Origin of the sequence: Hydrogenophaga sp. (assembly GCF_050182545.1) — a bacterium.
In the GTDB taxonomy this organism is placed as follows: Bacteria; Pseudomonadota; Gammaproteobacteria; order Burkholderiales; family Burkholderiaceae_C; genus Hydrogenophaga.
The window spans coordinates 1-52,209 of record NZ_JBFXCD010000019.1 but is presented as its reverse complement, the minus strand read 5'-3'; the positions used below and the strand labels follow the sequence as shown (position 1 = coordinate 52,209).

71 protein-coding genes (1 of these 71 only partly in view) are annotated in these 52,209 nt (G+C 66.7%); 66 read left to right on the top strand and 5 right to left on the bottom strand.

The genetic code is table 11. The features are described 5' to 3' along the window. Positions 1-1,199, top strand: the 3' portion of a protein-coding gene (gene argA, locus AB7P10_RS16965; protein ID WP_428295034.1) for an amino-acid N-acetyltransferase. Its footprint begins 142 nt before the window's first position; the window shows 1,199 of its 1,341 coding nt (coding positions 143-1,341); the start codon falls outside the window, past its left edge; its stop codon occupies positions 1,197-1,199. Positions 1,200-1,226: 27 nt separating this feature from the next. Here argA and AB7P10_RS16960 read toward each other — a convergent pair whose 3' ends face one another. Further along, positions 1,227-1,727: a disulfide bond formation protein B gene (locus AB7P10_RS16960; RefSeq protein WP_428295054.1), complete on the bottom strand. Its 501-nt coding sequence runs from the start codon at positions 1,725-1,727 to the stop codon at positions 1,227-1,229. Positions 1,728-1,834: 107 nt separating this feature from the next. Then, on the bottom strand, positions 1,835-2,605 hold the full coding sequence (locus AB7P10_RS16955) for a ferredoxin--NADP reductase (RefSeq protein WP_428295033.1): 771 nt from the start codon (positions 2,603-2,605) through the stop codon (positions 1,835-1,837). Between the two features lie 277 nt (positions 2,606-2,882). On the opposite strand from AB7P10_RS16955, the gene AB7P10_RS16950 reads away from it, so the two are divergent. Both AB7P10_RS16950 and AB7P10_RS16945 read left to right on the top strand, forming a co-directional pair. After that, positions 2,883-3,164 (top strand): oxidative damage protection protein, encoded by a 282-nt coding sequence (locus AB7P10_RS16950; protein ID WP_428295032.1) that lies wholly within the window; start codon positions 2,883-2,885, stop codon positions 3,162-3,164. Between the two features lie 21 nt (positions 3,165-3,185). After that, positions 3,186-4,364 (top strand): FAD-dependent oxidoreductase, encoded by a 1,179-nt coding sequence (locus AB7P10_RS16945; protein ID WP_428295031.1) that lies wholly within the window; start codon positions 3,186-3,188, stop codon positions 4,362-4,364. On the opposite strand, the gene AB7P10_RS16940 is transcribed toward AB7P10_RS16945, so the two are convergent. Continuing rightward, positions 4,361-5,173: a hypothetical protein gene (locus AB7P10_RS16940; RefSeq protein WP_428295030.1), complete on the bottom strand. Its 813-nt coding sequence runs from the start codon at positions 5,171-5,173 to the stop codon at positions 4,361-4,363. The two genes, AB7P10_RS16945 and AB7P10_RS16940, sit on opposite strands and share 4 nt — an antisense overlap. 164 nt (positions 5,174-5,337) lie before the next feature. Between AB7P10_RS16940 and AB7P10_RS16935 the strand changes: the two genes are divergently transcribed. The 40 genes from AB7P10_RS16935 to AB7P10_RS16740 all read left to right on the top strand — a co-directional run bounded on the left by AB7P10_RS16935 (position 5,338) and on the right by AB7P10_RS16740 (position 40,803). Next, positions 5,338-6,129 carry a sulfite exporter TauE/SafE family protein gene (locus AB7P10_RS16935; RefSeq protein ID WP_428295029.1) on the top strand — a complete coding sequence of 264 codons (792 nt, stop codon included), beginning with the start codon at positions 5,338-5,340 and terminating at the stop codon, positions 6,127-6,129. Positions 6,130-6,151: 22 nt separating this feature from the next. Beyond that, positions 6,152-7,927: a nitrite/sulfite reductase gene (locus AB7P10_RS16930; protein ID WP_428295028.1), complete on the top strand. Its 1,776-nt coding sequence runs from the start codon at positions 6,152-6,154 to the stop codon at positions 7,925-7,927. Positions 7,928-7,938: 11 nt separating this feature from the next. Further along, entirely contained in the window at positions 7,939-8,328 is a 390-nt protein-coding gene (locus AB7P10_RS16925; RefSeq protein ID WP_428295027.1) for a DUF934 domain-containing protein, read from the top strand. Between the two features lie 19 nt (positions 8,329-8,347). Then, positions 8,348-9,097: a phosphoadenylyl-sulfate reductase gene (locus AB7P10_RS16920; RefSeq protein ID WP_428295026.1), complete on the top strand. Its 750-nt coding sequence runs from the start codon at positions 8,348-8,350 to the stop codon at positions 9,095-9,097. Continuing rightward, on the top strand, positions 9,094-10,053 hold the full coding sequence (gene cysD / locus AB7P10_RS16915; RefSeq protein ID WP_428295025.1) for a sulfate adenylyltransferase subunit CysD: 960 nt from the start codon (positions 9,094-9,096) through the stop codon (positions 10,051-10,053). Before AB7P10_RS16920 ends, cysD begins: the two co-directional genes overlap by 4 nt. Further along, the gene (locus tag AB7P10_RS16910; protein WP_428295024.1) at positions 10,053-11,372 is read left to right on the top strand and encodes a sulfate adenylyltransferase subunit 1; all 1,320 of its coding nucleotides are present in this window, start codon (positions 10,053-10,055) and stop codon (positions 11,370-11,372) included. The genes cysD and AB7P10_RS16910 overlap by 1 nt, the downstream gene beginning before the upstream one ends. Before the next feature lie 102 nt (positions 11,373-11,474). Beyond that, positions 11,475-11,804, top strand: coding sequence for a ferredoxin FdxA (fdxA, locus tag AB7P10_RS16905; protein WP_428295023.1), 330 nt, complete (start codon positions 11,475-11,477; stop codon positions 11,802-11,804). 15 nt (positions 11,805-11,819) lie between these two features. Then, positions 11,820-12,920, top strand: coding sequence for an NAD(P)/FAD-dependent oxidoreductase (locus AB7P10_RS16900; protein WP_428295022.1), 1,101 nt, complete (start codon positions 11,820-11,822; stop codon positions 12,918-12,920). A gap of 273 nt (positions 12,921-13,193) precedes the next feature. Then, positions 13,194-13,982 (top strand): DUF2971 domain-containing protein, encoded by a 789-nt coding sequence (locus AB7P10_RS16895; RefSeq protein ID WP_428295021.1) that lies wholly within the window; start codon positions 13,194-13,196, stop codon positions 13,980-13,982. 889 nt (positions 13,983-14,871) lie between these two features. Next, positions 14,872-15,231 carry a hypothetical protein gene (locus tag AB7P10_RS16890; RefSeq protein WP_428295020.1) on the top strand — a complete coding sequence of 120 codons (360 nt, stop codon included), beginning with the start codon at positions 14,872-14,874 and terminating at the stop codon, positions 15,229-15,231. 76 nt (positions 15,232-15,307) lie between these two features. Beyond that, positions 15,308-16,258 (top strand): hypothetical protein, encoded by a 951-nt coding sequence (locus tag AB7P10_RS16885; RefSeq protein WP_428295019.1) that lies wholly within the window; start codon positions 15,308-15,310, stop codon positions 16,256-16,258. Then, entirely contained in the window at positions 16,255-17,859 is a 1,605-nt protein-coding gene (locus AB7P10_RS16880) for a hypothetical protein (RefSeq protein WP_428295018.1), read from the top strand. Before AB7P10_RS16885 ends, AB7P10_RS16880 begins: the two co-directional genes overlap by 4 nt. Next, positions 17,856-19,250, top strand: coding sequence for a hypothetical protein (locus AB7P10_RS16875; protein WP_428295017.1), 1,395 nt, complete (start codon positions 17,856-17,858; stop codon positions 19,248-19,250). The genes AB7P10_RS16880 and AB7P10_RS16875 overlap by 4 nt, the downstream gene beginning before the upstream one ends. Positions 19,251-19,457: 207 nt before the next feature. Further along, positions 19,458-19,796, top strand: a complete 339-nt coding sequence (locus AB7P10_RS16870; protein WP_428295016.1) for a DUF7681 family protein — start codon at positions 19,458-19,460, stop codon at positions 19,794-19,796. A gap of 1 nt (position 19,797) precedes the next feature. Beyond that, a complete protein-coding gene (locus AB7P10_RS16865; RefSeq protein ID WP_428295015.1) occupies positions 19,798-21,324 on the top strand; it encodes a hypothetical protein in 1,527 nt (508 codons plus the stop codon). A 104-nt stretch (positions 21,325-21,428) separates the two neighbouring features. Continuing rightward, positions 21,429-21,782 carry a hypothetical protein gene (locus AB7P10_RS16860; protein ID WP_428295014.1) on the top strand — a complete coding sequence of 118 codons (354 nt, stop codon included), beginning with the start codon at positions 21,429-21,431 and terminating at the stop codon, positions 21,780-21,782. 97 nt (positions 21,783-21,879) lie between these two features. Then, positions 21,880-24,546 (top strand): hypothetical protein, encoded by a 2,667-nt coding sequence (locus AB7P10_RS16855; RefSeq protein WP_428295013.1) that lies wholly within the window; start codon positions 21,880-21,882, stop codon positions 24,544-24,546. Between the two features lie 86 nt (positions 24,547-24,632). Then, a complete protein-coding gene (locus tag AB7P10_RS16850) occupies positions 24,633-25,151 on the top strand; it encodes a hypothetical protein (RefSeq protein WP_428295012.1) in 519 nt (172 codons plus the stop codon). 16 nt (positions 25,152-25,167) lie between these two features. Next, positions 25,168-25,785 (top strand): hypothetical protein, encoded by a 618-nt coding sequence (locus tag AB7P10_RS16845; protein WP_428295011.1) that lies wholly within the window; start codon positions 25,168-25,170, stop codon positions 25,783-25,785. 2 nt (positions 25,786-25,787) lie between these two features. Continuing rightward, on the top strand, positions 25,788-26,288 hold the full coding sequence (locus AB7P10_RS16840; protein WP_428295010.1) for an N-acetylmuramoyl-L-alanine amidase: 501 nt from the start codon (positions 25,788-25,790) through the stop codon (positions 26,286-26,288). Between the two features lie 30 nt (positions 26,289-26,318). Further along, a complete protein-coding gene (locus AB7P10_RS16835; RefSeq protein ID WP_428295009.1) occupies positions 26,319-26,819 on the top strand; it encodes a phage tail fiber protein in 501 nt (166 codons plus the stop codon). A gap of 16 nt (positions 26,820-26,835) precedes the next feature. Further along, positions 26,836-27,222 (top strand): hypothetical protein, encoded by a 387-nt coding sequence (locus AB7P10_RS16830; protein ID WP_428295008.1) that lies wholly within the window; start codon positions 26,836-26,838, stop codon positions 27,220-27,222. Further along, positions 27,212-27,379, top strand: a complete 168-nt coding sequence (locus AB7P10_RS16825; RefSeq protein ID WP_428295007.1) for a hypothetical protein — start codon at positions 27,212-27,214, stop codon at positions 27,377-27,379. The genes AB7P10_RS16830 and AB7P10_RS16825 overlap by 11 nt, the downstream gene beginning before the upstream one ends. 42 nt (positions 27,380-27,421) lie before the next feature. Continuing rightward, a complete protein-coding gene (locus AB7P10_RS16820) occupies positions 27,422-29,152 on the top strand; it encodes a glycine-rich domain-containing protein (protein WP_428295006.1) in 1,731 nt (576 codons plus the stop codon). Beyond that, positions 29,149-29,448, top strand: coding sequence for a hypothetical protein (locus AB7P10_RS16815; protein ID WP_428295005.1), 300 nt, complete (start codon positions 29,149-29,151; stop codon positions 29,446-29,448). Before AB7P10_RS16820 ends, AB7P10_RS16815 begins: the two co-directional genes overlap by 4 nt. Before the next feature lie 14 nt (positions 29,449-29,462). Beyond that, positions 29,463-30,062: a hypothetical protein gene (locus AB7P10_RS16810; RefSeq protein ID WP_428295004.1), complete on the top strand. Its 600-nt coding sequence runs from the start codon at positions 29,463-29,465 to the stop codon at positions 30,060-30,062. 17 nt (positions 30,063-30,079) lie between these two features. Further along, entirely contained in the window at positions 30,080-30,439 is a 360-nt protein-coding gene (locus AB7P10_RS16805; RefSeq protein WP_428295003.1) for a hypothetical protein, read from the top strand. Positions 30,440-30,600: 161 nt separating this feature from the next. Beyond that, the gene (locus tag AB7P10_RS16800) at positions 30,601-31,152 is read left to right on the top strand and encodes a hypothetical protein (RefSeq protein WP_428295002.1); all 552 of its coding nucleotides are present in this window, start codon (positions 30,601-30,603) and stop codon (positions 31,150-31,152) included. Beyond that, positions 31,149-31,565, top strand: a complete 417-nt coding sequence (locus tag AB7P10_RS16795; protein ID WP_428295001.1) for a hypothetical protein — start codon at positions 31,149-31,151, stop codon at positions 31,563-31,565. Before AB7P10_RS16800 ends, AB7P10_RS16795 begins: the two co-directional genes overlap by 4 nt. Positions 31,566-31,579: 14 nt before the next feature. Beyond that, a complete protein-coding gene (locus AB7P10_RS16790) occupies positions 31,580-31,777 on the top strand; it encodes a hypothetical protein (RefSeq protein WP_428295000.1) in 198 nt (65 codons plus the stop codon). Positions 31,778-31,812: 35 nt separating this feature from the next. Then, positions 31,813-32,745: a phage tail tube protein gene (locus AB7P10_RS16785; RefSeq protein WP_428294999.1), complete on the top strand. Its 933-nt coding sequence runs from the start codon at positions 31,813-31,815 to the stop codon at positions 32,743-32,745. A gap of 55 nt (positions 32,746-32,800) precedes the next feature. Beyond that, positions 32,801-33,127 carry a phage tail assembly chaperone gene (locus tag AB7P10_RS16780; RefSeq protein WP_428294998.1) on the top strand — a complete coding sequence of 109 codons (327 nt, stop codon included), beginning with the start codon at positions 32,801-32,803 and terminating at the stop codon, positions 33,125-33,127. Between the two features lie 59 nt (positions 33,128-33,186). Then, on the top strand, positions 33,187-33,531 hold the full coding sequence (locus AB7P10_RS16775) for a DUF1799 domain-containing protein (protein ID WP_428294997.1): 345 nt from the start codon (positions 33,187-33,189) through the stop codon (positions 33,529-33,531). A gap of 9 nt (positions 33,532-33,540) precedes the next feature. Continuing rightward, complete coding sequence (locus AB7P10_RS16770) at positions 33,541-37,119, top strand: phage tail length tape measure family protein (protein ID WP_428294996.1); 3,579 nt, start codon at positions 33,541-33,543, stop codon at positions 37,117-37,119. Then, positions 37,116-38,009, top strand: coding sequence for a hypothetical protein (locus AB7P10_RS16765; protein ID WP_428294995.1), 894 nt, complete (start codon positions 37,116-37,118; stop codon positions 38,007-38,009). The genes AB7P10_RS16770 and AB7P10_RS16765 overlap by 4 nt, the downstream gene beginning before the upstream one ends. Next, complete coding sequence (locus AB7P10_RS16760; RefSeq protein ID WP_428294994.1) at positions 38,010-38,972, top strand: tail fiber protein; 963 nt, start codon at positions 38,010-38,012, stop codon at positions 38,970-38,972. It abuts the gene before it with no gap. Between the two features lie 11 nt (positions 38,973-38,983). Then, on the top strand, positions 38,984-39,634 hold the full coding sequence (locus AB7P10_RS16755; RefSeq protein ID WP_428294993.1) for a hypothetical protein: 651 nt from the start codon (positions 38,984-38,986) through the stop codon (positions 39,632-39,634). A gap of 1 nt (position 39,635) precedes the next feature. Beyond that, on the top strand, positions 39,636-40,061 hold the full coding sequence (locus tag AB7P10_RS16750) for a hypothetical protein (RefSeq protein ID WP_428294992.1): 426 nt from the start codon (positions 39,636-39,638) through the stop codon (positions 40,059-40,061). Positions 40,062-40,078: 17 nt separating this feature from the next. Next, the gene (locus AB7P10_RS16745) at positions 40,079-40,333 is read left to right on the top strand and encodes a hypothetical protein (RefSeq protein ID WP_428294991.1); all 255 of its coding nucleotides are present in this window, start codon (positions 40,079-40,081) and stop codon (positions 40,331-40,333) included. Positions 40,334-40,335: 2 nt separating this feature from the next. Beyond that, on the top strand, positions 40,336-40,803 hold the full coding sequence (locus AB7P10_RS16740) for a hypothetical protein (RefSeq protein WP_428294990.1): 468 nt from the start codon (positions 40,336-40,338) through the stop codon (positions 40,801-40,803). Here the strand turns inward: AB7P10_RS16740 and AB7P10_RS16735 are convergent. Further along, positions 40,772-41,134, bottom strand: coding sequence for a hypothetical protein (locus tag AB7P10_RS16735; protein ID WP_428294989.1), 363 nt, complete (start codon positions 41,132-41,134; stop codon positions 40,772-40,774). The genes AB7P10_RS16740 and AB7P10_RS16735 overlap by 32 nt on opposite strands. Positions 41,135-41,223: 89 nt before the next feature. Between AB7P10_RS16735 and AB7P10_RS16730 the strand changes: the two genes are divergently transcribed. Further along, positions 41,224-41,928: an SOS response-associated peptidase gene (locus AB7P10_RS16730; protein WP_428294988.1), complete on the top strand. Its 705-nt coding sequence runs from the start codon at positions 41,224-41,226 to the stop codon at positions 41,926-41,928. A 26-nt stretch (positions 41,929-41,954) separates the two neighbouring features. On the opposite strand, the gene AB7P10_RS16725 is transcribed toward AB7P10_RS16730, so the two are convergent. Further along, complete coding sequence (locus tag AB7P10_RS16725; protein WP_428294987.1) at positions 41,955-42,278, bottom strand: hypothetical protein; 324 nt, start codon at positions 42,276-42,278, stop codon at positions 41,955-41,957. A gap of 113 nt (positions 42,279-42,391) precedes the next feature. On the opposite strand from AB7P10_RS16725, the gene AB7P10_RS16720 reads away from it, so the two are divergent. The 22 genes from AB7P10_RS16720 to AB7P10_RS16615 all read left to right on the top strand — a co-directional run bounded on the left by AB7P10_RS16720 (position 42,392) and on the right by AB7P10_RS16615 (position 52,086). Further along, positions 42,392-42,559: an Arc family DNA-binding protein gene (locus AB7P10_RS16720; RefSeq protein ID WP_428294986.1), complete on the top strand. Its 168-nt coding sequence runs from the start codon at positions 42,392-42,394 to the stop codon at positions 42,557-42,559. 58 nt (positions 42,560-42,617) lie between these two features. Next, positions 42,618-43,085: a phage regulatory CII family protein gene (locus AB7P10_RS16715; RefSeq protein ID WP_428294985.1), complete on the top strand. Its 468-nt coding sequence runs from the start codon at positions 42,618-42,620 to the stop codon at positions 43,083-43,085. Between the two features lie 137 nt (positions 43,086-43,222). Continuing rightward, the gene (locus tag AB7P10_RS16710; protein WP_428294984.1) at positions 43,223-43,453 is read left to right on the top strand and encodes a hypothetical protein; all 231 of its coding nucleotides are present in this window, start codon (positions 43,223-43,225) and stop codon (positions 43,451-43,453) included. Positions 43,454-43,593: 140 nt separating this feature from the next. Then, positions 43,594-44,247 (top strand): tyrosine-type recombinase/integrase, encoded by a 654-nt coding sequence (locus AB7P10_RS16705; protein WP_428294983.1) that lies wholly within the window; start codon positions 43,594-43,596, stop codon positions 44,245-44,247. Beyond that, positions 44,247-44,633, top strand: a complete 387-nt coding sequence (locus tag AB7P10_RS16700) for a DUF7673 family protein (protein ID WP_428294982.1) — start codon at positions 44,247-44,249, stop codon at positions 44,631-44,633. Before AB7P10_RS16705 ends, AB7P10_RS16700 begins: the two co-directional genes overlap by 1 nt. Positions 44,634-44,750: 117 nt before the next feature. Further along, a complete protein-coding gene (locus AB7P10_RS16695; RefSeq protein ID WP_428294981.1) occupies positions 44,751-45,023 on the top strand; it encodes a hypothetical protein in 273 nt (90 codons plus the stop codon). Continuing rightward, positions 45,020-45,541 carry a hypothetical protein gene (locus tag AB7P10_RS16690; protein ID WP_428294980.1) on the top strand — a complete coding sequence of 174 codons (522 nt, stop codon included), beginning with the start codon at positions 45,020-45,022 and terminating at the stop codon, positions 45,539-45,541. Before AB7P10_RS16695 ends, AB7P10_RS16690 begins: the two co-directional genes overlap by 4 nt. Continuing rightward, on the top strand, positions 45,541-45,831 hold the full coding sequence (locus AB7P10_RS16685; protein ID WP_428294979.1) for a hypothetical protein: 291 nt from the start codon (positions 45,541-45,543) through the stop codon (positions 45,829-45,831). The genes AB7P10_RS16690 and AB7P10_RS16685 overlap by 1 nt, the downstream gene beginning before the upstream one ends. A 2-nt stretch (positions 45,832-45,833) precedes the next feature. Continuing rightward, positions 45,834-45,998, top strand: coding sequence for a hypothetical protein (locus tag AB7P10_RS16680; RefSeq protein ID WP_428294978.1), 165 nt, complete (start codon positions 45,834-45,836; stop codon positions 45,996-45,998). Beyond that, positions 45,998-46,234 carry a hypothetical protein gene (locus tag AB7P10_RS16675; RefSeq protein ID WP_428294977.1) on the top strand — a complete coding sequence of 79 codons (237 nt, stop codon included), beginning with the start codon at positions 45,998-46,000 and terminating at the stop codon, positions 46,232-46,234. The genes AB7P10_RS16680 and AB7P10_RS16675 overlap by 1 nt, the downstream gene beginning before the upstream one ends. Beyond that, entirely contained in the window at positions 46,221-46,697 is a 477-nt protein-coding gene (locus AB7P10_RS16670) for a hypothetical protein (RefSeq protein WP_428294976.1), read from the top strand. The genes AB7P10_RS16675 and AB7P10_RS16670 overlap by 14 nt, the downstream gene beginning before the upstream one ends. Next, positions 46,678-47,250 (top strand): hypothetical protein, encoded by a 573-nt coding sequence (locus AB7P10_RS16665; protein WP_428294975.1) that lies wholly within the window; start codon positions 46,678-46,680, stop codon positions 47,248-47,250. Before AB7P10_RS16670 ends, AB7P10_RS16665 begins: the two co-directional genes overlap by 20 nt. Then, positions 47,247-47,963: an HNH endonuclease gene (locus AB7P10_RS16660; protein WP_428294974.1), complete on the top strand. Its 717-nt coding sequence runs from the start codon at positions 47,247-47,249 to the stop codon at positions 47,961-47,963. The genes AB7P10_RS16665 and AB7P10_RS16660 overlap by 4 nt, the downstream gene beginning before the upstream one ends. Before the next feature lie 23 nt (positions 47,964-47,986). Next, positions 47,987-48,286: a hypothetical protein gene (locus tag AB7P10_RS16655; protein WP_428294973.1), complete on the top strand. Its 300-nt coding sequence runs from the start codon at positions 47,987-47,989 to the stop codon at positions 48,284-48,286. Positions 48,287-48,289: 3 nt separating this feature from the next. Beyond that, positions 48,290-48,919 carry a hypothetical protein gene (locus AB7P10_RS16650; RefSeq protein WP_428294972.1) on the top strand — a complete coding sequence of 210 codons (630 nt, stop codon included), beginning with the start codon at positions 48,290-48,292 and terminating at the stop codon, positions 48,917-48,919. Next, positions 48,916-49,287: a hypothetical protein gene (locus AB7P10_RS16645; protein ID WP_428294971.1), complete on the top strand. Its 372-nt coding sequence runs from the start codon at positions 48,916-48,918 to the stop codon at positions 49,285-49,287. The genes AB7P10_RS16650 and AB7P10_RS16645 overlap by 4 nt, the downstream gene beginning before the upstream one ends. Further along, positions 49,284-49,550 carry a hypothetical protein gene (locus AB7P10_RS16640; protein ID WP_428294970.1) on the top strand — a complete coding sequence of 89 codons (267 nt, stop codon included), beginning with the start codon at positions 49,284-49,286 and terminating at the stop codon, positions 49,548-49,550. The genes AB7P10_RS16645 and AB7P10_RS16640 overlap by 4 nt, the downstream gene beginning before the upstream one ends. Beyond that, positions 49,547-50,152, top strand: a complete 606-nt coding sequence (locus AB7P10_RS16635; protein WP_428294969.1) for a hypothetical protein — start codon at positions 49,547-49,549, stop codon at positions 50,150-50,152. Before AB7P10_RS16640 ends, AB7P10_RS16635 begins: the two co-directional genes overlap by 4 nt. Further along, positions 50,152-50,376: a hypothetical protein gene (locus AB7P10_RS16630; RefSeq protein ID WP_428294968.1), complete on the top strand. Its 225-nt coding sequence runs from the start codon at positions 50,152-50,154 to the stop codon at positions 50,374-50,376. Before AB7P10_RS16635 ends, AB7P10_RS16630 begins: the two co-directional genes overlap by 1 nt. Next, the gene (locus tag AB7P10_RS16625) at positions 50,373-50,669 is read left to right on the top strand and encodes a hypothetical protein (RefSeq protein WP_428294967.1); all 297 of its coding nucleotides are present in this window, start codon (positions 50,373-50,375) and stop codon (positions 50,667-50,669) included. Before AB7P10_RS16630 ends, AB7P10_RS16625 begins: the two co-directional genes overlap by 4 nt. Next, positions 50,666-51,730 (top strand): phage Gp37/Gp68 family protein, encoded by a 1,065-nt coding sequence (locus AB7P10_RS16620; protein WP_428294966.1) that lies wholly within the window; start codon positions 50,666-50,668, stop codon positions 51,728-51,730. Before AB7P10_RS16625 ends, AB7P10_RS16620 begins: the two co-directional genes overlap by 4 nt. Next, complete coding sequence (locus AB7P10_RS16615; protein WP_428294965.1) at positions 51,721-52,086, top strand: hypothetical protein; 366 nt, start codon at positions 51,721-51,723, stop codon at positions 52,084-52,086. Before AB7P10_RS16620 ends, AB7P10_RS16615 begins: the two co-directional genes overlap by 10 nt. Positions 52,087-52,209: the final 123 nt, after the last annotated feature.

The window sequence follows — 52,209 nt, the reverse complement described above, 5'->3', positions numbered from 1 at the left end:
ACCTCGCGCTGATTCAGAGCATGGGCGTGGATATCGTGCTGGTGCATGGTTTTCGCCCGCAGGTGAACGAGCAGTTGCGGCTCAAGGGCCATGAAGCGAAGTACTCGCACGGCATGCGCATCACCGATTCGATCGCGTTGGACTGTGCGCAGGAGGCCGCGGGCCAGTTGCGCTACGAGATCGAGGCCGCGTTCAGCCAGGGGCTGCCCAACACGCCCATGGCAGGAGCCACGGTGCGCGTGATCTCCGGCAACTTCATCACCGCGCGCCCCGTGGGCCTGATGGATGGCGTGGATTTCCAGCACTCGGGACTGGTGCGCAAGGTGGACACCGAAGGCATCCAGCGCACGCTCGACATGGGCGCCATGGTGCTGCTTTCACCGTTCGGTTTCTCGCCGACGGGCGAAGCCTTCAACCTGACGATGGAGGACGTGGCGACCTCGGTGGCGGTGGCGCTGCAGGCCGACAAGCTGATGTTCCTCACCGAGGTGCCGGGCATCCGCGTCGACGAGGCCGATCCCGCGAGCGACATCGACACCGAACTGCCGCTGGCCGACGCGAAGAAATTGCTGGCCGCCCTGCCCGCTGCCACGCAACCCACGGACACCGCCTTCTACCTGCAGCACTGCATCCGCGCCTGCCAGGGCGGTGTCGAACGCAGCCACATCCTGCCCTTCGCGGTGGACGGCGCGCTGCTGCTGGAGATCTACACGCACGATGGCATCGGCACCATGGTGGTGGACGAAAAGCTGGAGAGCGTGCGCGAAGCCACCATGGACGACGTGAGCGGCATCGTGGCGCTGATCGAACCGTTCGAGAAGGATGGCACCCTGGTCAAGCGCGACCGCACGGAGATCGAGCGCGACGCAGGCTACTACACCATCATCGAGCACGACGGCGTGATCTTCGGCTGCGCCGCGCTCTACCCCTACCCGGAGTCGCGCACGGGCGAAATGGCCGCGCTCACCGTTTCGCCCGACACGCAAAGCCAGGGCGACGGCGAACGCTTGCTCAAGCGCATCGAAACCCGCGCCAGGGCGCAGGGCCTGCAAAGCATCTTCGTGCTCACCACGCGCACCATGCACTGGTTCATCAAGCGCGGCTTCGTGCAGGTCAATGCCGACTGGCTGCCCGAGGCGCGCAAGCGCAAGTACAACTGGGACCGCAAGAGCCAGGTGCTGGTGAAGAAGCTCAACTGAAGCGACGCCGACCAGGCCCGTTCGCGTTCAGGCAGACGGTCGCTTCACCCAGAGGGCCACCGCCAGCAGGGTGATGGCCGAGAAGCACAGGAAGGACCAGTTGGCGATCGACAGGCCGAGAAAGGTCCAGTCGATCACGGAGCAGTCGCCGCTGCCGCGAAAGATCATCGGGATGGCGCGGCGCAGCGGAAAGGCTTCGATCATGCCGAAGAAGTCCCGTCCGCAGCTCAGGATCTCGGGCGGATTCCATTGCAACCAGCTCTGGCGCGCCGCGACAAACGCGCCGAACGCCGCCAGCACGCCCATCTTGATCACGCCGGCGTAGAGCAGGAAGCGGGGCTTGAGCAAGGCCGACACGCCGGCCACCAGGGCCACCGCCACGAGCGCGTAGCGCTGCACGATGCACATGGGGCAGGGCTCCAGCCCCACCACATGTTGCAGGTACAGGCCAAATGCGAGCATGGCCACACAGGCTGCCGCGGTCATGCCCAGGACGCGGCGGGGGTGGTGCGCCAGCGGCGCGAACACAGGAGAAGGCAAGGTGGCGATCAAGAAAGGTCCTGTTGGTGGAGGAAGGCCGCTGTGCGGGACTGTGCAATGAGCCCGCAGCCCCGCGGCAAGTTCCCTCTGGCGCCTCAGCCTACGAAGGCGCGTTCGATGACGAAGTCGCCCGGTGTGCTGGTGTTGCCTTCCTTGAAGCCCCGCTTTTCGCACAGGGCCTTGAGGTCACGCAGCATTTCGGGGCTGCCGCAGATCATCACGCGATCTTCGGCCGGGTTGAGCGCCGGAATGCCCAGGTCCTTGGCAATCACGCCATCGGCCAGCAATTGCGGAATGCGGCCCTGGTGCATGAAAGGCTCGCGCGTGACCGTGGGGTAGTACAGCAGCTTCTGCCGGACCTCGTCGCCCAGGAACTCATCGTGCCTGAGTTGCTCGGAGATGAGCTCGCGGTAGGCCAGTTCCTTGACCTGGCGCACGCCATGGATCAGCACGACCTGCTCAAAACGTTCGTACGTCTCGGGGTCTCGAATGATGCTCATGAAGGGCGCCAGACCCGTGCCCGTGCCCAGCAGGTACAGACGCTTGGCAGGCAGCAGGTAGTCGATCAGGAGGGTGCCGGTGGGTTTGCGGCCGACCACGATGCTGTCTCCCACCTGAATGTGCTGCAGGCGCGAGGTAAGCGGTCCGTCCTGCACCTTGATGCTGAGGAACTCGAGGTGGTCGGCGTAGTTGGGGCTGACGATGCTGTAGGCGCGCAGCAGCGGTTTGCCGTCCACGCGCAGGCCAATCATGGTGAAGTGGCCGTTGGAGAATCTCAGAGAGGTGTCGCGCGTGGTGGTGAAGCTGAACAGCCGGTCGGTCCAGTGGTGGACACTGAGCACGCGCTCTTCCAGAAATGCACTCATGAGAAATCCTGATGGGGTCTGATCCCGATATTGTAGAAAGCCGGTCCGGCCCGGCCGTGTCCAGGGCGATGGACCAGCCACATGGGCTGGCGGGGCACCGAAACCTTGCTACAGTGGCGGGCTTTCCGCACGCGCAGCAAGGCTCCACGCAATTGCCGGCGCGACGCGCCAGCGAACAATGTCCCGGATCATGCCGGCGATCGATCAGTTCCGGAACGAATAAATTCTTCAGTTCCTTATAACCACACCACATAAACCCATCGCAAGGATGTCCTCCATGGCACGCACCGTTCACTGCATCAAGCTCGGCAAGGAAGCCGAAGGTCTCGACTTTCCACCGTATCCCGGCGAGATGGGCAAGCGCCTGTACGAGAACGTGAGCAAGGAGGCCTGGGCCGCCTGGCTCAAGCACCAGACGATGCTGCTCAACGAGAACCGACTCAATCTGGCCGATGCACGGGCACGCCAGTACCTGGCGCGCCAGATGGAAAAGCACTTCTTCGGTGACGGGGCCGACGCGGCCACAGGTTACGTGCCCCCGTCCGACGACAAGCCCTGAAACGCGCCGTCCTGCCGCTCCGTGCCTGAATCCCAAGAGCGACACGCCCTGGTGATCGGCGCCGGACTGGCGGGCGCGGCCGCGTGCGCCGCCCTGTCCAGGCGTGGATGGCGCCTCACCCTGCTGGATGCGGCCGCTGGCGCGGCTCAGGCGGCGTCGGCCTTGCCCGTGGGCATGCTGAGCCCGCATGTGACGCGGGCCCCCACGCCACTCTCGAGGTTGTCTGTGCTGGGGATGCCCGACACCCTGGCCGAGCTGCGGCGCCTGGTGCCCCAGGGACATGGCTGGCAGGCCTGCGAGGTGGACAACCGCGGTCACGACCCGGGGCGCCACCCGGCTGCGCTGGTGCGCCCGGCGGCGCTGGTGCAGGCATGGCTGGACGAAGCCGCGCGCCTCACCGCGTTCAGTACCCACTGGCTCGCCCCAGTGCACACGCTGGCCCGTGAGCATGGCGCCTGGCACGCGCTCGACCTGCAAGGGCGCCGACTGGCCCAGGCACCCGTGGTGGTGGTCGCATCCGCCTTCGGCAGCCGCGCCTTGCTGGTCGAACACGGTGATCGCGTCGACGCCGACCATTTGCCGCTGCGCCCGGTCAAGGGCCAGATGAGTCTGGCGCTGCAGCAGGGAACGCCACTGGCGCCGCGTCCTCAGCGCGACAAGGGCGTTTTCGTGCCGCTGTACCAGGATGCCGGACTGCCACCGCGGTGGCCAGCGCAGGTGTGGGCCATGGGCTCCACATACGAGCGGGGGCATGATGACACCGCGCTGAGCGTCGCGGCGCACGAGGCCAACGCCTGCAGCCTGGCGCCCCTTTGCCCGCCGGCGGCACTCCAGTTGCGCGATGCGCTGGCCCGCGGGACCCTGCAAGGATGGGCCCAGGTGCGCTGCGCCTCGATGGACAGACTGCCGCTGGTGGGCGGCGCGCCGGACAGCGCTGTGCTGCGTTCAATCGCGACGGCCACAGGTCGAGCCCGCACCTCACTGGAAGATACCCCCCGCCTTGCGGGGCTGTACCTGCTGACGGCCCTGGGCTCGCGCGGTCTCACGCTGGCCCATTGGTGCGCCACCCGGCTGGCGTCGATCATGGACCGGGAAGCGCCGATACCCGAGGAGCTCGATCTGTTGAGGGCCATCGACCCAGCGCGCTTCGCCTGGCGGCACCGCCGACGCCAGACGCCCTCGACGCGGGTTGGCGCCTAGATCAGGTCCAGCCAGGCGGAAATCTGGCGGGGCTGGAACGGTCGCTCCAGCAGGGCCGTGATGCCCACGCGGTGCGCGTCGCGCCGCACGCGGCGGCGGCGCCACCAGCCGGCCAGCGGGCCGGCCAGCTCGGTGGAGGCCAGCGTCAGGGCCTGGGGATTGCGAGCCACGAAATGGCGCATGAGGGCCCACACGTCGATGCGGTGATCATCCAGGTTGAATACCCCGCACAGGTAGCGGTGGCGCTCCATGAGTTCGAGCGCGCGCTCGGTCTCTGTCACCTCGTCCACATGCGCCACGCCGGCCAGCGCCAGGCGGGTTCGCAGGTAGGTGCCCTCTTGCTCCTCGGCACCGATCACTACCGCGCGCCGCACGATCTCGTCGGACGTCCCCATGTCCATGTCAAGGTCCAGATCCAGTGGCGAAGGCGCCGTCACATCCAGATCGAGCAGACCCGAGTCGACCTGGTGCGCCGCGTACACGGCATCGAGGTCGTGCAGCACCGCAGCCCATTCGATGGGGCGGTGCAGCACCCGCCAGGCGTGTTCGGGTGCATCGGGGCCGACCCAGATCAGCCGTTGCCCCGTCGGCATTTCCTTGGCATGCGACAACACCGCCTCCAGGCTCTCACCATCGACCAGCGCCACCTGCGGCACGGTGGTGGGCACCGCCGCGCCAGGGGCGAGCAGCGGCGCCCAGGGGGCATAGGACAGGTCTCGCTCCTGGGACAGGCGAAAAACCGTGTTGAGCGCATGCCGCTCCACGTCGGAGAAACCGACCACGCTGACCAGGACGCGCTGCTTGTGCATGGCGCGGATGTTACGCCGGACGAAGCGATGTGCGGTCGCTGACACGCGACAAGCGGGCGACTGGCGTGTGATCCGGCACGGGCCCCATTGCTTATTCGCATGAGGAATATGGGCATGAACAAAAAATCGTTTGCGGTATATCGAAGCATCCCTACAGTTCCGCCATGCCTGACATCGCCATCATTCTGGCCGGATTCGCCGTGGGACTCATTGTGGGCCTCACCGGTGTGGGGGGCGGCTCGCTCATGACGCCGATCCTGATCTTCTTTTTCGGCGTCAAGCCGTATCTGGCGGTCGGCACCGACCTGCTGTTCGCGGCCTTCACCAAGATGGGTGGCACGGTGAGTCTGGCGCGTCAGAAGCTGGTGCCCTGGCGCGTGGTCGGGCAGTTGTGTGCCGGCAGCATTCCGGCGGCGCTGATCACCTTGGCGGTGCTGCACCAGTTGGGTCCGGCCAGTCCGCTTGTGCAGTCGCTCATGACCAACACACTGGGACTGGCCCTGCTGCTCACTGCGGCGGCGATGTTTTACAAGGCTGCGCGTGGCAAACAACTGCCGCGCCATGTCCCCGAGGCACAGCTACAGAACGCCACGCATGCGCGTCACTGGAGCCTGCCGGTGCTGTTTGGCGCGGTAATCGGCACCTTGGTCACACTGACCTCGGTGGGCGCGGGTGCCATCGGCGTGTCGGTTTTGCTGTTGTTGTTTCCGCTGCTGCCGCTGCCGCGCATCGTCGCCGCCGACATCGCTTATGCCGTGCCTCTCACCTTGGTGGCCGGACTCGGCCACGCCAGCCTGGGCTCGGTCGACTGGCCCCTGCTGGCCAAGCTGCTTGCCGGCTCGTTGCCCGGTATCTGGCTCGGCACCCGCCTGATGCGGCACACACCTGAACGCCTGGTGCGCTCCGCGCTCTCGGTGCTGCTGGCCTACGCGGGCACGAAGCTGATCGCCCTCTGACTCCCACTGACCCACGACGACGATGTACCAATATTCCGACTTTGACCGACAGTTCGTGCGGCTGCGCGCGGCCCAGTACCGCGACCAGCTCACCCGCTGGCAGGCGGGCTCGCTGAAAGAAGACGAGTTCAAGCCGCTGCGGCTGCAGAACGGCTGGTACGTGCAGCGCTTCGCCCCCATGCTGCGCGTGGCTGTTCCTTATGGTGAGCTCAACAGCGCGCAACTCAAGGTGCTCGCGAAGATTGCGCGCGAGTTCGACCACAAGGAAGATCACGACGTGTCCAAGGCGAACGCGGGCTTGAGCGAAGCGCCCAGCTTGCCTGATCGCTGCGGCCACTTCACCACGCGCCAGAACGTGCAGTACAACTGGATCCCGCTCGCGCGATCGGCCGACGTGATGGACCTGCTGGCCAGCGTGAACATGCACGGCATCCAGACCAGCGGCAACTGCATCCGCAACATCACGACCGATGCACTGGCCGGCATTGCGGTCGACGAGGTCGCTGACCCGCGCCCGTTCGCCGAGATCCTGCGCCAGTGGAGCACACTGCACCCCGAGTTCGCTTTCCTGCCGCGCAAGTTCAAGGTCGCGATCACCGGCGCGCGCGAAGACCGCGCGGCCACGGCCTGGCACGATGTTGGCCTGCGACTGCTGCGCAACGTGGATGGCGAACTGGGCTTCCAGGTGCGCGTGGGCGGCGGCATGGGCCGCACGCCCATCATCGGCAGCGTGATTCGCGAGTTCCTGCCCTGGCACCAGATCCTCAACTACCTCGAAGCGGTGGTGCGTGCCTACAACCGGTTCGGCCGACGCGACAACATCTACAAGGCGCGCATCAAAATTCTGGTGAAAGCCGAGGGGCAGGCCTTCACCGACCAGGTCGAAGCGGAGTACCGCGACATCGTCGAAAAGGACGGCGCGCCGCACACCATCAGCCAGGCTGAGCTGGACCGCGTGAGCGCTTTCTTCGTGCCCCCGGCCCTGAACTGCGACCGCAAGAGTGCCGACGCCAAGATCGCACACATCCTGAAGGCCGCCGCCGAGGACGACCTCGAGTTCAGTCGCTGGCTGCAGCAAAACGTCAAGCCACACCAGAATCCGGATCTGCGCGCCGTCACGCTGTCGTTCAAGCGCCTGGGCCAGGCGCCGGGTGATGCCACGGCCGAACAGCTCGAACGCGCCGCCGAACTGGCCGAGCGTTTCTCCGCGGGTGAAGCCCGTGTCACGCACGAGCAGAACCTGCTGCTGCCCTGGGTGCGCTGTGACCAGTTGCCCGAACTCTGGCGCGAAGCGCGCCGGCTGGGCCTGGCCAAACCCAATATCGGCCTGCTCACCGACATGATCGCCTGCCCCGGCGGTGATTTCTGCGACCTGGCCAACGCGCGCTCGCTGCCGCTTGCGCAGGCCATCCTGGGGCGCTACAAGGACCTGGACGAGCTGCACGACCTGGGCGAGATCGACCTGCACATCAGCGGTTGCATCAATTCCTGCGGCCATCACCACAGTGGCCATATCGGCATTCTCGGCGTCGACAAGGACGGCCAGGAGTGGTACCAGGTCACGCTGGGCGGCTCCGACGGCACGCGCCTGTCGGGCGAGTCCACTCCCGGCAAGGTGATCGGCCCCTCGTTCGCCGCCAGCGAAGTGCCTGACGTGATCGAGGCCCTGCTCGATACCTACCGCGCTCAACGCGCCGATCGCGAGACCTTTGTCGCCACGCTGCGCCGCACCGGCGCCGAACCGTTCAAGACCGCCGCCAACGCGGTGCGCACGAGCACGGCGCGTGCCACCGCCTGAGGACCGACACCATGAGCCAGACCTTCCAGGTTTTCAGCGCCGAGACCTTCAAGCCCACCGATGCCGAAAACCGGCGCATTGCCATCGCCAACGACATCGATCCGCGGGAATCCGACCTGAGCGGCATCGATGTGATCGAACTGCATTTTCCGAAGTTCAACGACGGCCGCGCTTTCAGCCAGGCCTTCCTGTTGCGTCGCCGCCTGGGATTCACGGGGCAGATCCGCGCCACAGGAGACGTGCTGATCGACCAGCTGGTGCAGATGCAGCGCAGCGGTTTCACCCAGGCCGTTCTGCGTGCCGACCAGAGCCTGGCCCACGGCCAGGCACTGCTGTCGCACTACCCCGCCTTCTACCAAGGCGATGCGGTGCACACCGCCCCCCGTTTCGCTACCGCCTGAGCGCCTCACAGCCAACGCCATGACCGCCATCGCCCTCTACAACCGTCCCTCGCCCGACTTTGCCGCCAAGGTCGAGCGCAGCATCGCCCTGCTGCGCGAGACCGCAGCCAGCCATCCGAAGCTGACCCAGGCCTCCAGCCTGGGCGCCGAGGACATCGTGGTCACGCACCTGATGCACCTCGCTGGCATCGATGCCAGCGTGTTCGTGCTGGAAACCGGCAAGCTGCACGCCGAAACGCTCGCCCTGATCCCGAAGATCGAGCAGCGCTACGGCATCAGCGTGCAGCTGTTCCGGCCCCGCCAGGAATCCGTCATCCACTTCGTGCGCAAGAACGGCGAAGAGGCCATGTACCAGAGCATCGAGCTGCGCAAGGCCTGCTGCGACCTGCGCAAGATGGAGCCGCTCTCGCGCGCCCTTGCCGGCCAGGACGGCTGGATCACCGGCCTGCGGCGCGAGCAGTCCAATGCGCGTGCCGAGGTAGGAGAAATCATCCAGGAGCCCGAGCGCATCAAGGTCAGCCCGCTGGTCGAATGGACCTGGGGCGACGTCTGGCATTTCATCGCCTCGCACCAGCTCGACTACAACGCGCTGCACGACCAGTTCTACCCCAGCATCGGCTGCGCGCCCTGCACACGCGCCATCAGCGTCGGCGAAGACTTCCGAGCCGGGCGCTGGTGGTGGGAACAGGAAAGTGCCAAGGAATGCGGGTTGCACGTGCAGCCCGTCTCGGAACCCCTCGTGTCGTCTCTCGAACGGACCCCCTCATGAACGCCCGCACCGAAACCGCCGTGATCCAGACCGCGCTGCAACATGCCAGCGATCACCATCTGAGCAACGCCCACCTGGACGCCCTGGAGGAAGAAACCATCTTCATCCTGCGTGAGGTGGCCGCGGCGTTCGAGCGCCCCGCCCTGCTGTTCTCGGGCGGCAAGGATTCCCTCGTCATGCTCAAGTGCGCCGAAAAGGCCTTCGGGGCAGGTCGCATCCCGTATCCGCTGCTGATGATCGACACCGGTCACAACTTCCCCGAAGTGACCGACTTCCGCGATCTGCGCGCGAAAGAACTCGGCGCGGAACTGATCGTGCGCAACGTTGAAGACTCCATGAAGCGCGGCACCGTGCGCCTGGCGCACCCGGGCGAAAGCCGCAACGTGCACCAGTCGGTCACCCTGCTCGAGGCGATCGAAGAGTTCCGTTTCGATGCCCTGATCGGCGGCGCACGGCGCGACGAGGAGAAGGCTCGTGCCAAGGAGCGCATCTTCAGCCATCGCGACAGTTTCGGCCAATGGCAGCCCAAAGCCCAGCGCCCCGAATTGTGGACGCTGTTCAACACCCGCCTCCAACCCGGCGAGCACTTCCGCGTGTTTCCCATCAGCAACTGGACCGAACTCGACGTGTGGCAGTACATCGCTCGCGAGAACATCGCCCTGCCCTCGATCTACTACACGCACCGCCGCGAGGTGGTGGACCGCCGCGGCCTGCTCGTGCCGGTGACCGAACTCACGCCGGCACGCGACGGGGAAACCGTGCAGGTGCGCGACGTGCGCTTCCGCACCGTGGGGGACATCACCTGCACCTGCCCGGTGGACAGCCTGGCTGCATCGGCAGACGACATCGTGATCGAAACCCTGGCGGCCGAGGTCAGCGAACGCGGCGCCACGCGCATGGACGACAAGACCTCCGACGCCTCGATGGAAAAACGCAAGAAGGACGGGTATTTCTGATGACCACCATTGCATCCGTGCGGGCCGTGCCCGCCGACACCTTCGGCCAGGACACCCGCTCGGCACTGCGCCTGATCACCTGCGGCAGCGTCGATGACGGCAAGAGCACACTCATCGGCCGCCTGCTGGTCGACAGCAAGGCCGTGTTGCAGGACCACCTGGCCGGCGTGCAACGCCAGGGCCAGACCGATTTGGCGCTGCTCACCGACGGCCTGTCGGCCGAACGCGAGCAGGGCATCACCATCGACGTGGCCTACCGTTACTTCAGCACCGAAGCGCGCAAGTTCATCATCGGCGACGCCCCGGGCCACGAGCAGTACACGCGCAACATGGTTACCGCGGCCAGCAGTGCGGACGCCGCCGTGGTTCTGGTGGACGCCACAAAACTGAACTGGGCCGATGCCGCTCTGGATTTGCTGCCCCAGACCCGACGCCACAGTCTGTTGCTCAAGCTGCTGCGTGTGCCATCGGTCGTCTTTGCCGTCAACAAGCTGGACGCGGTGGACGACAGTGCCATGGCTTTCCAGCACATCGCGGCGGCGCTGCAGCGGTTCGCGTCACAGGCTGGCATTCCGGTCACGGCCATCGTGCCGATTTCCGCGCTAAAAGGCTGGAACGTCGTAGACGCGAGCGAGCAGGTCGCCTGGTGCGGCTACAGTGGCCCAACGCTGCTGGAGATTCTCGAAGCCCTGCCCGTCACGCCAACGGACAGCAAGCTGCCGTTCGCCTTTGCGGTGCAATGGGTGGAGAAGTTCAGCAGCTCTTCCGATACCTCTCAAGGACGCCGCGTGTTCTGGGGCCGCGTGGCCACGGGTGGCGTACAGCCTGGCCAACCGGTGCGCATCATGCCCAACGGGCAGACCGCCGTGGTGGCACAGGTGCTCAACCATGTGCGAACCCCTCAGGCTGTGCTGGCGGGCCACAGCGCGGGCATCGTGCTCGACCGCGAGGTGGATGTCTCGCGCGGCGACTGGCTGCTGGCCGTCGACGAGGAAGAATCCTTCGAAGGCAGTCGCGAGATCCGCGCGACGGTGGCCTGGCTTGACGACGAAACCCTCGTGCCGGGGCGCGTGTACTGGGCCCTGCACGGACACCGCTGGGTGAAGGCCCGCATCAAACGCATCGTGCACCGGCTCGACATTCATACCCTGGCGGAAGAGGACGCGAACCAGCTCGAACCCAATGCGATCGGACACATCGAGCTGAGCCTGCAGGAGCCGCTCGCCACGCTGCCGTTCGAACACTCGCGCACTTTGGGTTCCCTGGTGCTGGTGGACACGGCCAGCCACCGCACGGCAGGCGCCCTGCTGGTGCTCTGAACGCAATCATCCCCTTTACACCGACCCAGGCTAGGGGCATGCCCCGGCCTGGGCTACTGGGAAACCCTAAAATCCAGGGTTACTCCGATTTCGACCACCACCATGACCCACGTTGTCACCGAAGCCTGCATCCGCTGCAAATACACCGATTGTGTGGACGTCTGTCCCGTCGACTGCTTCCGGGAAGGCCCGAACTTCCTGACCATCGACCCCGACGAATGCATTGACTGCGCGGTGTGCATCCCCGAGTGCCCGGTGAGCGCAATCTACGCCGAGGAAGATTTGCCCAAGGACCAGCAGCACATGACCGAACTCAACGCCGAACTGGCGCGGCTGCCTGGCTGGAAGAGCATCACCAAGCGCAAGGCCCCGCTGGAGGATGCCGAAGAGTGGAAAGACCGTACCGGCAAACTGTCTGAACTGCTGCGCTGAGTGCCGGCGCGCGCCATGAACTCGGAGCCTTCCGACGACCTCACGACCCCTGCCGCCACGCCGGACGGCCCGATCGAAACGGACGCTGTCGTCGTGGGGGCCGGTCCAGTCGGTTTGTTTCAAGTCTTCGAGCTCGGTTTGCTGGAGATCAAGGCCCACGTGATCGACGCGCTGCCTTACCCCGGTGGCCAACCGACCGAGCTCTACCCCGACAAGCCCATCTACGATATCCCGGCCATCCCGGTGTGCACTGGGCAGGAGCTCACCGACCGACTGCTCGAGCAGATCAGACCCTTTGGAGCCAGTTTCCATCTCGGCCAGGAGGTCAATGCGGTGCGGCGGCTGGACGATGGCCGCTTCCATGTGGCCACATCAGGTGGCACCCGATTCCTCACCAGAACCCTGTTCATCGCGGCGGGCGTCGGCGCTTTTCAGCCGCGCATGCTCAGGGTCGACGGGCTGGAGGCGCACGAAGACAAGCAGTTGTTCTACCGCGTGAAGGACCCGGCCCAGTTTGTGGGCAAGCGCCTTGTCATCGTGGGTGGCGGCGATGCGGCTCTGGACTGGGCCTTGAACTTTGCCTCCGACGGCCCGCACCGCGCCGCCAGCGTGACCCTGATTCACCGGCGCGACGGCTTTCAGGCGGCGCCAGCGAGTGTGGCCCGGATGCGCGAGCTGTGCGAGCGGCAACAGATGCAATTCATCGTGGGGCAGGTCACAGGGATCGAGGAAGCTGCGGGCCGCCTGAGCGGCCTCAAGATCTCCGGGCCCGACGCCGTGACCTGCGTGGTACCCACGGACGTGCTGCTGGTGTTCTTCGGCCTGTCCCCCAAGCTCGGGCCGATTGCCGACTGGGGTCTGGATATCGAGCGCAAACAGCTGGTCGTGGACACGGAGAAGTTCTCCACCAGCATCCCCGGCATCTTTGCAGTGGGCGACATCAACACCTACCCCGGGAAGAAGAAGCTGATCCTTTCGGGCTTCCATGAATGCGCTCTTGCAGCGTTTGGTGCGGCGCCATTCATTTTTCCCGACAAGAAGGTGATGCTGCAATACACCACCACCAGCCCGAAACTGCACAAGGTGCTGGGCGTGGACTCGCCCAGGTTTGGTTGAGTGACGATATCGCGCGACACAAAAGAAAAAGGCCTTCCGAAGAAGGCCTTTTTCTTGCTTGTATCTGGCTCCCAGAAGGTGGCTCACTACGAACCAAAACCGTGGAGATCCTTCGGCCCTTCATGTTGGTCGGGGCCCATTCGGTAGCTGCTGCGGTGGCCACGCAGAGGTAACGCACCGCAGAACTTAACGGCAAGAGTAAAGCGCTTTGAATTAGCATTGCTCATCCGACACCACACCTCCCCACATCCTGATATGTCAATTTTCAAATACATGTCGACTGAGATTGCAGAGTTGTACTTTGAGAACTCAAAACTCAGGGCAACGGACCCAACTGTTTTCAATGATGTGTTGGACGCCAATCCTGTTTTGTCTGAGGTTGATATCGAAGCAATCGCGCGAGCAAAGTGTGAGCAGTTGAAGGCACAGGGCAAATTATCGGACGAGGACTATGATCGAGCGCTTTGGCAGGAACGCCAATCGGTGAGACGCGACACCACTGAAGAGAATACAAACGTCAAGGAGATTTTTCGTGTAATGGCGTTCGCCTTCATTTGCTTCTGCAGGAGCGGACGTCATCCACTGATGTGGACTCACTACGCGGACAAACACCAGGGGGTGCAACTCGAGTTTGACGAGCAGCACGCATGCTTCGCTGGGAAGCTGCACAACATCGTCTATTTGGAAGAGCGGCCCATTTTGACGCGAGCTGAGATGAGTGAGCTTACGGCTAGCTCCAATACGCCAGATCTCGTTGCCCCTAGTTTCTTTTTCCAGAAGGCCTTAGAGTGGTCGTATGAGCAAGAAGTTCGACTGTGCCTCCGGTCAAACGAAATTGAGCGCACCCCGGGGGCGTGGGGTGCCAAGGGCTTGTATGGGGTTCCATTCACAGCCCTTCGGTCTGTCACGTTTGGAAACCGTAGCCACCAGTACTCTGCCAACCTGAGGAAACTAATCCGGGCAGTGGTTGAAAGGGAAAAGCTTCAAATCAAGGCCTATGAAGTGCGTGTATCTTCAACAGAATACAAACTTGAGAAGCATGAAATTCAGCTTAACGACTGACTACCGGCTTCGAGATCAGGAAAGTAGAACCAAAAAGCTGGCACCCATCTACTGACCGTGAAACGATTCGAGTGCGCCACACCATGGCGTCTCCTCGGACAAGGTGCCTAGAGCACGTTTTCCGGCAGGCCGGGCGTCACAACCCGGCCTTTTTTCATTTGTGTTGGATGCTGCGGCTAAGGAGGAGCTATGAAAAAGGTACAGATAGTCTCGCGGCTCGGATAGGATGTCTCACTGGGCATGACTGGAAAGCGTCGCATCCACTGCCATGCTTCCCACGAGTACCAGCCGTGTCCGCTATCATTTCGCGCCGCCCTCTGGGGCGGTCCCCGGGGCATTCAAAATAAGGGATTCAAGGCTTGACAAACCTTCGGGACATCACTTGGCGCGAACAATGGACAATCGACAAGACTGAGCGGCGTGCTAAGCATGCATCGGGTGTTGTGGCCGTGGTGAGCACGATCAGAGCTGCGCCACTGCAAGAGCATGTCGAACTTAATGTTGCCAACGCAAACCAGCCTGCTGACATCCACCTTCAAGCACTCATGGACCAAGCTGTGCGGCTGTGGTCCGAACAGCAGTTCTAGCTTTCAGTTTTCCCACGATCGCATGGGCGCCGGGCATTTGGCTTTGAATTCGGGTCATTGCGAACCCAAAGTGATCGAGTTTCTGCGACCGTTCATGTTGAAAAGTGCATCCCGCGAGTTCGCCCTTGCGAGGGGAAGCTGGCAGCATTGAGGGGCAACCACACCATGGTTGTCTCCTCGGACAAGTGCGAGAGCACTTCATTCCCTTCAGGCCGGGCCTAGAAACCCGGCCTTTTTTCCGTGACCCCCACCGCAGGCACAATGCGCGAGGCAGGTCCCGCACACCACTTGGAGGCGCTCAAATGGAACCCATCTTCGGTTTTTTGCTGTTTTTCGCTGCTTGCGCGGTGGTTTGGATCGTGGCCAGCAAGCGCGGTCGTGCTGGGTGGGTCTTCGCCCTCGCCTGCTTGGTCGGGGGGGTAGTTCTCGCAATGGTGATCGGTCAGATCGGTGGCAGCGTGGCTGCAGGCTTTGGCGCTTTTCTGGCACCTGTGATCGGGCTGGTTGTTGCGATGTCGGCCAGCAACAGTCAGCAGATTGCAATAGCGACGGGAGAGCACGGCGAGTTCCGGAAGTGCCCATTTTGCGCAGAGTCTGTGAGAAAAGAGGCCATCAAGTGCAAGCACTGCGGTTCAGAACTGCCAGCTGTTCCAGCTAGCTAGCGGGTTCCCACCCTCATTCGAAACGGGGGCAGCTTGCCCCCTTTTTTTGCATGGTGTGGGCCGCTGATGATGGCTCATGCCCAAGGATTGGTCGGCTGCGCTTTCGCACGTCAGTTTCAGGTGCGGTGAATGCCGCGCTTCGTTCTCGGCCGCCCCTGACCTGGTCGAACCGTTGCCCGAGCAGGCACACCACCCCTGGCAGTACTTTGCCAACTGCCCAAAATGCGGCGCCGAGCACCAGACGCAGGCCAGCTGGGAGCGCGCGCTGCTGAAGGCGCACCAGCACGCTACCGGACCAAAGACCGAAGAAGGCAAGGCGGCCACCGCCCGCAACCTGGACGGCCACCCCACGTCCGAGGAGGCCCTCCGCACGCGTTTCAACGCGATGAAGCACGGCATGGCGGCCCGCACCGCCACCTACTTCCCGGCCAAGCCAGGCGGCTACTCGTTTTGCAAGCGCTGCGACGTCGAGCGCGCCTGGTGCGCCGTGCAGCCCGCGTGCGTGAAGCAAACCGAGATCTTCCTGCTGCACCATGCGGCGTTCGATCAGCGCAACCCGAAGGTGCTGGCGCAGCTGCATGCCGACCTGCAGGCCTCCCTCACGGCCACCCTGCAGATGTGCATCCAGGAGATCCTCGGCGAGGGCGTGATGATCAAGCAGCCACGGGTCGAGCTCGACCGGGAAGGCAACCCGGTCACCCTGACCTATGTGGACGACGCCGGCGTGCGCAAGTACGTCTACAACTACCAGAGCCATCCCGCGTTCAAGCCGCTGACCGAACTGGTGAGCCGGCTGGGCCTGTCCATGACCGACCTCGGCATGACCGTGCGCGCTGCTGGCGACGAGGAGGACACCCTCAAGGGGCAACTGGGCGGCGACAGCGAAACCCGAGAGACCCTTGCCGACTTCGGCCGCCGCATGCTGGTGGCCACCGAGCGCGCGCGCGACCAGATCGCCGCCGCGCAGAAGCGCAAGGCCGCTGATCCCGTCCTGGTCGAGTTCCATGCGCGCGGGGGTGACCAGTGAGGAGCAGCGCCGCCGAGCGCGCGCGCAGCTCGATCGTGGCCGAGCGCGAGATCATGAAGTTCGCGCTGCCCGACCCGGTGACAGGCCTGCGCCCCCACGCCCTGTGGCACAAGCACGTCCACAACGTGGAGCTGGACCCCATCCAGTGCCTGAAGATGGCCGAGATGGACGTGCACCGCAACACGGTGGATTTCTCCTCCCGGCGCACGGGCAAGACGGCCGTGAAGGAGATGTACAACCTGGAGCAGCTGGCGACGCAGCCCTACCAGGAGCTGGGTATCGTGGCGCCGCGCATGCAGCAGAGCCAGAACAATCTGAACTACCTGATCGACGGCGTGCGGCGCAGCCCGATGCTCACCGCCTTCATCGCCTACAAACAGGGCCGGCCGCAACTCAAGGACACAGCGTTCGAGTTCGCCAACGGAAGCAAGGCCAGCGCCTACGGGATCATGAGCCAAATCGACGGCGACTCGATCACCGTGGCCAGCCTGGAGGAAACGGACGACATGCCCCAGGACCGGCTGCTGAGCCGCTTCCTGCCCATGCTGGGCGCCGCGCGGCGCCTGGGCGTCTCGCGCAAGGCCACCGAGTTCAAGCCCTCGATACGCATCAGCGGCGTGTACAAGGGCGCGGACGTGCTGCAGCGCCTGATCGACACCGGGGAGTACCACACCCTGCCCACCGTGGACGTGCACCTGGGCGTCGAGCTGGGCATGGTGGATCCGGATTGGGCACGCTCAATGCAGATGCAGCTGCCGCCCGAGGAGTACATCCGGCAGTTCCTGTGCCAGAACATCAAGGCGCGCAACTGGATCTGGGAGCAGCACATCCGCCGCGCCAACGCGCTCGGCCTCGAGGCTGGCCTGGAGCGCGCGGGGCCGGTGCCAGGGCAGCGGTACAAGCGCCGCGGCCTCATCAGCCTGGGCTACGACCACACCGGCCATGGTGAAAACCCGACTGCCTCGAAGAGCGCCGTGGTGATCACCGAGCAGCTCGGCAACTGGCTGACGTTCCCCTACGTGAAGGTCTGGCCCGCCGGCGTGAGCGACACCGCACTGGCCCGCGACCTGGTGGCGATCTGGGACTACTTCCGCCCGGACTACGGCATCGGGGACGCCTACGGCGTGGGCATGCTCACCTCGGTCAACGACGAACTGTTCCGCAAGGGCCTCACGCACATCAACCGCGAGGCGGTGGCCGATGGCCAGAGCACGGCCACGGCCTGGAGCGAGTGGGCGTTCGCCCCCATGCGTTTCGAGGGCATGACCAAGCACGTCATGGCCAGCGCCTTGCGGGAGGCCTTCCACCACAACCGCGCCGCGTTCCCCTACGTCGACACCCTGGACGACCGGGAGGACCCGGACTGGGTCCTGTTCATGCGGCAGCTGGCCAACATGCGCGCCCTGCCCACCCAGGCCAGCTACAGCAGCTTCAAGATGGTCGACGAAAAGATTGGCGATGACCTGTTCGACGCCGCCATGGCGTCTGTCTACGCGCTGCTCACCCGAGGCCTGGCCGATGCACCCACCGTCATTCACCAGCGGCACGTGAGCCGCAACCACATGCTGGGCCTGCCCGGCGACTCAAGGATGGCAGCATGAAAACTTTCGACGCCGTGAAGGCGAACGTGGCCCGGCTCTGGACGAAGCTCACGCCCTTCGCATCCGCCCTGCCCAATGAGCGCGGCGCGCGCCTGGCCAGCGACGAGGCCATGGAGCGGCAGTACCGCCTCATGACGATCGACTACGAGCGGCGCGCGCTCGTGCGGCTGATGCGCGAGATGGACCAGAAGGACGGCCGCGTGAAGCGGATCCACGGCCGGGTCTGCCGCGACGTGATCCGCGGAGGCCTGGTGCTCGAGGTGCGGGAGAAGAGCAGCAGCGAGACGCTGAAGAGGGAATGGTCCGGGTTCAGGGCCCGGCTGCAGTTGCACAACAGCGAGAAGCTCAAGAGCGACACCCGCGGCCTGATCGTCGAGGGGAACCTGCCCCTGCAGCTGGTCCTGGACGACGCCCGCAGCGTGCATGCCGCACTGCGCATGCCTAGCGACACCATCGTGCCCATGACCGACGCTGGCGGCCGGTTCAAGAACCCCGCCCAGGCCTTCGAGCAGCGCGACGTCATGACCGGCCAGGTCCTGGCCAGCTTCGCGGCCTGGCAGCTCATCCTGGGCCGCCTGGACCCGCAGAACTTCGACGACCTGGGCAGCATGGGGCGACCGTGGCTCGACAGCGTCACCGCCACCTGGCGCAAGCTGGTGATGACCGAGGAAGACATGGTGATCCGCCGGCGCATGCGCGCGCCGCTGCGCATGGTGCACGTGATGGAGGGCGCCAGCGATGACGACATCCTGAAGTACCGCAAAACCGTCGAAGGTGAAAAGGGCGAGATCGCGACCGACTTCTACATGAACCGCAAGGGCGGCGTCACGGCCGTGCAAGGCGACGAGAACCTGGGCGACATCGAGGACGTGACGCACCTGCTGGACACCTTCTTTTCCGGTAGCCCGGCGCCAAAGGCCCTGTTTGGCTACACCTCGGGCATCAATCGCGACATCCTGGACGACCTGAAACGCGACTACTACGACGAGATCGACGGCCTGCAGGACTCCAATGCCTGCGCCTACCTCATGGCGTTTCGCATCCACCTGCTCTTCAAGGGCATCGATCCGGGCCCGGACGAGTTCATTCTTCGGTTTGCCGAGCGGCGCACAGAGACACCCAACCAGGTCGCCGACCTGGCGTTGAAGTACATGGCGCTGGGCATGCCCCAGGACGAGCTGGACCTGCTGCTGGGCTACGACCCCGAGACGCTGGCCACCAAGCGCAAGGACCAGGCCGCGCGCACCGATCCCTACCCCGTACCTGGTGGTCTCGGCCGGCGCCCAGTGGGCCCGCCGCGCGTGAGCGTGACGCCGGGCAACGCACCCAAGGGTGAAAGCGCCACGGCGATCAGCCAGCCGGGGAGCAACGGCGGGCGGGGGCGCGGGTAATGCGCTGCACCTATTGCGGCAGCAACGCCCACACGAAAGCACTGTGCCCTCACACGAGCAATGGCTCGGCCGCCCGCCAGCGGCTGCGCTGTACTTACTGCGGGAGCCATGAACACAACATCCAGGCATGCCCCAAGACGTATTCGGGCAACGCGGCCCGTGCCTGGTACCCCGACCGCGTTGCCGACCACTTCAAGAAAGACTGACATGCGCATCCACACCGACTCGAACGGCGTTGCCGTCAATGCAATCTCAACCCTGGCCAACGGCGAAGACGTCAGCGGCCACCTCTACCAGGTGCTGATGGGACCGAAGAGCCTCTCCGTGGAGTTCCAGCACGGGGCGGTTCAGGAGAACGGCGTCAACGGCGCGACCAATGAGGCGCTTCTGGCCGTCCTCATCCACCGCACCGAGGTCCTCAACAAGCGCTTCCCCTGCCGCGAGAATGCAATCGCCATCACCAAGATGCAGGAGGCGCTGATGTGGTTCGACAAGAGAACCGCCGACCGCCAGGCGCGCGGCGTCGAGGGCACGGAAACCGCCTGACGTGAAAACCGCCGCGGCCATCCGGCGCGCCAGCCAGCAGGCGCGCAACGCCATGCGCGACCTGGACGCGGCCAACGTCGAGGAGCTGCTGCAGCTCTACGGTGATGCTGCTGACGAAGTTCGGGCGGCGATCGCCAGTCGCGTGGACGGCAGCAACCTGGTGCCGCGCGAGCAGCTTCAGGCGCTGCTGCGCCAGATCGAGGAGATCGTCACGGCGCTGGGCCAGCGGCGGGACGCCCTGCTCTTCGACAGCCTCAACCGCTCGGCCGCACTCGGCGTGCGCCCGTACACCGCACAGGGAATCGCCGCAGTGGGTGCGGATGGCGCCGCCCAGGCCGTGCTGGACAGCGGCGCCGCCATGCGCGTGAGCGAGACGGCGGTGGACTTCGTGCGCGCCTTCCACGCGGCGGACGGCCTGGCCCTATCGGACAGGCTGTGGCGCCTGGATCTGGGCGCCAAGGAGGTGCTGCAGCGCGCGATCAGCAATGCGGTGGTGCAGGGATGGAGCGCCAGCCGCGCCGCCGCCCAGCTCGCCTACGAGGGGCGGCGCGTGCCCCCGGAGCTTGCGCGCACGCTCAAGAACGCCAGCGGCACCAGCCTGCAGCGCCTGGCGGACCTGCTCACCAGCGGCGACGGCGGCGAGGTGTGGAAGGCCGACCGGGTGTTCCGCACCGAGATCAACCGGGCCCACGGTGAGGCCTACATGGCGGGCGGGGAGAACACCCCGGGCTTTGCCGGCTGGCGCTACCTGCTGAGCCCGGCACACCCGGCGCCGGACATCTGCGACCTCCTGGCCGCTCAGAACCTGCACGGCCTGGGCCCGGGCGTCTACCCGACCCGCGAGGCCACCCCCTGGCCAGCCCACCCGAACACGCTCAGCTTCGTGGAAATCAGGTTCCTGGACGAAGTGACCGACGCCGATCGGACGGGCAAGGAAACGGAGCTGCAGGCGCTGCAGCGGCTGAGCCCGGAGATCCGCGCCGGCGTCCTGGGCGTCACAAAGGCGGCCTATTTCGACCAGGGTCTGCTGAGCAAGGGCATGCTGCGAAGCCCGCTCAAGGCCGTGGAGCAGCGCCTGGCCAGGCGCGAGGGGCCCAGCGCACCCGAGATGCGGTCGTTCGTCGAGCGCTCACTGGACACGAAGGACCGCCGCCTGCTGATGCCGATCGGGCCCGAGCTCAACCACCAGGCAGCGCGCAGCGCCACCGGGCACGACTTGCGTGGCTACCAGCACGTGCTGGACAACTACGGCGTGATCCACACCCACAAGCACCATGGCAACGCCATCATGGAGGTCAAGCGCGGCCAGCTGCCCGTGACGGCGCGCGACTACACGCTGCTGAGTCAGGTCCTGGCCGCGCCCGACCGCATGTTCGCGGACGGCAAGAACAAGATCGGGCGAGATGTGGTGGTGTTCACCAAGCTCATCGATGGCGTGGGCTACCGCCTGGCCGTGGAGATCCGCACGAAGGGCAAGAAGCTGGCGCTGGACTCGATGCGCAAGAAAAAAGGAGCCTGGGGCTCCTGAAAGGGTACCGGCGACGAGTGCATGTTGGCTGACGCCCCCTTCTCCTAACGTCCGAAACGACTTCGCCGGTACACATCCATTTTACGCGCGTTGAAGGCCTTCCCATGAGCATGTTCGAGATCTGCCTGGACGAGCACAAAGAGCGGTTCAACAAGCCGCGCGCCCTGCTGGTGCGCGAAGAGAAGACCCTGCGCCGCTACGTGCTGAGCTGGAACCCCCAGCTCGTGAGGCGCTTCATCGAACCCCACGGGGACGCTTCTCTCGCCGACCTGTGGGACTGCGTGGACGTGAACCACCAGGCCCTGGCCGAGCTCACCGGCGACAGCATGCCCGATGTGATGGCCACGCTGCGCCGACTGCAAGCGCTTGAGCTGATCTACCCGGACGGCACGCTGCCCGTGGCCGTGGTGCGGCTGCTCAACGCGGAGTTCCAGCGCTGTTCGGAAGAGCCGGACTGAGCCCGCACGCCCGGGCGCATGGGGCAGCTTGCCCCCTTTTTTTGCCTACCCGTCACGGGAAAAGATGCCCATCGCGTAACTACCGCGAAAAGGCAACATGAAGCGCTCTCTCCTGTCTCTTGCAGTGCTCTCGCTGGCCGCGTCGGTCGGTGCTGGTGCAGCTGCTGTGCCGGCGCGGCACATCTGCCTCTCGGACGACGACAACCCGCACAGCCAGGCCGGCGTGGTGCGCTTCCTGTCGCAACGGATCGAGCTGGCCGAGGGGCAGACGCAGACGTGGGTGACGGTGACCCGGACGGGGAACTTCAGCGACCCGCGCTACGGCGAATTCAAGATCACGCCCACCCACCTGCAGGAGATGGTGGACAACTTCAACAAGCGCGTGCTGGGACAAGACGTGTTCCTGGACGTGGGCCACCGGCACAGCGACGGCGCGGCGGCGAAGTTCCTCAAGCTCAGCGTGGAGAACGGGCGCCTTCGCGGCCTGGTCGAGTGGACTCCCTACGGTGTGGACGCCGTGAAGACGCGCGGCTTTGCCTACCTGAGCGCGGAGTACCACGAAAACTGGAAAGACAACGAACAAGGCAAGGCGCATGGCTGCGTGCTGCTCGGCGCCGGGCTCACCACGCGCCCCGTGATCAAGCAGCTCGAGCCCGTGCTCCTCTCGCTGGATGACGACGCCAGCGAGGGCGTGCGCTATGCGATCGCCCCCACCCTCATCAAAGAACTCTCGGACGGACTCCACATGAACTACCTGGAACAACTCAAGACCAAGCTGCTCGCCATGGGCATCACGGGCGACGTGCTCACCAAGCTGCTCGCCGAGGCCAAAGCGCAGCTCGACGCGGCCGCCGGCGACGAGGCCAAATGCCTGTCGATCGTCAGCACCTGGGAGATCGCCGCCAAGCCGGTGGCCGACCAGATCAAGGCGCTGGCCGCCGCGGGCAACACCCAGCCCATCACCATCAACCTGTCGGCCCCCAACCAGGTCGACGTGGCCGGTGAGGTTGCCCGTCTGCTGGCCGAACGCGACACCCAGGCTACCGCCGCGAACACCGCCCTTCAGGCCAAGCGCAAGCTGCTGAGCGACTTGATCGCCGCCGGCGACACGACACTGCCCGCCGAGGGCGTGCGCCAGCTGTGCGATGCCGTGTCGACCATGATCACCGCTGTCACCACCGACGACCAGGTCAAGGCGCTCGCCGAGCTGCAGATCAACACCTCGAAGAAGCTCAGCGCCGCCCACAAGCTGGCGACCCTGGGCTACAACCCGCCTTCGGGCTCGGTGCAGATCACTGTGGAGGCCTCCAACGGCATCAAGGCCCTGCAGGAGAACGTGGACCGCCGCCTGGGCTTCGACCGCATGTCGCCCGCGCGTCGCTTCGAGCGCACCGGCGGCATCCTGCTGGACGAGAACAAGCGCTACGCCGAGATCGCACTGGCCCAGTTCGATTCGGTGAACGCTGCCCGGTTGGATGCAGAGCACCGCGCGCTGGCCGCCGGTACCGGCCTGGTGAGCGACGCCGCAGTGCCCGTGATCGCCGAGCGCACCGTGCTGCGTGAAGCCCTGTACAACCTGGTGAGCCTGAACTTCGTGAACGTGGGCACGGTGCCCTTCGCGAACGTGGTCACCATCCCGTACAGCTACCGCGACACCTCGGCCGCAGGCATGAACGCGCTGCGCCGCTACGAGAACCAGGGCATCCGCAAGGCCGGCGTGATCCAGACGCACGAAGAGGCCCGCCCGATCCCCCAGAAGCTGGCGTTCCGTGTGACCGAGGAACTGCGCATGCTGCTGGGTGCCTCACCGATCGACTTCGACCCGGTGAGCGAGAACATCCGCAACATCATCCGCATCGTGGGCGAGGACACCGAGGCCATCAATTGCAACGAACTGGTGGTCTCGGCCGATGAGGCCGGAGTTGCCGCAGGCAACGACACGCTGACTGCCTCGGTGAACGGCACAAATGCGGTGTTTGTGACGAGCCAGTTCCCCGTGGTGCGCCCGCGCAAGGTCTACGACATTCAGGGCGCCCAGGTCGGGGCCACGGTGAACCCGATCACCGTCACGCTCAACAGCGTGGCCCGCTCCGAGTACCTGCCGCCGGCCGATGGTTCCGCCCTGGCCGCGGGCATTTACTGGGTGATGGACTACAACCTGGGCGAACTGCGCTTCGTGGATGAAGACGGTGCGGCTGTCATTCCCACCAACGCCTGGCCGCTGGTGGTGACCTACAGCTACAGCACCAACGTGGTGAAGTTCAACACCGACGCGGTGGCCGAAGAGGACATCAAGGACCGCTACGACCGACTGCTCACCGTCATCGGTGGCCGCAAGGCTGTGATCGCCAGCGACCGCTTCTTCACGCCGAACATGGTGTTGATGAGCGCCGCGGTGGACAACACGGTGAGCCAGGCCCGCAGCTTCGAGGCCAACGCCAGCCGCGTGGCCACGGGCCTCGCAGCCGACGGTTCCGTGGGACAGATCAAGGCCATGCCCACCTTCAACACCACGGCGCCCGGCCTGCTGATGGCTGACACGCGGATCCTGATCGGCGAGCGGGGCAACAGCCGCTTCCGCATGGTCAAGCCTTTCGCCATGCAGCCGCTGGAGCAGGCGCGCAACAGCAATGGCGACTTCATCGACGCGAAGGAGTCGTTCGGCACGCAGTGGGTGGTGAGCCACACCCCCACCCAGCTCAAGAAGAGCCTGACCAGCGTGGTGCTCTACAGCTCCACCGGCCGCGTGGCGCGGGCCGCGTAACCCACACCCCCCCCGCCGAAGCGCGACCCCCCCGCCCGCCATGAGCGCGGGCGGGGCGACTGGCACCAGGCGAACCGGAGAACACCATGGGTACGAAGTACATCGAGAACACCGGCCGCGACATCATTTACGTCGGCGGCAAGATGATCCCGCCCGGCGAAGGGCGCGACATCGACACCAACCTGCTGCCGGCCGAGCTGCAGGACCGTGCACCCGCGCTGGCGACCGTCGAGGTCAGCCTGGTCGAGCTCCTTCAGGAGCTGCTCGGCAAAGGCGTGAAGGCGATCGCCGTCGAACTGCCAGACCTCACGCACGAGGCACTGGACCTGCTGGCGGACCTGGAAGGCAAGACGGACACACCGCGCAGCACCCTGCTCGGCGCCATCAAGGCCGAGCAGATCCGTCGCGCGCAGCAGCTGCAGGAAGAGGCCCAGAACGCAGAGCTGGCCGCGTTCGAGGCCAGGGTGCAGGCCGCGTACGAGCTGGCCCTGCAGGGACTCACGGCCGAGCAGCTCGAGGCGATCGGCGAGGACGAGAAGGCGGCGCTGCGCGCGAAGGCCGAGGAGTCCGTGCGCGCTGCCGACGCCACCACGCCGGCCGCCTGATCGGGAGCGCCTGGGCATGAGCATGAAGGAATCCGACCTGGTGGCCGACCTGAAGGCATCGCTGCACGACAGTGCGGCGGTGTTTCGCGCGCCGCTGGATGCGGACTTCAGGCGCTTCCTGGCCCAGGCGCTGCCCGACATGCAGTTCAAGCGGCCGATCACCCGCCTGGGAACGGTCACCTTGACGGTTGACGAGGGGCGCTACGCGATGCCGGTGGACGACTTCGCCGCGCTGAAGACCTCCCTGTGGGGCGGCACCACCCGCCTGAGGCCCTGGGAGCCTGGCTACCCCGGCGCCGTGCCCCGCGCTCACGCCACCTGGGACGGCACAGCCTGGTGGATCGAGCTCGAGATCGCGCCGACGGCAGCCCAGCTCGCTGCCTGGACCAACGCGCTCTCGTTCTGGTACTTCGCCCGCCACGTCGTGAGCGACGAAGAAGGCGCGACCACGGTGAACGCGCTCGATCGCGGCTTGCTGCTGCTGCGGGCCCAGGCCGAGGCAATGCTCGAGCTCAGCGTCCGAAATGCCTCCAAGCCCGTGCAGCTGCGCGACGGCCTGAGCGGAACCCCCCGCAACAGCACCCCCGCCGCGCTCTACCAGGCGCTGCTCGACGAATTCCGCGAGGCCCGATGAACATGCGCACCATCACCAGCATCGTGCTGCACTGCAGCGCCACCCCCCAGGGCCACCAGGTCACCGTGCAGGACGTGGACCGCTGGCACGCGGCGCGGGGATTCCGCCGCACTCATGCCAACGCGACCACCTTCAACCCGTCGCTCAAGAGCATCGGCTACCACTTCCTGATCGACCTGGAAGGCCAGGTGTTCAGTGGCCGCAGTGTCGAGGAAATGGGCGCCCACGTGGCTGGCAGCAACGGCAACAGCATCGGCGTGTGCATGGTCGGCATGCAGCGCTTCACGCCCGCACAGTGGGCCGCGCTGCGTTCGACGGTGGTGACCCTGTTGGGTGTCTATCCCGGCGCCGCGGTGCTGGGCCACCGTGACCACAGCCCGGACGCGAACGGCAACGGTGTGATTGAGCCCTGGGAGTGGCTCAAGGAATGCCCAACCTTCGACGTGTCGTCCTGGCTCAAGGGCGGCATGCAGCCCATGCAGATGCACACCGTGCGCAGCTGATCAACGCTTTTTCAACCACGAGGTGAACCCATGAAATTCCTGAACCGCCTACTCGCCGGCCTTGCGCTGGTTTTCCTCGCGGCCACGGCCAGCGCCACCGACCTGACCGACTACGCCGAAAACCGCCTTGTCGACTCGCTGTTCCGGGCGCAGTCGCTCAGTGCACCAGCCACCTTATACGTCGGCCTCGACACCGCGGCGTGTGGTGAGACGGGCAGCGGTACCGAAGTCACTGGCGGCTCCTACGCAAGGGTCGCGGTGGCAGCATCGCTGGCCAACTTTGCGGGCACGCAGAGCGCGGGCAGCACCACGGCCAGCTCTGGCACCAGTGGCACGACCAGCAACAACGCCGCCGTGACGTTCCCGACGCCGACGGCGGGCTGGGGCACCGTGGTGAGTGTGCGCTGGTGGGACGCGTCGACCAGCGGCAATGCCTGGATCTGCACCGACCTGACGGTCGACAACACCATCAGCACTGGCAATTCGGTGAGCTTCCCCATTGGGTCGCTGACGTTCCAGATCGACAACTGATGAAGGCTTGAATCGCATGTCCAAGTCCAAACTTTCAATCTTGGTGGTCACTCTGGCCATGCTGGCCGGCTGCGCAACGGCGCCGACCCCGGTGCAGCTCGAGGCGGCTTCCGCGCGAAGCGCCATCTACGGGGTGGCCACGCTGGCCAAGAACGATTGCGAAGCGCAAACCGCCGCAGACTATACCGGCGTGATCGTGGCGCGGCGCCAGGCGGCAAGCCTGCTGCGCGCCAAGAAGATCCCGGTGGCCACCGCGGTGAACGTGCAGCGCCTGGCCGACGAGGCGCGCGCCGCACTTGATGCGGCCTGCCCTGGAGGGCGCCCGGACCCGGAAGCCATCGCTGTGGCGCGCGCGGCGCGTGCTCAGATCATTCAAGCACTGGAGGCCCCCCATGCACCTTGAACAAGCGCGCACGCTGCGGGCTGCGCTGGACACCGCGATCAAACAAGCGGAAAGCGAAGGCAGCACCGAGGTGAACCTGCAAGCCAACCTGCAGGCGCTGGACGACGCCGCTCGCGCGGATCTTCAGGCCGCGATTGACGCCGCTTCCGGCGACTGACCGCTGTCTGAGGCCGAGCATTCAGGCACACCCTAGCCATCCATGCCAGTCGTAGACGAAGGCGCGTCAACCGGTGCGACGTTCACGACGATCAACGTCGGCGGGGTTGACTACCGCGTCGCGACATTTGGCGAGGATGGCCCACTCGTTGTCACCGAAGGCGGCGAATTTGACTACTTCCTTGTCCCGGGCGGTGGCGCAGGCGGAGGCACCTCGGTCGCTGGCGGAGGCGCCGGCGGACGCCCGCTGCGCGTCAACGGCGCGGTGCTCACTGCCGGGTCATATCCGGTGGTTGTCGGCGCCGGCGGTGTCGTTCCGACCGATATCGATGCGCAGGAAGTAGGCGACGGAGGGAATTCCAGCTTCAACGGTGACACGGCAGAAGGTGGCGGTGCTGGCGGTGCGCGGGACTGGGCAGATTCTCCGGGCCGAGATGGCGGCAATGGCGGCGGTGGCGGCGGCGCAGAAACTCCACCTTCTTCGGACGGCGGCACTGGAACAGGGTTCGACGGCGGAGATGGCGTTGGCGGCGGTGGCAATGCCCGCGGCGGCGGCGGCGCCGGCGCGGGCGAGGATGGCGAGCCTGCCGTTGCAGGTACGAGTGCCGGCGCGGGCGGTGATGGGGTGGAGGATGACATCACCGGCACGCCGACCTTCTACGGTGGTGGTGGCGGCGGCGGCGGGAGCTTCACCGACGCAGAAGCCGCACCAGGTGGCCAAGGCGGCGGCGGCCAGGGGGGCCTGTCAGCTGGAAACGGAGACCCAACACCCGGGCAGGACGGCAAGGGCGGCGGTGGCGGCGCTGGCGGACACTTTTTGCAACCATCCGCGAATGGTGGGCGAGGTGTCGTCATCGTCCGCTGGATCCTTGAGGGCGAAAGCAGCGAAAACAACCTGGCCGCTGATGCAACAGCCACGGCCATTTCCGCTGCGCAGCTCGCCCTGACCAGGTCACTCGATGCCGCTGGCTCAGCAGCAGCCAGTGGCGGTGCCAGCCTCCTCAAGGGCGTTTCTCTTCAGAGCGCCGGGCTGGCGGTCGCAGCTTCCGGCGCCAGCATGGCTCACAGCATTCCGCTCGTGGCGACCGGGGTCGCTGTGGCCTCTTCTGACGGCCAGCTCTTCCTGGGGGTCACCCTGGGCGCTACCGGCCTCGCACAGGCCATGTCGAGCGCCGGGCTGTCCATTGACCGACTGCTTGCCGCCCATGCCAGCGCCCAGGCGGGCGGCACTGCGCTCCTGCAGAACGGGGAGAACGCAGAGCTGCAGGCGAATGGCGCGGCGGTGGCCAGCAGCGCAGGCACCTTGTCCATGCTCATCTCGCTGTCGGGCACTGCAGTTGCCCAAGCCCAGAGCGATGCGGCCCTGCACGTGCAGCGGCAGCTGGCGGCGGCTGGAGCGGCTGCGGCCGTCGGTGGCGCTGCGCTCGCACAGGCTGGCTCCCTGGCTGCCGACGGTTCCGCAAGGGCCAGTGCGGGCGCGAGCCTGTGGCTGGACATTCCCCTTGGCGCGGCCGCTCTTGCACAGGCTCAGTCCACAGGCGCACTGACCCTGGTTGTGCCACTTGGCGCAACTGCTCTCGCGCAAGCAACGGGCTCTTCGGTCCTGGCGGTGGGTATTTCGCTGGGCGCTGCAGGGGAGGCGTCATCGGACGCCACGGCGTCGCTGCAGGTGCTGGGCCCCGTGTTCGAGTTCGAGCGCGGCATGGTGGCCAGGAACGAACGCCGCGACTGGACTGCACGCAACGAACGACGCTCCTGGAGGGCCACAGCATGAAATCTTTCCCCGAAATCGACGCCGAAGAAATCAAGGTGGCGGTGCTGGACTTCGACCGTGAGCTGGAGGATGCCGAGACCGTGGCCTCGGTCGCGATCACCGTCACGGTGCACAAGGGCACCGACGACTCACCGCAGGCCGTGCTGGTGGGTTCGCCCCAACTCGTGGGCCGCCAGGTGCTGCAACGCATCACCGGGCGCGTGGACGGCTGCATCTACAAGCTCCGAGCCCGCGCTATGGACACCAATGGGCTCGCGCACGTGATCCCCTATCTCTTGCCCTGCAAGTTCAACTGACGGAGGTGCACACCATGCTGGACTGGAAAAGGCTCGTCGGCACCCTGGCCCCCACGCTCGGCGCCGCGCTGGGTGGCCCTCTCGCCGGCGCGGCCGTCAAGGCAATCGCCGACTCGGTGCTGGGCCAGCAGGACGCCAGCGAGGCCGACCTGGCCGCGGTGGTCATGCAGGGCCTGAGCCCTGAGCAGGTGGTGGCGCTGCGTGAGGCGGACAACGACTTCAAGCTGCGCATGAAGTCGCTCGACATTGACGTGGTGCGCATCAACAACGCTACCGAGCTGGCCTATGTGGAAGACGTCGGCAAGGCCCGTCAGGCGCACGCCGGCGACCGGGGCGTGTTCTGGCTGGGCATTGCCGTGCTGGTCACTTTCGCCGTGCTCATGGGCGTGGTGCTGGTGGGGTGCTTCTACCTGCTCACCGGCCAGCTCAAGGCCGATCCGGCCGTGGCGGCCATGGTCGCCGGGATGATCGGCACCGTGGTGGGCTACATCGCTGCCAACGCACAGCAGGTGACCAGCTACTTCTTCGGCTCCAGCCGGGGCAGCAACGAAAAGACCAACCTCCTGGCGGGATCCGTGGAGGCGTCGATCAAGCAACTGGGGGCACGGACATGAACCGCATGGAGAGATTCTTGAACGCGATGGGCGATGACGTGGCCTGGTGGGCCGTTCTTGCGCTGGTGGGCGGCGCCGGCGCTTCCCTGCTGGGCCTGAGCATGCTGCTGCGCAGCCGCCACGAGCTCACGCGGCGGGCCGTGATCGGCGCCGTACTGCACTCGATGATGTGGGGCGTGGTGATCTTCCTCATGAGCTACAGCACCCTGAAGGACGATCTGCCCATGCTGCTGGGCCTGTCGATCATGAGCGGCCTGGGCACGGCCAGCGCGGCCGACATGCTGCTGATGTTGCTCAAGTCGAAGTTCGGCATCAACGTGACGATCAACCCCAAGCGCAAGGACGGCTCTCAGACCCAGCCGACGCCGCTGGAGTAGCCGCAGCGCAGCCGCAGAACACCGCACGAAGGGGGCCGAAATGCCCCCTTTTTTTGCCTCAAGGGACCCGACACGATCAACCCCGGACCAAACCGCCCACCGGGGCGGCAACGACGTGGCGGAAAGGCCCGGGATGTGAACACGATGAAGGCGGCAGGCTGATGCTCACGCACAACGCGCACGAGATCTCGGTGGCGCTCGAGCTCCATGGCGACGACATGGAGCGCGAGGTCGCGAACGAACTCAACCGCGTGTCGGCCGAGATCGTGCGCCGCATGCGCGACCTGGCGCCGAAGTGGCGCAGCAACCTGGTCAACAGCATCGACCGCCGGCCCGACGGCCCGCTGGCATGGACAGTTCGCCCCGGCGTCGAGCATGGCCTGTACCGCGAGAAGGGGCAGCGCCCGGGCAAGCACCTGCCCCGCTTCTTCGACCCCGCCGCAAAGCCCATCGTCGACTGGCTGGCCAGCAAGGCTTTTACCGGCCTGGCGCGCGTTCGCAAAGGCACCGGGCGCTTCACTGCACGCGAGCTGGAGCTGCGCGACCGGTACATGGGCCTGTCCTGGCACGTCAAGCGCAAGGGCCTGCGCGCCCAGCCATTCGCCGAGCCCGTGGCCCTGGTGATGGAACGCACCTTCCCCCTGCGCATGACGGAGTTCGTGGAGCGCCTGGTGCGTGAAGCGAACGCCGGCAGATCGGCGGGCCCGGCATGAGCGACGCAAACGGCGCGCTCGACGCGATCGAGGCCAGTCTGTTCGCGACCCTGGGCGACCGCCATGTGCAGCGAGGCCTTGCTGACCCGGCCGCAGCCGATCGCCAGCACCTCCTCGATGGGCTGGTCTGCGTCGTGGGCCAGGGCGGGGGCAGCTTTGCCAACTACCTCGGGCGCGAGGGGCAGCTCGGCCTCATGACCGTGATGCTGGTGGGTTTCCTCCTGGTGGAGGAAGACACCGAGCCTGTGGCGATCGAGCAGGCCGAGCTCGCGCTACTGCAGGAGCTGCTCGACTGGACGGCCCACCCCAACAACCCCGGGCTGAACTCGGTGCTGCCGCTCGAGTTCCGCCAGAGCCAGCAGCTGGAGCACCCCTATGGCTGGGTGGCCCTCTCGCTGGAAGTGCGGATCTAGCCGAAGGAAATCCGATGAAGAAGCAGACCACCAAGGGGGCCCCGACGCCCGCTGCCACCACACCGCCGCCGGAGATCGCCGCGATCCCACCAGGTGGCTGGCCGCGCGACGAATTCAGCGGCCGCGCCGGGCGCTACGTGCGTGACCCGGTCACCGGCCTGCGCCGGCCCGCTGGCGAAGCCGCCACCGAGCAACCCACCACCGAGGCCTGAGCGGCCATCACCCCGCAACCTGAAGGAAACACACCATGAAACTCATGCGCAACATGCTGGTGATGGCGAAGGCCCAAGTGGCCCAAGGCACGCCCGCCACCCTTGCCGCCGCAGACGACGCCATGCTCGTGCGCAGCGCCATGCCCTCCCCCATCAAGGCGGAGTTCGTCGATCGCGCGCTGGTGCGGCCCTACATGGGCAACTCGCCCAAGCTCGTCGCTGGCGAGCACGCCGCCATCGAGTTCGAGATGGAACTGGCGGGTTCTGGCGCCGCCGGCACCGCCCCGGCCTTCGCCCCGCTGCTCCTGGCCAGCGGCTTCTCCGAGACCATTCTGGCGGCCACCCACGCACTGTATGAACCGGTGACCACCGGCCAGGTGTACCTCACGCTGGCCTGCAACCTGGACGGCCTGCAGTTCCTGCTGACTGACGTGATCGCCGACGTGTCGTGTGACATGAACCCCAAGGGCATCCCGGTGCTGAAGTTCATGTGCATGGGTGTCTACAACGCCTACACCGACACGGCGATGCCCGCCGGCGCGGATTTCACGGCCTTCCTCAAGCCACTGACGGTGGGCAGGACCAACACCCCCACCTTCACCCTGCACGGCACCACGCCCTGCGTGGAGCAGTTCAGCTGGGCGCTGAACAACGAGAACAACTGGCGCGAGCTCATCAACTGCAGTGGCGCGCGCCGCTCCGACCGCAAGCCCACCGCCAATGCCGTGATCGAGCTGCCCACCGCGGCGGCCAAGAACTGGGGCGAGGCGGTGCGCCTGGGTGACGTGGGCGCGCTGTCGGTGGTGCATGGCCTGGTGGCCGGGAACATCGTGCAGATCGACATGCCCACCACCACGGTGGCCAGCGAGCCCTCAATCAGCGACAGCCAGGGCATCGCCATGCTCAACCTGCAGCTCGATGTGAACCCCGACGAGGGCAACGACGAGCTGGTGCTGACCTTCAAGTGACCTGCTGCGTGCGCCGCACGCAGATCTGCGCATTCCCTACCCAGGAGCAACCTACATGGCTTTCAAGATGGCCCAGCAGCCGACCTTCAAGGTGAAGGTCACCGTGCCCGTGCCCAACAACCGCGGCGGCGTGGACAAAAACACCTTCGTCGCGGTGTTCAAGCGCACCTCCACCGACGAGCTCGCCGATCTTGGCGAGCGCCGCCTCAACGACGCGGACCTGGTGCGCGATCGCATCGTGGACTGGGAGCTGGTGGACGCGGACACGAACGCGCCGATCCCCTTCACCGCCGAGAACCTCGAGGCGCTGCTGCAGATCCAGCCCACGCCGAAATTCACGGCGCTGGCCTTCTATGAAAACGCGTACGGGGGAAAACCCTAAACCTGCGCGAGGCGGCACGGCACTGGGTGGGCGAGAGGCCACCGCCCAGGCCCACGCAGGTGGACGACAAGGTGCTGGAGATGATGCGGCGCTGGAACGCCACCGAGGAGAGCCTGGCGCTCGCCGAGCAGCTGCGCAAGCAGCAGCAAGGCAACCCGGACGACTTCGAGGTGTGGGAGGACAACTGGGCGCACTGGTGCTTCTTTCTGCGGATCTCCAGCCAGTGGCTGTATGCGGGGTTCGAAGGCGCAAGGGGGTGCCTGAACCTGGCGGGTGTGGAGGTGGTGGCCCGGGCCGCCGGTGTGCGGGGCAAGGCCTGGGCTGAGCAGCTCGCCGCCTTGCTGGTGATCGAGCGCGAAGTGCTGGAGGTGGACGCCAGACGGCGCGAACAGCGAACGGGTTGAAGGACAAGCATGGCGTGGAAAGGCACAGAGCTGGTGATCCGGATCGCCGCGGACTTGAAAAAGTACCGCGACGGTCTGCGTGACGCCGGGCGTGAAACCCGCGCCGAGATGGAGAGGGCCGCCCGCAGCACGGACGGCATGACCGCCGCCACCAAGCGCCTGGAGAGCCAGGCCGAGAAGGCCGCCGAGAAGGTGGTGTCCATCGGCAAGGCCGCGGCCTCGGGCGACTTCGCCCGCGCCGGCCAGGAGATGGCCGGCATGGCCAGCGGCGCCGCGCGTGCAGGCTCCACGCTGGGGGGCCTGGGTCTGGCACTCGGTGCGGCCGGGGTGGCGGCGCTGGCCTTCGTGGCGGTGTCGGAGGTCGCCAGCGACGAGCTCGAGCGCCAGACCAACCTGCTGCGCCTCACCGGCAACGCTGCCGGCCTGCTGGCGGGCGACATCAACGCCATGGCCCGGCGGGTTGCACGCGACGCCAACAGCACGGTCGGCAGCGCGCGCGAGATCACCGAGGCGCTGGTGTCCACCGGCAAGTTCGGCCGCACCGCCACCGAGAGCGTGGCCGGCGCCATCGAGCTCATGACCCAGGCCAGCGGGCGCAGCCGCGACAGCGTGACCGCCGACTTCGCGAAGATGAGCGACGGCGTGGCCAAGTGGGCGGCGACCGCGAACGAGAAGTACCACTTCCTCACGCTGGCCCAGTACGAGCACATCAAGGCGCTGGAGGAAGCCGGCCGCGTGCAGGAGGCCATGATCGTGGTGGGCGAGGCCTTCCGCAAACACCTAGACGGCGTGGGCGAGAACCTGGGGTACCTGCAGCGCGCCTGGAACGCGATGGGCCAGGCCGCTAGCTGGGCCTGGGACAAGGTGCTCAACGTCGGGCGGGCCCAGACCACCAGCGACCAGCTCCGGACTGCCACGGACAACGTGAACGAGATGCGTGGGCGCCTGGAGTACCAGCAGTCGATGGGTTTCGCTGGCCTCGCCGCCCGAACGCAGCGGACGCTGGACGCGGCCCTGCAGGAACAGGCCCTGCTGCAGGAGAAGATCCGCCTGGAGCTGCGCAGCGCCGCCGCCCAGGCCGACAACGCAGCGGCCGAGCAACGCGCCATTGAGGAAGTGGCCGCCGCCGAAAAGGAACGGGCCGAGCAGCGCAAGCGTGACCTGGAGGCCGGTGAGCTGCGCAACCGCCTGGCCACCGAGGCGGCCAGGGAGCAGGAACGCGAGCGCGCCCGTGCGAGCAAGCTGGCCGCGGCCGACGCCGAAGAGCAGCGCAAGCGCGAGCTGGCCGTGGGCGAGCTGCGCAACCGGCTGGCCAGTGAAGCCTGGAAGGAGCAGGAACGCATGGTGGAAGCGGCGCGCAAGGCCGACGCCGCCATGACCAAGGTCTACGAAGACAGCGCGGCCGCCGCGCAGCAGCGGCTGGAGTCCCTGCAGATCGAGAACGAGGCTGCGGCCTACGCGGAGCAGCACCAGATCAGCCTGGCGCGCGCCATCGAGCTCACGACCATTGCCCGCCTCAAGGAGAGCCAGGTGGCCGCCATGGGCAATGAAAGCGTGGTGATGGCCATCCAGGCCGAGATCGACGCACGCGAACAGCTGGTGCAGGCCATGGGCAGCCGCGAGGTGCGAGAGGCCGGCGAGAAGCTGCGCAAGGACGAAGAGGCCGCCTGGCAACGCACCTGGGACCAGGTGGGTCAGAGTTTCACCGACGCACTCATGGAGGGCGGGCGCTCGGTCAAGGAGTACCTGATCGGCTTGTTCCGCACCATGATCTTGCGCCCCATCCTCGCGCCGATCGGCAACGGCTTCGCCAGCGCGATGGGCGGAGGCGGCGCGGCCGGCAACAGCGGCATCCTGGGCGGCTTCAACAACCTCACCAGCCTGTACAACGCCGTGACCAGCGGGTTCTCCGGGTTCGGCAACATGGTGGGCTCCATCGGTTCGTCGATGCAGTACGGCACCGCCATGTTCAGCCAGCAGAGCCAGATGCTGGCGGCGCAGGAGGCCGGCATGGGCACGCTTTCGGGCTCCATGGGCTCGGCCGCCTCGGCACTGGGCGGCGCCATGGTGGGCATGGTGCTGGGCAAGATGATCAGCGGGGGCTACAGCGCGATCGGCAAGAGCGGCAACACGGCCGTGGCCGCCGGCACGGCGATCGGCAGCATCTTCGGCCCACTGGGCGCGGTGATCGGTGGCGTTATCGGCGGGGTCGTCAACGTGGCGTTCGGCCGCAAGCTGGCATCGAACGGCATCCAGGGCACCTTCGGGGGTGAGCAGGGTTTCAGGGGCAAGAGCTGGGAGCTGCACAAAGGCGGCTGGTTCCGCTCGGACAAGTGGACGTACAACCCGCTCGACGAAGGCGTGCGCAGCGAGATGGCGCTGCAGTACAACGCGCTGACCGATTCTTCCGTGGCCATGGCGGATGCGCTGGGCCTGAGCTCGGACGCCCTGGCCAACTACCGCCACTCGTTCGAGATCACCACGAAGGGCCTGTCGGCCGACCAGGTCAACGCGCTCCTCACGGCCGAATTCGCGAAGATGGCCAACGCCCAGGCCAGGTTGATCATGGGCACGAGCGAGTACATCCGGCGCGGCGAGGACGCGGTGGCCACCCTCACCCGCCTGAGCAACTCGATTACCGTGGTGAACCAGGTGTTCGACACCCTGGGCCTGCAGGCCTATGACGTGGGCCTGGCCGGGGGCGACATGGCCAGCCAGCTCGCCGACCTGTTCGGGGGCCTGCAGAACTTCGGCACCGCCACGGACGCCTACTACCAAGCCTACTACACAGACGCCGAGCGAGCGGCCACCACCACGCGTCAGATGGGCGAGGCCATGGCCCAGCTGAGCCTGGAGATGCCCACGAGCCGCGACGGGTTCCGCAGCCTGGTCGAGGCACAGGACCTCACCACCGAAGCCGGCCGGGAAGCGTACGCCGCGCTGATGACACTGGCACCTGTGTTCAACGGCTTGATGAGCCATGCCGACCAACTGGCGGACACGCTCGCACATCTGGGCAGCTCGGTGGCCGATGAGGTGCAGCGCCTGCGTGGCCTGCTCACCACCGACAGCACCAGCTCGATGGCGGCGCTGCAGGCTCAGTTCGCCACCAGCACGGCAGCTGCACGCGCCGGCGACCAGGCTGCGCTGGAGCGCCTGCCGTTCCTGAGCCAGGCGATCGAGGACGCCGCGCGCCTGCAGGCCGTGACGGCGGCCGACGTGGCCCTAATGCGTGGGCAGCTCGCGGCCAGCCTGAGCGCCACCCTGGCCGCCCTGGGCCTGCCCGTGCCGCAGTTCGCCACCGGCGGCATGCACCGCGGCGGCCTGCGCCTGGTGGGCGAACGGGGCCCAGAGATTGAAGTCACCGGCCCTGCGCGCTACTTCAGCGCCCGCGAAACTGCGGCCATGGTGGGTGGCGGCAACAACCCTGCGTTGCTGGCCGAGCTGCAGGCGCTGCGCTCAGAGGTGGTGGGCCTGCGCGCCGAGGTGCGCGCCGGCGTGGCCCATGGTGCCCAGTCGGCGCGGATCCTCTCAAGAGTCTCGCGCAATGGCGAAGCCTTCCAGACCGAAGCGGTGGCCGAATCATGATGAAGGTGCTCAAGCCCAACGTCATGGCACCGGGCATGCTCGTGAGCAGCGACGCCGTGGAGGCCGAGGCGGCCTGGTCGGACGCCGCCACCTACGCGGAGGGCGACATCCGCGTGTACGAGACCGGCCGGTACCAGAGCCTGCAGGCCTCGAACCTCAACCACGAACCGAGCAGCTCGCCCACCTGGTGGACGCTGCTGGGCCCCAGCAACACCTGGGCCATGTTCGACGACCAGGTGAGCACCGAGACCGAGGCGAACGAATCGCTCGAGGTGGTGGTGAACACCGGAATCATCGACACGGTGGCCATCCTGGGTGTGAACGCTCAGACGGCGCATGTGACCGTGCGCGACGGCCCGGGCGGCACCGTGGTGTACGAGGAAACGCAGAGCATGGCCGGCGAAGAGGTGTTCAGCTGGTACGAGTACTTCTTCAGCGACCCGACGGTGCGGCGCAGCCAGGCGGTGTTCACCGGCATCCCGCCTTTTGGCAGCAGTGAGCTCACCGTGGAGCTGACCGCGGCCGCCGGCCTGCAGATCGGCTCGCTGGTGTTTGGCCGCGTGAAGGACCTCGGCCAGCCCTACTACGGCGCGCGCGCCGGCATCACCGACTACAGCCGCAAGAACACCGACGATTTCGGCACCACCACCTTCGTGCGCCGGGCCTACAGCAAGAACCTGCAGGTGCAGCTGGAGGTGGACAACCTGCAGGTGAACCGTGTGCAGCGCCTGCTGTACGACCTGCGCGCCACGCCCGTGGTGTGGCTGGGCTCGAACCGCCCCGAGTTCAGCGAGCCGCTGGTGGTGTTCGGCTTCTACAAGGACTTCTATTGCGGCATCGAGTACCCCAAGGTGTCGACCTACTTCCTCGAGATTGAAGGACTGATCTAAATGCCCATCACCGCCCTGCCCACGCCGCCCACGCGGCAAGACCCCGACAATTTCGCCGAGCGCGGCGACGAGTTCCTGGCCGCACTGCCGGCCTTCGTGACGGAGGCCAACGCCCTGGCCGACCAGATGAACGCCGACCAGGCAGACGTGGCGGCCATGGCGGCCGTGGTGCTGCCCGCGAGCAGCGCCGCCCTGGCTGCGGCGAACTACGTGGGGATCTGGAACACCCTTGCCGGTTCGCTGGCCTTGCCGGCGAGCGTGTATCACAACGGTCGCTTCTGGATCCTGCTGGTCGCGGTGGGCAACGTGGCCACCACAGAGCCGGGCGTGACGAGCGACTGGGCCGCGGTGTCGGACGACGTGGGCGTGATCGGGCACTTTCCGTACAGCAACGCGCCTGCGGGCTGGCTCAAAGCCGACGGTGCAGCGGTGTCGCGCACGGCCTACGCCGCGCTGTACACGAAGGCCGTGGCCGATGGCGCCTTCGCCGTGGACGGCACCGACTGGGCGAACAACCCTGGCAAGTTCTACATCGGCGACGGCAGCACCACGTTCAACCTGCCCGATCTGCGCGGCGACCACATCCGCGCCCTGGACGACGGCAAGGGAGTGGACGCCGGGCGCGGCCTGGCCACGCTGCAGCAGCCGCAGAACGCCAGCCACACGCACACCGGAAACACGGGCAACCAGAGTGCAGACCATACCCACAGCGGCACCACGAACACGACCGGCGCGCATACCCATAGTTACGCACAGTACGCGGGTAACGGGAGCGGGTCCTCTGCCTCCACCTACGCAGGCCCTCCAACCGGAGGGGCCACAGGCTCCGCCGGCGACCACAGCCACACCATCACCACCGGCGGCGTTTCCGCCAGCCACAGCCACGCGTTCACCACCGACTCGTCTGGCGGCACCGAGAACCGCGTGCGCACCACCGCCCTGCTGGCCTGCATCAAGTACTGAGGTAGCACCCCATGAAGATCGTTTCACAGCTCGACGCCGACGGCTATTTCGTCGGCCCCGTCAAGGCAGCGCGCTCACCCCTGGAGGTGGGTGTTTTCCATATCCCGCGCGGCGCGGTGGACGCGCCTCCGCCCGAGGTTCCACCTGGCCATCGTGCTCGGTGGGTGCCTGGATTCTGGGCCGCACCTGGTGATGGTGGCCAAGGAGGTGGCGAAGCGGTCTGGCGGCCCGGCAGCTGGGAATTCAGCCCACTGCCGGCACCGCCCGCGCTGCCGCCCTACGTGCCGCCCACGCCCGAGGCGCTGCAGGCCGATGCGCTGCGCCAGATCGACCACGACGTGGACCGGATCTACGCCGACGTGATCGGCTACCGCGCGACGGAGTACGAGGCGGCCGAGCGCGAGGCGCTGGCCTACCAGGCGGCGGGCTTCGCCGGCGAGGTGCCGCCCTCGGTGGCCAGCTGGGTGGCGGCCAGTGGCCTGGGGGCACAAGCCGCGGCGCTGAACATCCTGGAGGAGGCCGAGGCCTGGCGCACGGCCGCCCAGATGATCCGCGCGCAGCGGCTGCTGGCCAAGGCCGGTGTGCGCGCCGGCGAGATCTCGCAAAGCATGACCGCCTGGGGCGGCTTCGTTCAACAAATGCGCCTGGCGCTGGGGGTTTGACATGGATGCACTGGATTTTTCGCAGATGGCCCAACTGCTGGGCCTGTTCCTGCCCATGGGGCGCGAGGCGCTGGCATGGCTGGGCGCCGTGCCGTGGGGTGTGCGCATCCTGCTGCTGCTGTGGCTGCTCTGGGTGTTCTACCTGGCGGTGATGAACCTGCAGCGCGTGCACAAGGCCGGCAACCTCGGCCGCGTGGCGCTGGTGCTGGGCATTCCCGTGCTGGTGGTGGGCTTCGTGCTCGACGTGCTGGCCAACCTGGTGATCTTCACCGTGCTGCTGCTGGAGTGGCCACGGCGGGGCGAGTGGACGGTAACCGCGCGTCTCAAGCGCCACCACGGCGCCACCACCTGGCGCGCCCGCGTGGCGCAGTGGTTCGAGACCGAGCTGCTCGGCAGCTTCGACCCCAAAGGCACGCACATAAATTAATGTGATTCGCACAGGCCATGAACCGCAAGCAGCAGGTGCGCAAGGTGGAACAGGGATTCGAGGCCCTGGCGGCCTTCGCGGCGGGCAGCTGGTCGAATCTGGCCATCGTGGACCAGGTGAAGTCGCTGCAGCAGCTGGTTCGCCCGCTGTACGAGGTGCCAGAAACAGCGCACTGCGGCACGTGTGCCGCACGGGAAGAACTGGAGGCCGAGCGCCGGGCGCGCGGCCAGGTGGAAACGGGCTGGCCAGCGGCCGGCGAACGGTGGGGATGACCATGAAACTGAATCTGAAGCGCCTTCTTTCGCGGGTCCTGGCCTGTGTCATGGGCTACGGCATCGTGCTTGTGGCTGCGATGGTCTTGGCGCCGCCGGCTCACGGCCAGAGTGTTCCCCGCCCGGCCTGCTACGCCATGGTCAACGGCGTGCACGTGATGGTGCCGCGCGTGGTCTGGGGTGACCAGGCGCGGCACCTGTTCTGGGCCTGCTCGCCGCGCGGTGGCCCGCCGGAGATATACGGGTTCAGCTGCCGGCATGGCCACTGCCTGGAGGCCGCCCTGATCGAGGCCCAGAACGAGCTGATGCGGGCGACCGCCAAAGTGCGCACGGCCGACGCCCTGTGGGACCAGCTGGTGACGGTGGACTGCGGTGCTGCTGAAACCCTGGCCGCGGACACGCCCGATGGCGCCATGTGCCGCGAGCGGGTGGCGCTGATCAAGGCGCTGGGCCCTGGCTGGCTGCGCTAGAAGCGCCGAACGCGCGCGCGTCGGCGATGGCCTCCAGCGGGTCGTGGCCGTCGTAACGGTTGATGCCCTGTTCGGTGATCACGAAAACCCACCACACCTGCACGAAGGTCTGCGTGTTGGACTTGGAGCTGCCCGTGCGCGCGATGACCTCGGTGCCTTCGATCACCAGGCCGTGATCCGATACCCGAGACACCCGGGCCTTGATGAGCGGGCGCAGCACGTCCTGGGTGCCGTTGACCAGGCGCGCGGTGAGCCACTTTTCGTCGCCGCGGCTGTCCTTGGCCAGCAGCACGTTGCCCACCACGGGCGAATCCGGGCGCGGGAGCTTCACCCCCCTGGCTCGCGTGCAGTAAACCGATGCAAACATACTGTGCAAGCATACAGTAACCACCGGGAAGCCGCAGCGGCTATGCTGCGCGCATGTGCAACCTGTACACCACCCTGGATGGCGACGAGATCCTGCGCTACTTCCGCCGTGAGCCGCCGCGGCGCGACTACAAGCCCGCCATCGGCCCGCTGCAGGACGGCCCCTTCATCCGCGCCGGTGGCGAGGTGGTGGTGGGCCAGTGGGGCCTGATCCCATCGCCCTCCCCCACGCGCACGCCGTCCACGCCCGACGGCAAGCGCCGCCTGAGCACGAACAACTGCCGGCGCGAGGGCATGGCCAGGTCCTACGCCTTCGGGCCTTCCTGGCGGGCCGGCAGGCGCTGCCTGATCCCGGCCTGGGCCTTCGTGGAGCCCTACTACGCGCCCGGCGCGGCCAAGAGCGTGCGGTGGCAGTTTGCCCGGGCTGACGGCCAGCCCTGGGCCCTGGCGGGCCTGTGGAACGAGTGGACGGACCACCACAGCGGGGAGATCGTGCCCAGCTACACCATGATCACGCAGAACTGCGACGACCACCCGCTGCTGAAACTGATGCACAAGCCCGAGCTGGACGAGGCCGGCCAGCTGCTGGCCGTGCAGGACAAGCGCACCGTGGTGCCGATCGAGCAGGCCCACTGGGACACCTGGCTGCACGGCTCGGCCGACGAGGTGGAGGCCTTGATCGTGGTGCCTGAGCTGGGACTCTTCGAGCACGGGGCCATGAACCCGGCGCAGCAGATGTTTCTGCCCATCACGCTCTGAGCGAGCGCGCGTAACTCAGGACTGACTTACCTGAAGAGGGACAGCAGGGCCAGCTGTTTCTCCACGGGCATCTTGCGGAAGACCGCCAGCATCGCGCGGTCAAGCTCCGTCAACAGCTCAGCCTCTTGAGCTTCGTTCCTCGCATGCGCAGCGAGCACGACCACTGCCTGCTCCGGCGTGAGATGTGTATTCACACCATGCACCAGGCCATTGCGCAGCCTCTCGGTGATTTCCTTGCTAAGGCTCACCCCTTTGCCATTGGCGATCCGCACCAGTTCATTGCGCATCTCAGGCGGTAGCCGCAGCACCGTCGGGTGTACATCGCGCGCTTTGAACGTCTTGATTTCCATCTGTCGATTTTCACATCCATTCTCTGCCGCTGTACGTATTCACATGTATTCACTCAGCGTCAAAATATGTATCATGTGAATACACCGATGCCGGTGATTGAAAGGTTCGAACAGTGAGCACTGTGAAGAAAAAGGCGGACGAAACGCCGCCCGTTGTAGTCCGGTTCCCGGCTGCAGTTGTCAAGCGGCTGGACAAGGTCGCCGCACGCAATGGTCGCTCCCGTAGCAGCGAAGTGCGTCAACGCATCCTTGCCTCCTTGGCCGCCGAGGCCCGTTCATGAGTTCAGTTTGCACCCGCGACCTGGACTCGACCAGTGAATGCACATCGGGGGGCCACTGATGTCGAAGAAACCCGAAATCGGCGCCGCCAACCCCTTCGAGGCCTTCCGCAACGTCGTGTATCTGCACGACGTGCCCACGCTGGCCAGCGACATGGGCATGCGCCCGGGCACGCTCTACAACAAGGCCGACGCCGACCACGACAGCCACAACCAGCCCACGCTGCGCGACGTGGTGATGGTGACCCGCCTGAGTGGGGACATGCGCATCCTGGACGCACTGAACGAGATGTTCAACAGGGCGGCATTCGATGTGGCGCCCTATGCCTGCGCCAGCGACGCAGCGCTGCTCGAACTCATCACCAAGATGGGTGTGGAAAGCGGCGAGTTCCACGCGGCTGTGCGCCAAGCGCTGCTTGCCAAGAAATTCACTGCACCAGATCTGCAGCGGATCCGCGAGGAGGCCTTCGACCTGGTGGGCGCGCTCATGACCCTGGTGGCCAGGGTGGAGGGCCTGCTCGATGAGTGACCACACCACCATGCGGGCGCGCTTCGGCAACGCCGTGCACCGCCTGAACAGCACCACCCGCCCGGCGTTTGTGTCCGGGGTTCTGGTTTCACTTTTTGGCCGGCAGTTCGAGCAGGCCATGGAGAGGAGGCTGGCCGATGGACGAGCAGACCAACCCGCAAACCCCGAGTGCGCAGCAGCTGGCGCTGCCGATCGAGGAGCCCACCCTGCCGCTGGACCAGGTGCGTGCGATGCGCCGCCTGTTCATGCGCCGCTGGGTGCGCTGGCACCGCTGCAAGCGCTTCGAGGACGCGATGGCCGACCCGATCACGCGGCGGCTGCTGGCCCTGGCGGTGAGCCGCCCCCGAGCAGGCCGCAGCAGCGCCTGAACCGCACGTGAATGACGACGACACGCCTGCCTGGTCGCTTTCGGGCTGCGTGTGGGCGCTGGTGCTGGCCGGTGTGGTGTGCGCCGGCACGGCCCTCGATGTGGAAGAGCACACCGAACAACAAGGAGCGGATCATGGTGATGAGGCGGTATTTCCCGGAGAGCGAGCAGGCCCGGCTGCTGAACGCGGCGAAGGCCTGCGCGGACCCACTGGCCCAGCGCGACTATCACTGGATGGCCGCCCTGCTGCTCACGGGCATGCGCATTGGTGAGTTCAGCCGGCTGACCGTACCCCAGGTGGCGCTGGCGCTGCGCGTGGGCTGGCTGGTGAGCCGCCCCGAGGACTGCAAGGGCAAGCGCGGCAACGAATACGCGGTGACGATGCCGCTGCGCACGCACCTGCAGGCGCTGCTGAGCCTGGCCGATCGCCAGTACGACGGCAACGGCCGGCCCGAGCCGCTGGTGCCGGGGCGCTTTGGTGGCCACCTGACGCCGCGCAGCTACGAGCTGCGCATGAAGCACTGGATCCGGGAGGCGGGCCTGGACGAGCGCGCATCCCCCCACTGGATGCGCCACAGCCGGGGCATGAACATCGTGCGCCGCAGCCGCGCGCAGAGCCCGGGCATGGCGATGAAGGTGGCGCAGGCCGCGCTGGGCCACGCCAGCCTGAAGAGCACCGGCGTGTACTTGAACCTGAGCCGAGAGGAACTGGCGGCCGAGCTGCAGGCGGTGGACGGCGGTCGGCTGAAGAAGCGCCAGGCGCGCGCGCTGGCCGAAGAAATGGGGGTGGCGTGATGGCTGCATACAACCCCACGCAAGAGCAGATCGACGCGCTGGTTCACCTGTGGCTCATGGGCCAGCGCTACAGCAGCAGCGAGAAGGCCGCGGCCAACCTGCTGCTCGGCCTCTACAACGGCTTGCGCTTTCCATTCGATCTGACGGATTTGCGCCTGTTCGACGACTCCAACCTGCGCCGCGCGCTGCTGGTGCTGGAGATGGATGCGCGGCCCAAGGCCGAGGTGCATGTGCTGCTGGCGCACGCGCTGGGCGAAGAGCGCGGAACCATGGGCCTGCGCTTCGAATATCGGGCGCTCGACCTGCGGCTGAAGCGTGCGGCCAAGAAGGCAGACCTGGCACCGCGGCCAGCGCCGATGCGTTCTTTGGAAGAGGGCCTGTCATGAGCGCGCCGCAACACAAGCCCGGGAAGGCAATGAAGGTCTGGGTTGCCTTGGCCGCGCTGGTTTTCATTCTCGCGCTGGTCTACCTGGCGACGATTGTTTTGATGCTGGGAGGCTGAGATGGGTACCCAACACACGCCGGCCACGCGCCGGATTCAATCGCACCTCGAGCGCATGGAGCTCGAGCACCTGCGCACTCTCGTCGCCGAACAGGGCGACGAGCTCGAGGAGCTGCGCGAGCGGGTGTACAGCGCCGAGCGCTGCGCCGAATCCTGGCGCGACGACTACATGAACCTGCAAGAGCACCTGAACGACGGGACCGCCGACGTACGCCGCATCGGCCTCACCCAGTCGGGCGAGCTGCTGGTGGTGAGGGAAGGTGCCCTGCAATGAACGACTCCATCGAAACCAGCGAAGGCATGGCGCGGCCGTGGACTCGGCCTGTGGTGAGCGAAGGAACCGAAAGCGCACAGCGGGTGCTGAACACCGCGGGCTTGGAGGAGCAGCTCGGAGCAGCCTTCCGAGCGGTCATGCACGCCCTGCACCGCCTGCAGCAGGATCCGCGCTTGGCATACCTGGCTGGTCCGGGCTCACAACTCTGGGACCTGTTGACCGAGGCCAGCGCGCTGAAGGCGGGCGCCGATGTGCAGCAGCACCGCGCCGAGTTGGCCAATGGCCTGGCCGTGCAGCCCGTGCCACGGATCGGCGTGGTGAGCCGTGCGTTGTGCGCTTATGGCGAGCGATGCTTGTCCATCGACCCGGTGCTCTACGCCGCCATGGAGGCCTTCAACTCCGATGTGCACGACATGGAGCTTTCGGACGGGCTGTCGCAGGTGGTGAACCACTTTCTGAACTTGGGCGTGAACGCCGCCGAGCAGCTGCGCGACGCGCGCACCGAGGAGTTGTTCTGATGAGCACCACCCCCTACGACATGGTCGACGTGCGCCTGGTGGTGCGCGAGATCGAGCGCTACGAGCGCGTGGTGCGCATGCCGCGCGCCCTCTACGAGATGAACCGCAACCGCCTGGCCAGCGCCAGCCCGGCGGTGGTGGAAGAGGTGGCCAGCCTGATCGTCGATTGCTTCGTAGACGACCACGGCGACGACTTCAGCGAGTTGACCGAGATCGAGGCCTTCGCCCTGGTGGACGAGGAAGCCGTGCCCGACCTGGTGGTGGACGGCCCCGCAGCCGAGGGAGGTTGACCATGGAATTCAAGGTGACCCATGTGACGCCCCAGGGCGTGAAGCGGTGCATGGTGGTGCGCGGCGCGGTGAGCGTGGCGGCCGCCATGGAGTGGGTGGAGCAGCTGCTGGGCCCGGCCCGCACGCTGGCCGCGATCCACATCAAGCCCGCGCAGGAGGTGCAGTGATGGCGCGCGTGCTGATGTGGCGGGCCGCCTTCCTGGCGGCCGTGGCGGTGGGCGGGCTCATGACCGCGCTGATGTGGCTGCCTGGCCGCCTGCTGGCCGCAATGTGTGGCGCGATGGATGCGGCGGAGGTGCGCTGGATCCTCGCCTGCAGCGAGCGCCGCGTGGCTCTGCGCCGGCGCGTGAACCTGGCCGACCAGATTCGGCCGCTGCCTGGAGCTGGCGATGACTGCCGCTGATGGGCTGGAGATCCTGCACACCCGGGCCTACAAGGCCGCGCTGCGCCAGCTGATGGCCGCCGGCACCTGGGTGCCCCGCGAGGACCTGGCGGGTTGCGCGCAGAGCCCGGTGGCGCTGGAGGACGCACTGGCCGACCTGGTGATGCTGGGCCAGGCCGACTACCAGCAGGGCGCGGGTTACCGCATCAAGCAGCCCGCGGTGGTGCGCCAGGCGGCCAAGGCCCTGCTGGCGCAGCCGGATCTGCGGGAGCGGGTGGACCTGCGGCAAGTGCCCGGCGGCGTGCACCTGGGCATGGCCAGGCGCACGGGGCCCGGCGAGCTGGACGTGCTGATGTTCGGGATGGTGGTGCCGGCGCCGGATGGTGCGACGGATGGGGAGTGCCTGAGCCACGCGGCGGCCTTGCAGGCGACGGTGGGGCGGGCGTGGGACCAGGAGGAAAAGCGTGGACGAGCAGGTGTTTGACAAGGACGCGCGCGCCAGCGCGCCGGCGGCCGAGGTGGTGGGCAACCCTTTCATGGCGCTGATCGAGCGGGCGCCCGTGCGCAAGCCGGCCGGGCGTGGGATCACGCTGGTGCGCGCCGGGCGCGCGCTGAGGCCTGGCCAGCGCATCACCGCGCGCGGCATGCCCCCCGCGCTGGATGACGATGAAGCCGCGCAGCAGGAAGCTGCGGTGGCCAGGATGCGCCGCGAGCGCGCGCTGGCCTACTACCGCGCGCGGTACCAGCGGCTGAAGGCGGACCCCGCCGACCGGGCCCGGCGCAAGGCCTGGAACGAGCGCAACAAGGAATGGCGCCGCGAGTACCAGCGCGAGTGGCGCGACAGGAACCGGGAGGCCAGGAAGCTCTACAAGGCTGCCTGGCAGCGCCGCAAGCTGCTGACCGACGAAGAGCGTGCCGAGGCGCACAGGGCGGCCGGCCGTGCGTATTACGCGGCCAACCGCGAGCGCATTCTGGCGAAGAAGAAGGCGCAGCGAGCCGAGGCGAAGCGCCGGGCGGGTCAAGGGGGTGCGGCATGACGAAGTCGAGAGGCATCAACCGGCCGCGGCAACCCTGGACGAACGAGGACCTGGGCGCTCTGCGGCGGCTGTACCCGGACTTTTCTGCCGAGGTGGTGGCCACCGTTCTCAAGCGGACGAAGCACTCGGTTCACCGCATGGCCAAAAAGCTCGGCCTGGCCAAGAGCGCTGCCTTCCTGGCCAGCGACCTGTCGGGGCGCATTCGCCGTGGCAAGCAGAACCCACTGATGGTGGCCAACCAGTTCAAGCCCGGGATCGTTCCATGGAACAAGGGCAAGCACGTCGTCGCCGGCGGGCGCAGCGCCGAAACCCGGTTCAAGCCGGGCCAGATGCCGCACACCTGGATGCCGATTGGCAGCTACAGGGTGGTGAGGAACGCGCGGCGGCCTGAGCAGCTGCACGTCGAGCAGAAGGTGGCCGAGACACCCGGACCCAACCACCTGCGCTGGTCGCCCGTCACTCGGCTCGTGTGGGAGAAGGCTCACGGGCCAGTGCCTGAGGGCCACATCGTCATCTTCAAGCCGGGCATGAAAACCCTTGTACCCGAGGAGATCACCGAGGACCGCTTGGAGTGCATCACCAAGGCCGAGAACGCCAGGCGCAACCACCCGAGGTTCAGGGACCCGGAACTGGGCCGCCTGGTGGCCATCAAGGGCGCGATCACGCGCCAGGTCAAACGAATCAAACGCAACGCCGAGGAGCTGCAGCAGTGACAACCGAAACAACAACGCCGCACATGACGCAGATCCGCGAGCACCTTCTGGGGGTGCTGGGTGACCTGCGCGCCATGGGCCGTGATGGCAAGGCGCTCGACCCCGAGCAGGTGAAGGCCCAGGTGGCGCGGGCCAACGCCATGAAGGGCGTGGGCGACACGCTGATCGAATCGGCCAAGGTGGAGGTGGACTACATCCGCGCCACCGGCGCACCGAAGAGCGATTTTCTGGAGCCGGCTGTGGCAGCGCTGCCGCGGCCGTCCGAGACGCCCACCCCGCACAACCCGTTTCCGGTGAGCGTGCGCCACACGCTGGAGGGCTGAGGCATGACGATCAACGCCTACCCCCTTACCTGGCCGACAGGCTGGAAACGCACCGGGCCCGCCGATCGCCGCTTCGGCCACTTCGGCAAGATGACCAAGACCGGCGCCAGCAACTGGCGCAGCAAGACGGACATCTCGGTGGCCGAGGCCGTGCACCGCGTGCTGGCCGAGCTCAAGCGCATGGGCATCGAGCGCGACGATGTGGTCATCAGCACGAACCTGAAGACCCGACTGGACGGCCTGCCGCGCAGCGACCAGGGCCGCCCGGCCGACCCGGGTGTGGCGGTGTACTTCGAGGATATGGGGCGGCGGCGCTGCATCGCCGTCGACCAGTACACGACGGTGGAGGACAACCTGGCGGCAGTTGCCGCCACGCTCGAGGCCATGCGCGCCATCGAGCGCCACGGCGGCGCCGAGGTGCTGGACCGCGCCTTCACCGGCTTCGCGGCCTTGCCACCGCCCCGCCCTGACCGCCCATGGTGGGAAGTGCTGGGGCTGGACCCGACCTCGTCGAAGGATGAGATCCGCGCGGCGTACCGCCGGCTGGTGAGCACCGTGCACGAGGCCAAGGGCGGCACCCAGGAACAGATGGCCGAGCTCAACGTGGCGCGCGATCGGGGGCTGGCTGCATGAGCACCACCGCGAGTCCTTTTCCGCAGATGGTCAGCGCGCTGGCCAGCCCGGTGCGCGCGAGCTGGCCGTTCGACCTGCCCGAGCGCAAGGAAGACCGCCAGGCACAGACATCGCGCACCGAGCAGATCCGCCAGCTGCTGCGCATGAGCGGCCCCTTGAGCGCCTTGAACATCGCCGCGCAGGTTGAGCTGGAGCGCCCTGCCCTGGTGAGCGCCTTGCTCAAGGTGGATCTGCAGCGCGGGCGCGTGCGGCGCATCGGCCCGCTCTACGACTGGAACCACGGCTTCGACGAAGCACTGGCGCGCGAGTTGGGTGCGGCCGCGCGCCTGTTGCGCACTCACGGGTTCACGGTGCGGAGGGCCTCATGACCGCACAGCAATGGCTTGAACTGGCCTCGGCCACGCTGGGCGTGGCGGGGTCCCTACTGCTGGCCACGAAGTGCCGCGGCGCGGGCTGGGCCTTCGTGATCTGGCTGGCCAGCAATGTCGGGTGGATCGCTTTCGGGGCAGCACAGGGCCTGTGGTTCCTGGTGCTGCAACACGCCGTGTTCGCCGCCACGAGCGTGCTCGGCATCTGGACCTGGCTGGCGCTTCCGGCGCTGGCGCGGGCTCGACAACGAACGGGAGGATGACGATGGATGGGGACTTTGATCTGGAGCTGGACGACGGCGCCGGCGACGACGATGAGCACGCCGCGGCGATCGTGGCGTGCCTGGGCGATGACGCCGCGCACCTGCGCCTGGAGAACCCGGAGAGCGAGATCGCGGACAACATGGACGAGGCGGCCTTGCTGATCGAGCTGCTGCGGGGCCGGGTGGCGCTGCTCGAGCGCGAGAAGGACGGCGCCTACCTGGAGCGCAACCAGGTGGTGGCAGCGCTGGCCAAGTGCTTCCCGGCCGGGGTGGCGCGCACCGCGATCGAGGGCTGGAGCGAGGACTGGCATGGCTGCGTTTTCATCGACCTGCCCACGGGCCAGGCGAGCTGGCACTACCACGAGAGCCAGGCGCACCTCTTCGCTGGCCAGGCGCCCTACCCCGGCGCCTGGGATGGGCACACCACGGCCGAGAAATACGAGCGCCTGGCGCAGCTGAAGCCACTGCCCTGGCGGGCTGGTCTGGTGCCGGCGGGCTGGCTCGCGTCCGGCATGCACCTGATCACCCATGAGGAGGTCCGCCTGGCGAAGGAAGCGGGCTTCGAGGTGAGCGAGGTTTTCAAGGTGAAGGGAGGTGCGTGATGCCTGGAATACCCGCCATGCTGGCGCCGCTCACGGTTCCTGACCCCGCCGGCCGAAACATGCGCTGGCACCTGTACAGCGTCGAGTTCGATTCCCCCGATGGCTGCTTCATGTTTCAGATCTACGCGATCAGCGAGGAGCACGCGCAGCTGCAGGTGCAGGCCATACGTGAGACGGCACGCCTGTGCGGCCGGGTCGTGGCGATCGGGAGGAAGACGTCATGAGCCGCCAATGTGACGCCTTCAAATGCCCGGCAACGGTGGCCACCGGCCGCTTCATGTGCAGCCGCCACTGGCGCCTGGTACCGACCGCCATCCAGCAGACGATCAACACGCGGTACCGAGCTGGCCGAAAAGACTTCGCGTTTCTGAGCGACGTGGCCTACCTGCAGGCCTGCGTCGACGCGATCAACCACCTGGCCAGGGGTGACGGCCACACCCAGGGCGATGTGATCGGCGACAGCTCCAGCTATGGCCGACTGCTGCGCGCAGCGCTGCGAAAGGATTCAACCTCATGAGCGCGAACAGCAAGATCGAGTGGACGGACCACACGTTCAATCCGTGGATTGGCTGCACACAGGTCAGCCCGGGCTGCGACGGCTGCTACGCCAAGGCCTGGGACAGGCGCTTTGCGGTCAGTGGCAACGCCATGCGCTGGGGGGCCGGCGTCAAACGCACGCGCACCAGCGCTGCCAACTGGCGCCAGCCGCTCAAGTGGAACAAGGCACACGCGGCGTTCTTCGCTGTGCACGGCCGCCGCCAGCGTGTGTTCTGCGCCAGCCTGGCCGACGTGTTCGACAACGAAGTCGATCCCATGTGGCGTGCCGACCTTTTCCAGCTGATCAGCGAGACGCCGAATCTCGACTGGCTGCTGCTCACGAAGCGAATCGGCAACGCGCGCAGCATGCTGCCGGTTTGGTATGAAGATCCAGCGGCTTGGCCCGAGAGCATCAGCGCCCACGCAAATGTCTGGATCGGCGCCACCATCTGCAACCAGGCCGAGGCCGACCGCGACATCCCCAAGCTGCTGCAGGTGCCAGCGCGCGTGCGCTTTCTGAGCATGGAGCCGTTGCTGGGGCCAGTGGATCTCACCGACATCAGCGATGGCCATGCTGACCGCGACATTCCGCGCGACTACTGGGAAGAAGGGTTCGACACCGAGGACAGCCCGCCAGCGGTGGGCCATAACGCACTCACAGGCGAACGGTGGCAGCGGTTCGGTGAGTGGCGCGAGGATGGCCCGCGCGTCGACTGGGTCATCGTCGGCGGCGAGAGCGGCCCCAACGCGCGGCCCATGCACCCGAGTTGGGCACGGAGCCTGCGCGACCAGTGCGCGGCCGCCGGCGTGCCGTTCCTGTTCAAGCAGTGGGGAGAGTGGATGCCCCCGGAGTCACGCAGCACCCCATATGCTGCCAAGGACTGGCGCGATGTCGTTGACACCACCGGGCAAGTCCGCCCGATCGCCTGGGTAGGTGATCGTGTGCTGGAGTCATCGCGGCAGGTGGTCAGAGTGGGTAAGAAGGCCGCGGGCCGCCTGCTCGATGGTCGCGAGTGGAACGAGGTGCCGCCATGCTCCTGAACTTCCAACGAGTGTTCGCCCGCTCGGTCTGGGAGGGCAAGAAGCGCCAGACCATCCGATCCGCTGGCCAGCGCCAGCACGTGCCGGCGATCGGTGACACCGCCCACTGCTACACCGGGCTGCGTACGCGCCGCACGCTCAAGCTCGGCAGCTGGCCGATCGAGCGCGTGGATGTGCTGCGCATGGACGTGGGCCACTGGGGCCTGCGCAATGCGCTGCTGGGTGCCCAGCCCTTGAGCCACTGGGAGCTGATGAACCTTGCAGTGGCGGACGGTTTCGCTTCCTCGCAGGCCATGGGTCGCTGGTTTGCGGCGAACCACCCGCCCGGCGAGTTCTATGGCTGGGTGATCGGGTGAGCCTGGTCTGCCCCTGAGCCGCAGGTGCTCGCTTTCCCGGACGGCACTCCCTTCACTGCCTGACTTCGCCTTTCCCGCGCGGCGCCGGCGCGGCTTGTTCGTTTTTCACCTACAACAATGACA

Excerpts from the sequence above, each read along its gene's own strand:
- AB7P10_RS16955 (WP_428295033.1), bottom strand. The coding sequence starts at position 2,605 with ATGAGTGCATTTCTGGAAGAGCGCGTGCTCAGTGTCCACCACTGGACC.
- AB7P10_RS16950 (WP_428295032.1), top strand. The coding sequence starts at position 2,883 with ATGGCACGCACCGTTCACTGCATCAAGCTCGGCAAGGAAGCCGAAGGT.
- AB7P10_RS16940 (WP_428295030.1), bottom strand. The coding sequence starts at position 5,173 with ATGCACAAGCAGCGCGTCCTGGTCAGCGTGGTCGGTTTCTCCGACGTG.
- AB7P10_RS16935 (WP_428295029.1), top strand. The coding sequence starts at position 5,338 with ATGCCTGACATCGCCATCATTCTGGCCGGATTCGCCGTGGGACTCATT.
- AB7P10_RS16930 (WP_428295028.1), top strand. The coding sequence starts at position 6,152 with ATGTACCAATATTCCGACTTTGACCGACAGTTCGTGCGGCTGCGCGCG.
- AB7P10_RS16925 (WP_428295027.1), top strand. The coding sequence starts at position 7,939 with ATGAGCCAGACCTTCCAGGTTTTCAGCGCCGAGACCTTCAAGCCCACC.
- AB7P10_RS16920 (WP_428295026.1), top strand. The coding sequence starts at position 8,348 with ATGACCGCCATCGCCCTCTACAACCGTCCCTCGCCCGACTTTGCCGCC.
- cysD (WP_428295025.1), top strand. The coding sequence starts at position 9,094 with ATGAACGCCCGCACCGAAACCGCCGTGATCCAGACCGCGCTGCAACAT.
- AB7P10_RS16910 (WP_428295024.1), top strand. The coding sequence starts at position 10,053 with ATGACCACCATTGCATCCGTGCGGGCCGTGCCCGCCGACACCTTCGGC.
- fdxA (WP_428295023.1), top strand. The coding sequence starts at position 11,475 with ATGACCCACGTTGTCACCGAAGCCTGCATCCGCTGCAAATACACCGAT.
- AB7P10_RS16900 (WP_428295022.1), top strand. The coding sequence starts at position 11,820 with ATGAACTCGGAGCCTTCCGACGACCTCACGACCCCTGCCGCCACGCCG.
- AB7P10_RS16895 (WP_428295021.1), top strand. The coding sequence starts at position 13,194 with ATGTCGACTGAGATTGCAGAGTTGTACTTTGAGAACTCAAAACTCAGG.
- AB7P10_RS16890 (WP_428295020.1), top strand. The coding sequence starts at position 14,872 with ATGGAACCCATCTTCGGTTTTTTGCTGTTTTTCGCTGCTTGCGCGGTG.
- AB7P10_RS16885 (WP_428295019.1), top strand. The coding sequence starts at position 15,308 with ATGCCCAAGGATTGGTCGGCTGCGCTTTCGCACGTCAGTTTCAGGTGC.
- AB7P10_RS16875 (WP_428295017.1), top strand. The coding sequence starts at position 17,856 with ATGAAAACTTTCGACGCCGTGAAGGCGAACGTGGCCCGGCTCTGGACG.
- AB7P10_RS16870 (WP_428295016.1), top strand. The coding sequence starts at position 19,458 with ATGCGCATCCACACCGACTCGAACGGCGTTGCCGTCAATGCAATCTCA.
- AB7P10_RS16860 (WP_428295014.1), top strand. The coding sequence starts at position 21,429 with ATGAGCATGTTCGAGATCTGCCTGGACGAGCACAAAGAGCGGTTCAAC.
- AB7P10_RS16855 (WP_428295013.1), top strand. The coding sequence starts at position 21,880 with ATGAAGCGCTCTCTCCTGTCTCTTGCAGTGCTCTCGCTGGCCGCGTCG.
- AB7P10_RS16850 (WP_428295012.1), top strand. The coding sequence starts at position 24,633 with ATGGGTACGAAGTACATCGAGAACACCGGCCGCGACATCATTTACGTC.
- AB7P10_RS16845 (WP_428295011.1), top strand. The coding sequence starts at position 25,168 with ATGAGCATGAAGGAATCCGACCTGGTGGCCGACCTGAAGGCATCGCTG.
- AB7P10_RS16840 (WP_428295010.1), top strand. The coding sequence starts at position 25,788 with ATGCGCACCATCACCAGCATCGTGCTGCACTGCAGCGCCACCCCCCAG.
- AB7P10_RS16835 (WP_428295009.1), top strand. The coding sequence starts at position 26,319 with ATGAAATTCCTGAACCGCCTACTCGCCGGCCTTGCGCTGGTTTTCCTC.
- AB7P10_RS16830 (WP_428295008.1), top strand. The coding sequence starts at position 26,836 with ATGTCCAAGTCCAAACTTTCAATCTTGGTGGTCACTCTGGCCATGCTG.
- AB7P10_RS16825 (WP_428295007.1), top strand. The coding sequence starts at position 27,212 with ATGCACCTTGAACAAGCGCGCACGCTGCGGGCTGCGCTGGACACCGCG.
- AB7P10_RS16820 (WP_428295006.1), top strand. The coding sequence starts at position 27,422 with ATGCCAGTCGTAGACGAAGGCGCGTCAACCGGTGCGACGTTCACGACG.
- AB7P10_RS16815 (WP_428295005.1), top strand. The coding sequence starts at position 29,149 with ATGAAATCTTTCCCCGAAATCGACGCCGAAGAAATCAAGGTGGCGGTG.
- AB7P10_RS16810 (WP_428295004.1), top strand. The coding sequence starts at position 29,463 with ATGCTGGACTGGAAAAGGCTCGTCGGCACCCTGGCCCCCACGCTCGGC.
- AB7P10_RS16800 (WP_428295002.1), top strand. The coding sequence starts at position 30,601 with ATGCTCACGCACAACGCGCACGAGATCTCGGTGGCGCTCGAGCTCCAT.
- AB7P10_RS16795 (WP_428295001.1), top strand. The coding sequence starts at position 31,149 with ATGAGCGACGCAAACGGCGCGCTCGACGCGATCGAGGCCAGTCTGTTC.
- AB7P10_RS16790 (WP_428295000.1), top strand. The coding sequence starts at position 31,580 with ATGAAGAAGCAGACCACCAAGGGGGCCCCGACGCCCGCTGCCACCACA.
- AB7P10_RS16785 (WP_428294999.1), top strand. The coding sequence starts at position 31,813 with ATGAAACTCATGCGCAACATGCTGGTGATGGCGAAGGCCCAAGTGGCC.
- AB7P10_RS16780 (WP_428294998.1), top strand. The coding sequence starts at position 32,801 with ATGGCTTTCAAGATGGCCCAGCAGCCGACCTTCAAGGTGAAGGTCACC.
- AB7P10_RS16770 (WP_428294996.1), top strand. The coding sequence starts at position 33,541 with ATGGCGTGGAAAGGCACAGAGCTGGTGATCCGGATCGCCGCGGACTTG.
- AB7P10_RS16765 (WP_428294995.1), top strand. The coding sequence starts at position 37,116 with ATGATGAAGGTGCTCAAGCCCAACGTCATGGCACCGGGCATGCTCGTG.
- AB7P10_RS16760 (WP_428294994.1), top strand. The coding sequence starts at position 38,010 with ATGCCCATCACCGCCCTGCCCACGCCGCCCACGCGGCAAGACCCCGAC.
- AB7P10_RS16755 (WP_428294993.1), top strand. The coding sequence starts at position 38,984 with ATGAAGATCGTTTCACAGCTCGACGCCGACGGCTATTTCGTCGGCCCC.
- AB7P10_RS16750 (WP_428294992.1), top strand. The coding sequence starts at position 39,636 with ATGGATGCACTGGATTTTTCGCAGATGGCCCAACTGCTGGGCCTGTTC.
- AB7P10_RS16745 (WP_428294991.1), top strand. The coding sequence starts at position 40,079 with ATGAACCGCAAGCAGCAGGTGCGCAAGGTGGAACAGGGATTCGAGGCC.
- AB7P10_RS16740 (WP_428294990.1), top strand. The coding sequence starts at position 40,336 with ATGAAACTGAATCTGAAGCGCCTTCTTTCGCGGGTCCTGGCCTGTGTC.
- AB7P10_RS16730 (WP_428294988.1), top strand. The coding sequence starts at position 41,224 with ATGTGCAACCTGTACACCACCCTGGATGGCGACGAGATCCTGCGCTAC.
- AB7P10_RS16725 (WP_428294987.1), bottom strand. The coding sequence starts at position 42,278 with ATGGAAATCAAGACGTTCAAAGCGCGCGATGTACACCCGACGGTGCTG.
- AB7P10_RS16715 (WP_428294985.1), top strand. The coding sequence starts at position 42,618 with ATGTCGAAGAAACCCGAAATCGGCGCCGCCAACCCCTTCGAGGCCTTC.
- AB7P10_RS16710 (WP_428294984.1), top strand. The coding sequence starts at position 43,223 with ATGGACGAGCAGACCAACCCGCAAACCCCGAGTGCGCAGCAGCTGGCG.
- AB7P10_RS16705 (WP_428294983.1), top strand. The coding sequence starts at position 43,594 with ATGAGGCGGTATTTCCCGGAGAGCGAGCAGGCCCGGCTGCTGAACGCG.
- AB7P10_RS16700 (WP_428294982.1), top strand. The coding sequence starts at position 44,247 with ATGGCTGCATACAACCCCACGCAAGAGCAGATCGACGCGCTGGTTCAC.
- AB7P10_RS16695 (WP_428294981.1), top strand. The coding sequence starts at position 44,751 with ATGGGTACCCAACACACGCCGGCCACGCGCCGGATTCAATCGCACCTC.
- AB7P10_RS16690 (WP_428294980.1), top strand. The coding sequence starts at position 45,020 with ATGAACGACTCCATCGAAACCAGCGAAGGCATGGCGCGGCCGTGGACT.
- AB7P10_RS16685 (WP_428294979.1), top strand. The coding sequence starts at position 45,541 with ATGAGCACCACCCCCTACGACATGGTCGACGTGCGCCTGGTGGTGCGC.
- AB7P10_RS16680 (WP_428294978.1), top strand. The coding sequence starts at position 45,834 with ATGGAATTCAAGGTGACCCATGTGACGCCCCAGGGCGTGAAGCGGTGC.
- AB7P10_RS16675 (WP_428294977.1), top strand. The coding sequence starts at position 45,998 with ATGGCGCGCGTGCTGATGTGGCGGGCCGCCTTCCTGGCGGCCGTGGCG.
- AB7P10_RS16670 (WP_428294976.1), top strand. The coding sequence starts at position 46,221 with ATGACTGCCGCTGATGGGCTGGAGATCCTGCACACCCGGGCCTACAAG.
- AB7P10_RS16660 (WP_428294974.1), top strand. The coding sequence starts at position 47,247 with ATGACGAAGTCGAGAGGCATCAACCGGCCGCGGCAACCCTGGACGAAC.
- AB7P10_RS16655 (WP_428294973.1), top strand. The coding sequence starts at position 47,987 with ATGACGCAGATCCGCGAGCACCTTCTGGGGGTGCTGGGTGACCTGCGC.
- AB7P10_RS16650 (WP_428294972.1), top strand. The coding sequence starts at position 48,290 with ATGACGATCAACGCCTACCCCCTTACCTGGCCGACAGGCTGGAAACGC.
- AB7P10_RS16645 (WP_428294971.1), top strand. The coding sequence starts at position 48,916 with ATGAGCACCACCGCGAGTCCTTTTCCGCAGATGGTCAGCGCGCTGGCC.
- AB7P10_RS16640 (WP_428294970.1), top strand. The coding sequence starts at position 49,284 with ATGACCGCACAGCAATGGCTTGAACTGGCCTCGGCCACGCTGGGCGTG.
- AB7P10_RS16635 (WP_428294969.1), top strand. The coding sequence starts at position 49,547 with ATGACGATGGATGGGGACTTTGATCTGGAGCTGGACGACGGCGCCGGC.
- AB7P10_RS16630 (WP_428294968.1), top strand. The coding sequence starts at position 50,152 with ATGCCTGGAATACCCGCCATGCTGGCGCCGCTCACGGTTCCTGACCCC.
- AB7P10_RS16625 (WP_428294967.1), top strand. The coding sequence starts at position 50,373 with ATGAGCCGCCAATGTGACGCCTTCAAATGCCCGGCAACGGTGGCCACC.
- AB7P10_RS16620 (WP_428294966.1), top strand. The coding sequence starts at position 50,666 with ATGAGCGCGAACAGCAAGATCGAGTGGACGGACCACACGTTCAATCCG.
- AB7P10_RS16615 (WP_428294965.1), top strand. The coding sequence starts at position 51,721 with ATGCTCCTGAACTTCCAACGAGTGTTCGCCCGCTCGGTCTGGGAGGGC.